Genomic DNA, 55,298 nt, shown 5'->3' with positions numbered 1-55,298 from the left:
CCGCGCCCGCGATGGCGGCGAAGTGGTGGCCGAACAGGACGCGGCGGTCGGTGGGGTGGAAGTCGACACCGTTGTCCAGGAGTTCGGCCGGCGTCGCGCGGTTCTTGTCCGCCTTCAGGACCCGGTTGGCGATGAACCGGGAGTAGAAGCGGTACGCGATGGCGTACGAGCCCAGGGCCGCCGCCAGCATCCAGGCGGCGGAGACCTCCTCACCCCGCGAGAGCGCGAGGGTGGCCCAGCCGATCGCGCCGACCAGGCCGACCAGGCTCCAGACGGCTATGGACTTCGGGGACAGTGTCCGCCGCCCCGTTGCTGGTGGAACCGGTGGTGCTGGTGTGGGCGATTCCGGCATGTCGATCCGTCCCCTCGCGTGATCACTGTGTCGTAACGTGCGCGAAATCTAGGGGCTCGTGGGCGCTCTCCGGAACCCCTGTCCGCATTCCGGTCAGGGGTCACCGGTATCGCGCGACCCCGCACCGCTGTGGTTTCGCGGTTGGGGCACGGATGGAGAAGGGGATCGGTTCACACCTGCCCGGAGGAAATTCACGCGATCCTCAAGGATGCTCACGTGATCCACCGGGGTGCCGCGTCATCTGTCGGCGGGGGAGGGGTGAGGGAGGGAGGGCCGGGCGTCAGACCCAGCCCCGACGGGCCGCCTCCGCTCCGGCCTGGAAGCGGCTGCGGGCGTTCATGCGGGCGGTCAGCTCCGCGTTCATCCGGCGGACGGTCCGCAGGGAGACCCCCAGGCGGCGGGCGGCGGTGGCGTCCGTGTGCCCCTGGGCCAGGAGGGAGAGCAGCTCGCCCTCCTGCGGTGTCAGGCCGTCGCTGTCCACGGGCGGCCGGGCTCCGAGCGGGGTGGAGGCCGCCCAGAGGCTCTCGAACAGCAGCCGGGCGACCAGGACGGCCCCCTTGCTGCGCAGCTCCAGCGCGCCGGCCCGGCCGTCGTCGGGGTCGAGCGGGACGAGGGCCACCTCGGCGTCGACCACGACCATGATGAGCGGCAGCGTGGGTAACGTACGGCTCTCGGCGCCGAGCTCGCCGATCCAGTTCACGTAGCGCAGGGTGTCGGGGTCGTTGCGGAAGCTGTCCTGGTAGATCGAGCGGATGCGGACGCCACGCTCCAGGGCCTGCTGGTCGAGCGGCTTGCTCGCCGCCAGGGTGTCCGGGGCCTGGGCGCCGCCGGGCAGCAGGGAGAGGCACTCGGTCCTGGCCAGTTCGGCGAGCTCGGTGAGCCGGTCCCGTACGGCGTCGAGCCCCTCCAGCCGCTTGATGACGTCGAACCCGCGCCGTGCTCCCCGGCCGGTGTGGGCGGTGAGCGCGGAGACCGCGTCCCGGGCGACCTCCAGGCCCCGCTGCTGGCGCGCCAGTTCGGCCTCCCGCCGGGAGAGCAGGAACGGCAGGCTGGCGGCCGGGTCCAGGGCGCGGAAGACCGGCGGGTCGTCGGCGGTGGAGCGCTCGTCACGGTTGTCCAGCAGGCAGAGTTCGGCGAGCCGGTCGAGGGCGTCGCGCACGTCCTGCTCGCTGCGGCCCAGCCGCGCGACGATCTGGTCGAGCCGCAGCTCCGGTTCCTCCAGGACGAGCCGGTACACGAGCTCCGTCCGCGCGTCCAACCCCAGTACCTGAAACATCTCTTGGCTCCCCCGCCGATGTCACGCCGCACCTGAACGCCGATGCCGGGCCGGGCCCCCTCATCGACACCGGCGCGAGTTTAGGCCGCCGGAGCAGACAGGTATAGACCAAGTCCATGGGATGAAATGAGCCATGAGGCGGGCGGATTCTGCCCGGAGTATGGACATCCCGTGGTGAAGGTGTGGCCTCTTGGTGCCTGGCCATCGGTTGCCAGGGCGGCGTCGCCGCAGGTGACGGGGGCAATTGCGGAGCGGTCCACGCTGGCAGCCCGCTGCCCGCAACTCCTGGCCAGCCGCGAGGGCGTGACCCCCGGACCGCCGCGACGCCATGCTCAGGCCGTGCTCAGACATTCACACGCTGTTGTTGAGAAGGAGCCCCGCATGCAGGCCGTCCGTACGCTCTCCCTCCGCATCGCCCTGGCCTGCGCCCTCGCACCGGTGCTCCTGGCCACGGTCGCCCCCGCCACCCGGAGCGGCTTCTCCTGGGGGTGACCCGGGGAGAAAGGAATCTCCTCCGTGTACCTGGTGACCGCGCTGCTGGTGCGGACCGAGTCCCGGGAGCCCGCCGCCTGGACCGCCCGCGAACTGGCCCGTCGGCTGCGGGCCTCGGGCACCGGAACGGGGACGCGGTGCCCCGGCCCGGACGGTCCGCGCCCGGCCCACCTGTATGCCGCCTCGTACCCCGGCCGGACGGTCCGCGCCGCGCTCTACATGGAGGACTCCGACCCCCTCCACGCCGAATTGGCCGCCCTCGACTTCCTCCTCGCCTCCCTGGCCGCCGACCCCGGCGCCAAGGGCTGGCACCTCGCGGTCCTCGGCCGCCCGGACCTGCACCGCCCGCCCGAACGGAAAGGACCCGACCCGCCATGTCACGGGAACACCCCACCGTGTCCGTGATCATCCCGAACCACAACTACGAGAAGACCCTGCGGGCCTGTCTGGAATCCGTCTTCGCCCAGACCCTGCGCCCGCTGGACGTGGTGGTCGTGGACGACGCCAGCACCGACAACTCCCGCGACATCGCCCGGGAATTCCCCTGCGTCCTCGTGGCCCGCCCCGACAACGGGGGTGTCTCCGCCGCCCGCAACCTCGGCGTCGCCGCCTCGCGCGGCGAGATCCTGTTCTTCCTCGACTCCGACATCGCGCTGGCCCCCGACGCGATCGAGAACGCGGTCGCCCTGCTGGGCGCCGACCCGGAGACCGGCTGCGTCCACGGGGTGCTCGACCCCGAACCGCTCTACGACGACGGGCCGGTGGAGGTCTACCACTGCCTGCACGCCCACTTCTGGCGGCTGCGCAGCACCGGGATCGTGGGCACCGCCTTCTTCGCCCTGGCCGCGATCGAACGCCGCGTCTTCGAGGCCACCGGGCCCTTCGACGAGAACCTGCGGGACTCCGAGGACGTGGAGTACAGCGACCGGCTCGCCGCCACCCACCGCATCCGCCTCAGTGAGCGGGTGACCGGCCGCCACGACGACGTGGACCGGCTGCTGCCGATGCTCGCCGAGCAGTACCGCCGCTCCCAGCTCCTCGTCCCTGTCGCCGCCGTCGAGCGCCGCCGGGGCGGCGGGCTGCGGGCCAACCGCACGGGCGGGGTCCTGGCCGCCGCCCTGGTCCCCGCCACGCTCCCGCTCGCGCTGCTGACGCCCTGGCTGCTCCTGGTGCCCCTCACCTGCGCGGTGGCCTTCGCCCTGGCGGACGTGGAGCTCTCCCGCTTCGTGGCCCGCCGTGAGGGGTGGCCCTTCCTCCTCCGCTTCACCGCCCTGCACTTCGCGGTGCACCTGGCCCTGGTCCTCGGCGCGGTCCTCGGGGGCGTCCGCTGGCTGGTGGACCCGGGCTTCGGCCCCTCCGTCCGGCGCCGCGGGGACCGGCGGTCGGCGGTGGTCGCGCCATGAGCACGGCGACGCGGGACGAGGGCGCGGCCGGGACCGCTGAGGCTGTCGGGGGTGGCGTCGCCTCCGAGGCCGCCCCGGGCGACGGTGTGCCCGAAGCCGCCCCCGTACGGCCGTCCCGGCGGGCCCGGCTCCTCCGGCTCGCCGCCGCGCTCGTCCTGATCGTGGCGACCTGCTTCGCCGTGGGCGGTTCGCTGCGCGGGGCCGGTACGGAGATGGCGCAGGCGGCCGGACGGCCCGGGGGCGTGCTGCTGCTGGTGGCCGCCCTCCTCGCCAACGCGGCCGGACTCGTGCTGTCGATGTTCTCCTGGCGGGTCCTCGTCGTGGACGGGGGAGCGGAGGCGGGCAGCGAGGGTGCGAAGGCCCGTACCTCCGACGTCGCGCGGATCTTCTTCATCGGTGTCATCAGCAAGTTCGTCCCCGGCCGGATCTGGGGCGTCCTCGCCCACGTCCAGCTCGGCAAGGCCCTCGGCATCGCCCCCGAGCGGATGATCGCGGCCTTCGGGCTCGGCCTCGTCATCGGGATGACCACCGGCGCCGCCGCCGGGCTCCTGGTCGCCCCGGCGGTGTTCGGCGCCCACGCGTGGGTCTTCGCCCCCCTCGTCCTGCTCGCCGCCGCGGCCGTCGTCCGGCCCGGCTGGGTGGGCCGGCTGGTCGCGTGGACCATGCGGCTGGCCCGACGCCCCGCCCAGGCCGCCGCGTCCTCGCCCCGCGCCCTGCGCGCCTCCATCGGCTGGGCCTGCGCCTCCTGGGCGGTCTCCGGACTCCACCTGTGGGCCATCGCCGTCCTCCTCGGCGCCCCGCCGCTCCTCTCCCTGCCCGTCTGCGTCGGCGGTTTCGCCCTCGCCACCGTCGCCGGAAGCCTCGCGTTCGTCCTGCCCGACGGCTGGGGCGCCCGCGAACTCGTCCTGCTCGGCCCCCTCAGCGCCGTCATGCCGCTCTCCGCCGCGGCTGCCGCCGTCATCGCCAGCCGGCTGGTCTGCGTGCTCAGCGAAGTCGCCGCCACCGGCGGGGCGCTGCTCTGGGCCCGCGCCGCGGGCCCCCTCCCCACACCCCGACCCGCGCTCCCGGAAGGAGCCGCATGACCACCGCCGCAACACCCCCGTCCTCCGACACCACGCTCCCGCCCCCCGAAGCCACGCTCCCGGCCACCGGCCTGCCACCGCTGATCACCGTGGACGACTGCGAGGAGATGCCGCTGCGCCGGGTGCACGACCTCTACCGGTCGCACGTCAACAAGAGCCAGGTCTCCCTGATGACGTCCTTCGGCTTCGGCCGGGAACTCGTCAGCCACGCCGAGGGCTCCTGGATCCACACCCGCGACGGCCGCCGCGTCCTCGACTTCACCGGAGGCGTCGGAGTCCTCAACCACGGCCACAACCACCCCCGCATCCTCGCCGCCCGCCGCCGCTTCCAGGAGCAGCGCCGGATGGAGGTGCACAAGACCTACTTCTCGCCCTACATCGCGGCCCTCGGCCACAACCTCGCCCAGCTCCTCCCCGGCGACCTGGACATGTCGTTCTTCCCCAACTCGGGTGCCGAGGCGGTCGAGGGTGCGGTGAAACTCGCGTACAAGTACCACGGCGGCAAGCGGCAGCGGATCCTGCACGCCGACATCAGCTTCCACGGCAAGCTGCTGGGCTCCGGAAGCCTCACCGGCAGCGCGCAGACCAATTTCGCCTTCCCCGGCATCCCCGGCGTCTCAGCCTTCCGCTACGGCGACCTCGACTCCGTACGCGAGAGCGTCACGGCGGCCCGGAACGCCAAGGGGGGCTGCGATGTGTACGCGATCCTCATCGAGCCCTTCTCCGCCTCGACCATGACGGAGTGCTCGGAGGAGTTCCTGCGCGGGCTGCGGGAGCTGTGCACCGCCGAGGACATCGTGCTGATCTTCGACGAGATCTACACCGGCTGGGGCAAGACCGGCAGCCTCTTCCACTTCATGCGCTACCCCGGGCTCGTCCCGGACGTCGTGACGACCTCGAAGTCCTTCGGCGGCGGCAAGTCCTCCATCTCCGCCTTCGTCGCCCGCGAACCCGTCTTCCGCCAGGCGTACGACAGCCTCGGCGACGCGATGCTCCAGTCGACCAGCACCACCTACTACGGCTTCGGCGAGGAGACCGCCACCGCGCTGGAGGCCGTCAACATCGCGGTGGAGGACGACTATCCGGCCCGTGCCCGCGCCATCGAACGCGTCCTCGCCCCCGGTCTGGAGCGGCTGCGCAAGCAGTACCCCGACATCATCGCGGACGTCCGGGGAGCCGGAGCGCTGTACGGGGTCTTCCTCGACGGCGGCCCCAAGATGCTCGACCTCGCCGCCAAACTCGCCCCCGGCGGGCTGGCGCGCGACCCTCTTCTGCGGACGAAGGTCATCACCTGCGCGGTCGTCAACGCGATGTACCAAGAGCACAACGTGTACATGTACTACACGCTCAACGGGCGCAGCCCTCTCGTCGCGGCGCCTTCCCTGGTCGCCGGGGCCGAAGAGGTGGAGATCTTCCTCGACGCCTTCGACAAGACCCTCGCCCGGGGCATGAACCGGCTCCTCGCCGCGTTCCTCAAGGACAAGGCGGTGTCCCGATGGGCCGCCTGACCATCGCCGTCACCGGAGCGGCCGGCATGCTCGGCTCGCACCTGGTGACCCGGCTCGCCGCCGACGGGCACGACGTCATCGGCATCGACCTGCGCGACGACCCCCAACCGCCCCCGGGCGCCCGGCACGTGGTCGCCGACATCCGGGACGGCGTGGTGCTCGGCCGGGCCTTCGCCGGGGCGGACGCACTGGTGCACTGCGCGGCCGCGCTGCCCAGCTACCCCGTGGACCAGATCCGCTCGATCACCGTCGACGGCACCCGCACGGTCCTGACCGCCGCCCACCGGGCCCGGGTGCCGCGCGTCGTCCACATCTCCTCCACCGCCGTCTACGGGCTCCCCGAGCGTGTCCCCACCCCGGAGGAGTACCCGCGCGAGCCCGTCGACCCGTACAGCAGGGCCAAGGCCGAGGCGGAGGAGGTCTGCGAGGAGTTCCGGGCACGGGGGATGTGCCTTCCGGTGCTCCGCCCCAAGACCTTCCTCGGGCCGGGCCGGATGGGCCTGTTCGCGATGCTCTTCGAATGGGCCGAGGAGCGGCGCAACTTCCCCGTCCTGGGCCGTGGGGACGTCCGCATCCAGATGTTCGGCATGGCCGACCTGGTCGACGCGGTGGTGCTCGCCCTGCACGCGGAACCCGAGGTCGCCAACGACGTGTACAACCTGGGCGCCGCCGAGTTCGGCACCCTGCGCGAGGACTTCCAGGCCGTCCTGGACGCCGCCGGACACGGCAAGCGGGTCGTCCCCCTGCCCGCCGCGCCCGCCCTCGGCGTCCTGCGCCTGCTGGAGCGCACCAAGCTCTCCCCGGTCTACGGGCGGCTGCTCTTCAAGCTCCTCGACGACTCGTACGTGGACATCAGCCGCGCCACCGAACGGCTCGGCTTCCGTCCCCAGCTCTCCAACCAGGACGCCATCCTCGGTACGTACGCCTGGTGGCGCACCCAACGGCAGGGCAGCGCACCCGCTCCCGGGGCCGGCCGGACCAGCCGGGACCCGTGGCGCCAGGGTGCGCTGGGCCTCGCCAAGGTCTTCTTCTAGGACGCGGGAGGCCTGCCGTGGACATCACCCGGTCCTCGCCCGCGCCGATGCGCGTGGCGACCGCACCGCCCGAACCTCCGGACCTCACCGTCCTGCCGGCGACCGCCCCGCTGCCGGGGCCGCTGGAAGCCGTTCTGCCGGCGACCGTCCCGTTGCCGGAGCCGGAGATCTTCCTGCCGGCGACCGTCCCGCTGCCGCAGCCGCCGGAAGCCGCCGCGCCGGGCCCCGTCCCGCCCACCGCTGCGCGGCCCGCCGCCGACCGCGGGCTCCTCCGTGACCTCCTCGCCCTCGTACGCCCCGGCCAGTGGGTGAAGAACCTCGCCGTGGTGCCGCTGGCCCTGCTGGACGTCCAGCCCTGGCACTTCGGCGCGTTCGGGCAGATCGGGTGGGCCGTGCTCGGCTTCACCCTGGCCTCCGCGCTCGTCTACGTCGTCAACGACCTCGCCGACCGGGAGCGCGACCGGCTGCACCCGGTCAAGCGGAACCGCCCGATCGCCTCCGGCCGGGTCTCCACCACCGCGGCCACCGTCCTGGCGGGCCTCATCGCCGCCTCACTCACCTGCTGGGCGGTGGCCGGGCCCGCCTGGCAGTGGTGGCCCACCGCGCTCTACCTCGCGCTCTCCGTCGCGTACAGCCAGGGCCTCAAACACGTACCGCTGGTGGACGCGTTCATCGTGGCGAGCGGGTTCGTCCTGCGGCTCGTCCAGGGCGCGCTCCTGGTGGGCGGCCGGATCTCCGAATGGCTCGCGCTCTGCGTCTTCGCGCTCTGCCTGATGCTGTCCCTCGGCAAACGGCGGCACGAGATGACGGCGGCCGGCCGCGCCCACCGTCCCGCCCTGCGCGGCTACACGCTCGCCTTCCTGGACCACCTCGTCGTCCTGGTCGCCGTGCTGACGGCCGTCTCCTACGTGCTCTACCTCCGCGACGACGCCGCCCTGGCCGCCGGAGCCTCCTTCGTCACCCTGCTCTCCGCCCCCTGCGCGGTCTTCGGGCTGGCCCGCTATCTGCAACTCCTCCTGGTGGAGGAAGGCGGCGCCAACCCGGTCCACGTCCTCTTCCGGGACCGCGCGACGCTCGTCAACGCGACGCTGTGGGCCGTGCTCGTCTCCGTAGCCCTCCTCCTCTCCCGACTGTGACCGGCCCGACCACGACCGTCTCCCCCTCCGACCCGTCCGAAGGTGCGGCCCCATGAACCAGAAGCCCCCGTTGAACCAGAAGAAGACACCGTTCGTCTCCGTCGTCATCCCCAACTACAACTACGGCCGGGCCCTGGAGCTGTGCCTGCGCGCCGCACTCGCCCAGACCTACGCCCCCATGGAGGTGCTGCTGATCGACGACTGCTCCACCGACGACTCAGTCGCCGTCGCCGAGGCGTGCGGGGTGCGGGTGATCTCCACCGGGGTCAACAGCGGGGTCGCCACCACCCGCAACACCGGGGCCGCCCACGCCCGGGGCGAGATCGTCGTCTTCGTCGACTCGGACGTGGCGATGGAACCGGACGCCGTCGCCAACGCCGTCACCCTGCTCTCCTCCGACCCGAAGATCGGTGCCGTCTGCGGTACGTACGACGCCGAACCCCTCATCAGGGACAGCCTGATCGAGGAGTACCGCTGCCTCCACCAGTACTACTGGCTCGCCGAGACGGAAGGGCGCATCGGCACCCTGCACACCGCGATCTGCGCCATGCCCGCCGACGTCTTCGCCGAGATCGGGCCCTTCAACCCCCGGCTGCGCCACACCGAGGACGGCGACTACGCGGCCAGGATCTGCCGGAGCTACGAGGTCCACAGCTCCACCACCGTGCGCGGGCGCCACGACCACGACGACACCTGGCGGGTCGTGCTCCGCAAGGTCTTCCACCGCACCCGGCTGCACATCCCGCTGTACGTGCGCCGGGGCGACCTCCCCGGCGGCATCGCCACCGGCCCCCGCGCGGGCGCCAGCGTCGCGGCCCTGCTCGCCGTGCTGACCCTGCCGCTGGGGTTCGCCGCCGCGCCCTGGCTGCTGCTTCCCGCCGCCCTGCTCGCCTTCGCCCTGCTGGCCGACACCGCCCTCTACCGCTTCGTCCTCCGCCGCCGGGGCCCCCTCTTCACGGCCTACTTCGCCTTCGTGCACTCGGTGGTCAACGCGGTCATCGCGGCGGGCGCGGGCGTCGGCGCCCTCCAGTGGCTGGCCTCCCGGCGCTTCCGCGGGCTCTACGAGCCGGGGGAGCACCTCACCGCCGTACGGGCCACGACGTGACCCGAACCGCCGTCCTGGACGCCCCTGAGGCCACGCAAGACGCCCCCAGGGTGTGGCCCCGCCGCCTCCTGCTCGCCGTCGCCCTCCTCTGGGCGCTGTTCGTCGCCGCCCGCGCGGTCCTCAGCGGGCGGTGGTGGGGGTGGAACGGCATCGGCCTGGCCCCGCCGATCGCCCATCTGCTCGTCCCGCTTGCCCTGTTGATCCCCGCCGCGCTGATCCGGCGGGGGAGACGCCTGGCCGTGGGGATCGTCCTGGCCTCGCTGCTCCTGGGCTCCTGGCAGACGGGGCTGCATCCCGGGGCGCTGCTGCGCGGGCAGCCGGCCGTACCCGCCGACGCCCTCAAGGTCGTCAACTGGAACACCTTCTTCTGGGACGAGGACAGCGACACCGACGACTTCTACGCCTACCTGAAGGGCCACTCGGCCGACGTCTACCTCCTTCAGGAGTACCAGAACCGCCGGGGCGACGAACCGGCGCCCATCGACGACCTCACCAGGCTCCGGGCCGAGTTCCCCGGCTACCACGTCGCCACCGAGGGGGAGTTCCTCACCCTGTCGCGCTACCCCATCACCTCCGTAAGGGCGTTGCGGCCGGCAGGGCTCGCCCCGCCGGACACCTCCTGGGCCGACTACTGGAACATCCGCGTCCTGCGCACGGACATCGATGTGGACGGCCGGACGCTCTCCCTCTACAACACCCATCTGCCCGACCTGCTGAACGTCGACCGCAACCCCCTCACCCCCGCCTACCACCGCTCGGTCAAGCAGCTCTCCGACCGGCGGGAGATCCACTTCCGGGCCCTGCGCGAGGACCTGGACGCCAACGAGCACCCCGTGGTCCTCGCGGGGGATCTCAACGTGCTGCCCGGCACCGGGGACCTGCGCTGGTTCGACGGACTCCGGGACGCCGCCGAGCTCGCGGGTCCGGTCCACCCGGCCACCTTCCCGGTCCGGGGGCCGGCGCTCTGGCGGCTCGACTGGGCGTTCGTCTCGCCCTCCGTCGAGCTGCACCGGCAGTCCGTCGAGGACCCGCCCGCCGAGCACTCCACCCACAAGCTGATCGACCTCCGCCTCTCCCTGCCCACCGAGAAGGACCGGCCATGACCAGGCGCGCCGCGCCCCCGCCCCGCTTCGACGTGGCGATCGTCCTCACCTACTACCTCCCCTACACCAGCGGCCTCACCGAGGTCGCCCGCACGGTCGCCGAGGGGCTGGCCGCCCGGGGCCGCCGGGTCGCCGTCGTCGCCTCCCGCCACGACCCCGCCCATCCCGCGCGGGAGACCGTCAACGGCGTCGAGGTGTTCCGCGCCCCGGTGGCGGCCCGGATCGGACGCGGTGTGCTGAGCCCCGGGTTCGCCCCGCTCGCCGGACGCGTCGCCCGCGCCTCCCGGGTGGTCAACATCCATCTGCCGATGCTGGAGGCCGGGGTCGTCGCCCGGCTCGCCGGGGACACCCCCGTGGTGAGCACGCACCACGACGACGTCTGGCTGCCGCCCGGCCGGCTCGCCCCGCTCCAGGTGAGGGTCGTCGACGCCTCGGTGGGCGCGGCCCTGCGCCGCTCGGCCGCCGTCGTCGTCAACAACGTCGACCACGCGCAGCACTCGCGCCACTGGCCCCTCATGGGCGAGCGCAGGCTCCTGGCCATCGCCCCGCCCTGCCGCCGGCGCGAACCCGCCCCCGCCACGTTCCGCGAGACGGCGGGCCCCCACTTCGGCTTCCTCGGCCGGATCGCCCACGAGAAGGGCCTGCACCACCTGGTGGACGCCTTCCGCACGCTCCCCGACCCCGAGGCCCGGCTGCTCATCGCGGGGGACTACTCGAAGGTGGCGGGCGGCAGCGTCGTCGGGGCGCTGCGCACCCGGGCCGGCGACGACACCCGTATCCGCTTCACCGGCTTCCTCGACGACGCCCGGGTCCCGGAGTTCTACGCCTCGCTGGACGCCTTCGCCCTGCCCTCCGTCGCCGAGGAGTCCTTCGGCATCTCCCAGGCCGAGGCCATGATGCTCGGCGTGCCCTCCGTCGCCAGTGACGCCCCCGGCATGCGGGTGCCCGTCTCCGAGACCGGCTTCGGGCGCCTCTTCCCGCCCGGCGACGCCCACGCCCTGGCCGCCGCCCTGACGGAGGCCGCCGCGTTCCCGCCCGAGCGGCGCGCGGAGGGGGCGCGCGCGACGAGTGCCCGGTACGGGACGGACGCCTGCCTCGATGCGTACGACGCCCTCTTCCAGGAGACCGGGGCCGCTCGCGGGGTCGCGGCATGACCGGAGGGCCGGTGCTGTGGGCCGCCGTGGCCTGGGCGGTCTTCCTCGCCGCCCACCTGGCCCTCAACGGCCGCTGGTGGCTGTGGCTGCTGCCCTCGCTGCTCCCGCCGCCCCTGTTCGCCGCGGTCCCCGCCGCCGTGCTGGCGCTCGCCTGCGCGGCGGAGGACGTGGCCGCCGGGGCGGTGGCGGGAGCCGCGCTGCTGATCGGGGCCCGCCAGTGCGGCCTGGTGCCCGGTGCACTCGTCCGCCGGCCGGCCCGGCCACCCGAGGAGGGCACCGTACGCGTCGTGGCGTGGAACACCCAGCACTGGTGCCAGTCCACCGACCCCGACCCGTTCTACGCCTTCCTGCGCGAGCTGGACGCCGACGTCTACCTCCTCCAGGAGTACCACCACGACGAGTTCGACGGCACCTACCGCCTGATCGACGACGAACGGCGGCTGCGCGCCACCTTCCCCGGCCACCAGGTCGTCATCGCCCGGGGGCTGATCACCCTCTCCCGGCTGCCGGTGGCCGCCGTCGTGGAGACCGCCGCCCGCCGCACCCTGCGGGTGGACCTGGAACTGCCCGGCGGCCGGGGGCGGCTGGCCACGTTCAACGTCCACATCCCGGTGCAGCTGCGGCTCATCAGCCCGCTGCGCGCCGAGTTCTACCGCGCGGTGCGCACCAGGGCCGGGGACCGGGCACGCGAGTACGCCGGACTCGCCCGCGATGTGGCAGGCTGCCCCCACCCCGCCCTGATCGCGGGGGACTTCAACACCACGGCCGCGATCGGGGACGCCCGGCGCATCGGCGGGCTGGGCGCCGACGCCGTTCCCCTCACCGGCCGCCTCTGCCCCACCTCCTGGCAGCCGCGCCCCGGAATGCGCTGGTGGCGCCTGGACTGGGTGCTCACCACCTCCGGTGCCCAGGTGCACAGCTACCGATTCCGCGACCCGCGCGGACTCTCCGACCACAGCGTCCAGGAGGTGACCGTGTCCCTCACCGGACCGGGCCCCCGGACATCCGCCGACATCCGTCCCCGACACCGCAGCGAAGGAATCTGACCATGCGCTACCGCTACCTCGGAAAGACCGGCCTCAGGGTCAGCGAACTCTGCCTGGGCGCCATGACGTTCGGCCGCGAGGCCGACGAGCGGACCAGCCACGCCCTGCTGGACCGCTTCACGGAGGCGGGCGGCACCTTCGTCGACACCGCCGACATCTACTCGGCCGGAGCCTCCGAGGAGATCCTCGGGCGCTGGCTGAAGGGGCAGCGCCGCGACGACGTCGTGGTCGCGACCAAGGTCCGGTACGGCACCGGGGAGGGCCCCAACGACCGCGGGCTGGGCCGCAACCACCTGATCGCCGGGGTGGAGGCGAGCCTGCGCCGCCTGGGCACCGACCACATCGACCTCTACCAGGTGCACGCCTGGGACCCGGGCACCCCCCTGGAGGAGACCCTCGCCACGCTGGACGCCCTCGTCACCTCCGGGAAGGTCCGCTACATCGGGGCGAGCAACTTCTCCGGCTGGCAGCTCCAGAAGGCGGTGGACCTCAGCCGGGCGCACGGCTGGGAGCCGTTCACCGCCCTCCAGCCGCTCTACAACCTGCTGGACCGCTCCGCCGAGTGGGAGCTGATGGAGGTCAGCCGCAACGAGGGCCTCGGGGTGATCCCGTGGAGCCCGCTGCGCGGCGGCTGGCTGAGCGGAGCGATCCGCCGCGGCACGACGGCACCGCCCTCCGGCACCCGGGTGGAGACCGCCGAGCGGCTCGGCTGGGGCGAGTCGTGGAGCGCGTACGAAGGCGATGCGCGGACCTGGCGGGTGCTGGACGCCCTGCACGAGGTGTCCGGGCGCACCGGTCTCGCGGTGCCCGTCCTCGCCCTCGCCTGGCTGCTCGGACGGCCGGGCGTGACGGCCCCGATCGTGGGCGCCCGCACCCTGGAGCAGCTGGAGACCAACCTGGGCGCCGCCGGCCTGGACCTTGACCCGGCCGACGCGGAGCTGCTCACGGAGGCGAGCGGGCAGGCGCTCCCGTACCCGTACAGCGTCATCGAGACGGACCCCGAGCTGCGCTGAGACGGGGCCGGCCGGACCGGTGGTCCGAACAGTCGCCCGACCGGTGACGCAACCGTGCCGAAGGAGCGTTCGGCCGAGGATCTGACCGGAAACAGCCGGTGGCCCGGGGGATTGCCCCCCGGGCCACCGGCTGTCGGCGTTCCTGCGTCCCTCAGTACACCGGTACGTCCCTCAGTCCACCGGCCGCTTCAGGCGGGCCACGAACTTGTACCGGTCGCCCCGGTACACCGATCGCACCCACTCCACGGGTTCCCCCTGGCCATCGATGGAATGGCGGGAGAGCATCAGCATCGGCAGCCCCACGTCCGTCCCCAGCAGACCCGCCTCGCGCGGCGTGGCCAGCGAGGTCTCGATGGTCTCCTCGGCCTCGGCGAGGCGGACGTCGTACACCTCGGCGAGCGCGGTGTAGAGCGAGGTGTACTTCACCAGCGAACGGCGCAGCGCCGGGAAGCGTTTGGCCGAAAGATGCGTGGTCTCGATCGCCATCGGCTCGCCGCTGGCCAGGCGCAGCCGCTCGATGCGCAGCACCCGGCCGCCCGTCGAGATGTCCAGCAGCCCGGCGAGCGTGTCGTCCGCCGTGACATAGCCGATGTCGAGCAGCTGGGACGTCGGCTCCAGGCCCTGGGCGCGCATGTCCTCGGTGTACGAGGTCAGCTGGAGCGCCTGCGAGACCTTGGGCTTGGCGACGAACGTCCCCTTGCCCTGGATCCGTTCGAGCCGGCCCTCCACGACCAGCTCCTGGAGCGCCTGGCGCACGGTGGTGCGCGAGGTGTCGAACTCGGCCGCCAGGGTGCGTTCGGGCGGCACCGGGGTGCCGGGCGGCAAGGTATCGGTCATGTCGAGGAGATGCCGTTTGAGCCGGTAGTACTTTGGTACGCGCGCGGTGCGCGTACCGTTGCCGGTCTCGCTCCCCGAGCTGCCCCCGTCGGCACCCATGGCCCGCCTCTCCGACGCTTGCGTTGCTGCCGTCACCGGCTCCTCCGTCTGTCGCGGCTCACATGGTGGCACGGTCCGGTCACGGGTCGTCGCCCTCCCTTAGGTGTCGGTCCTATAACGGACGCGAGTGCACTTCTTATACACCCTTGACACCCCTAAAGGTCTAGGCCAAGCTCCCGGTACTGGTCTAAACCATTAAAGACCAGGTCCAGCCCCAGCAGAACTCGTCGAATGTCTTCGCGGTGGGTGGGGTTGCAGCATCCCTGAGGAGGGTTTGACGTGAAGCGCAAGCTCATCGCGGCTATCGGTGTCGCGGGCATGTTGGTTTCGGTCGCGGCGTGTGGTTCGGGCGACGGAGAGTCGTCCGCGGAGCCCAAGGACCGCAAGGAAACCCTGACCGTCTGGCTCATGGGCGAGGCCCGCTCGACCTGGCCGGAGCTGGTCAAGGACACCAACGCCGAGTTCAAGAAGAAGTACCCGAACGTCACGGTCAAGGTTCAGTACCAGCAGTGGGCCGACAAGGTCAAGAAGCTTGACACCTCCCTCGGTGGCGACAAATTCCCGGACGTTGTCGAACTCGGCAACACCGAGACCATGCAGTACATCCTGAATGGTGCACTCGGGGAAATCGACCCCGGCAAGTACGAGAACTCGGACACCTGGATCAAGGGTCTGAAGGACACCTGCACCTTCGAAGGCAAGACGTACTGCGTTCCTTACTACGCCAGTGCCCGTCTGGCCGTCTACAACAAGGACATGCTGAAGGCCGGCACCGGCAGCGACGAGCTCCCGCAGACCGAGGACGAGTTCCTCGCGGCGATGGACAAGGTCTCCGCCTCCCTCGGCAAGAAGGACAAGCGCGCCTCCTCGCTCTACTTCCCGGGCCGCTACTGGTACGCCGCGATGTCCTACGTCGCCGCCTACGGTGGCCAGATAGCCACCTACGACGAGGGCTCCAAGGAGTGGAAGGGCGCGCTCTCCTCCCCCGAGTCGCAGAAGGGCCTGCAGCACTTCGTCGACCTGGTCAAGAAGTACAACAAGGCCGACCAGACGAAGGACGAGCAGGACCACGCCAACGTCATGGCCAACGAGAAGGCCGCGGTCATCTACGGCCAGGCCTGGGAGGCCGGCAGCGTCACGGGTGGCGAGAACGGCAACCCGAAGCTCGAGGGCAAGATCGCCACGGCCGGTATCCCCGGCCCCGAGGGCAAGGCCCTCCCCTCCTTCATCGGCGGCTCTGACCTCGCGACGATCTCCAAGTCCAAGGTCCAGGACCTCGGCCAGGACTGGATCGCCCTCTTCACCAACGCCAAGGGCGGCGACGTCCTCGCCTCGAAGAACGTCCTCCCGAACAACGAGAAGCAGCTCGAGCCGCTGAAGACGAAGCCGGAGACGGCCGCCATCGCCAACGCGGTGCCGGACGCCTGGTTCACGCCGATCGCGCCGGGCTGGGCCTCCGTCGAGAAGGAGGAGATCCTGGAGAACGTCCTCCTGGAGATCCTGAAGGGTGCCTCCGTCGCCGACGCCTCCAAGAAGGCCGACGACAAGATCAACGCCCTGATCAACAAGAAGTCCTGACCTTCCGGTCGCCAGGCGGGGGCCCGGCATCACTGCCGGGCCCCCGCCCTCTTCTCGTAAGTGAACGCCGTGAATTCCGGGGCTCGCCCCGGACCCGCGATGGAAGGTCAGCCACGTGTCTGCCGCTGATACCAAGGCCGTCGGGCCGCCGGTCCCGCTACCGCCCGACCCGCAGCCGACCGGGAAGTCGTCCTCCGAAGACGATGCGCCCCGGGTACAGAAGAGGAAGCGGAAGAAGGGTGAACTCCTCCCCTACTTCCTGATCCTCCCGGCGATCGTGGCGATCGCCGCCGTCTACCTCTACCCGCTCGGCAAGACCGTAGTCATGTCCTTCCAGGACATGGGCCGACGCGAACTGTGGTCCGGAGAGCCCGCCCCCTGGGTGGGCTTCGAACAGTTCACCAACATCCTCGGCGACTCCGAGTTCTGGTGGGTCACCTTCCGCACGATCGTCTTCATGGCCATCTGTGTGACGCTGACGATGGGCATCGGGCTGCTGGTCGCCCTGCTCATGCGACGGCTCTCCACCTGGGTCCGGCTCGTCCTGACGGTGGCCCTGATCGCCGCCTGGTCGATGCCGCTGATGGTCGCCGCCTCGATCTTCCGGTTCATGGCCGACTCCGACTACGGCCTGATCAACACACTGATCGCCAAGGTCGCCGGCGAGGACTGGCTCGGGCACAACTGGTATCTCAACCCGGTCCAGGGCTTCGGCATCATCACCCTGCTGGTCGTCTGGGGCGCCATCCCGTTCGTCGTCGTCACCCTGTACGCCGCCCTCACCCAGGTCCCCCAGGAGCTGGAGGAAGCGGCGGCGCTCGACGGCGCCAGCGCGTACGGCATCTACAAGTTCGTCACCTGGCCGGTCATCAAGCCGGTCTTCACCATGGTCGCCACCCTCTCGGTGATCTGGGACTTCAACGTCTTCGGCCAGATCTGGCTGCTGCGCGGCAACAAGCCCGAGCCGGAGTACGAGACCCTCGGCCTCTACTCCTACTCCAAGGCGTTCGAGTCCACCTCCTTCAGCCAGGGCACCGCGATCGCCCTGATCACGGTGCTGCTGCTGTCCGGCGTGGCCGTGTACTACCTGCGCCAGCTCATGAAGACGGGAGAGGTCGAATGAGCAGCACGACCGAGACACAGGCGCTGCGCCCCGACCGGAAGAAGAGCCGGCTCCACCTGGACATCATCGGCCTCGGCATTGCCGTCGTCATGATCTTCCCGGTCTACTGGCTGGTCATCAGCTCCCTGCGGCCCAACCGCGAGATCCGCAGCTACAACCAGACGCTGTGGCCCACGTCGATCACCTTCGAGAACTTCGAACGCGCGGTCAACCAGCCCAACTTCTCCACCGCCATCCAGTCCAGCCTGATCGTCGCCGTCACCGCGGTGGTCGGCGGCATGATCATCGCGACCCTGGCGGCCCTGGCGATCGGCCGGTTCCGCTTCTTCGGCCGCAAGCCGCTGCTCCTGATCATGATCCTGGTGCAGATGCTGCCGCCCACGGCGATGCTCATCCCGATCTACGCCCAGCTCAACGCCATGGGCGGGATCGACGAGTACTGGGGCCTGATCGTCGTCTACCTGGTCGCCACGCTGCCCTTCGCCACCATCATGATCCGCGGCTTCGTCGTGAACATCCCGGTGGAGCTGGAGGAGTCCGCGATGGTCGACGGCCTCACCCGCTTCGGCGCCTTCCGCAAGGTGGTCTTCCCGCTCCTCGCCCCCGGGCTCGCCGCCGCGTCGATCTTCGCCCTGGTGAACGCGTGGAACGAGTACCTCTTCGCGTACATCCTGATCAACGACAACTCCAAGTACACGCTCAACGTGTGGCTGATGACCTTCACCACCGAGCGCGGAACGGACTACGGCGCACTCATGGCGGCCTCCACCATGATCGCCCTGCCCGTCGTCATCTTCTTCATGATCATCCAGAAGAAGATGGCCGCTGGGCTCACCTCCGGCGCTGTGAAGGGATAGTGCGGTCCCATGACCACCCTGGTTTCCACCACGGACACCCTGACGCGCGACGCGCTCGCGGTGCTCCAGCCCGGATTCACCGGAACCACCGCACCGGACTGGCTGCTGCGCCGCGTCGGTGAAGGGCTCACCTCCGTCGGGCTGTTCGGCCGCAACATCGAGTCGCCCGAGCAGCTCGCCGCCCTCACCGCGCGGCTGCGCTCCGAGCGGGACGATGTCCTCGTCGCCATCGACGAGGAGGGCGGGGACGTGACCCGCCTGGAGGTCAACGAAGGCTCCTCGTTCCCGGGCAACTTCGCCCTCGGCTCCGTCGACGACGTGGACCTGACGAGGGCCGTCGCCCACGAGCTGGGCCGCCGGCTCGCCGTGTGCGGCGTCAACCTGAACTGGGCGCCGTCCGCCGACGTCAACTCCAACCCGGGCAACCCGGTCATCGGCGTACGCTCCTTCGGCGCCGACACCGCTCTGGTGGCCCGGCACACCGCCGCGTACGTGGAAGGGCTCCAGGCCGCCGGCGTCGCCGCCTGCACCAAGCACTTCCCCGGCCACGGCGACACCGCGGTCGACTCGCACCTGGCGACGCCGCGCATCGATGTGGATCTCGACACCCTGCACGCCCGTGAGCTGCTGCCTTTCCGGGCGGCGATCGCGGCGGGTTCCAAATCGGTGATGAGCGCGCATATCCTGCTTCCCGCACTCGACCCGGACCGCCCGGCCACCCTGAGTCCGCGGATCCTCACCGGTCTGCTCCGTCAGGAGCTGGGCTACGACGGCCTGATCGTCACCGACGGCGTGGAGATGGAAGCCATCTCCAAGACCTACGGCATCGAGCGCGGATCGGTCCTCGCGATCGCCGCGGGCGCCGACGCGATCTGCGTCGGCGGCGGGCTGGCCGACGAGGAGACGGTGGTGGCCCTGCGCGACGCCCTCGTGGCGGCGGTACGGAGCGGGGAACTGCCCGAGGAGCGGCTCGCGGACGCGGCCGCCCGTGTACGAGCCCTCGCGTCCTGGACGCAGGGGGCCCGGGGGGACGTCCCGGAGCCGGGCGCGGAAGTGCAGGAGGGGACCGCGCCCGGCACCGGAGTCAGCTCCGACATCGGCCTGGTGGCCGCCCGCCGCGCGGTGAAGGTCACCGGCACCGGCGCCCGGCTGACCGAGCCGGGTTACGTCGCGGAGTTCTCCGCGGTGGCCAACATCGCCGTCGGCGACGAGACCCCCTGGGGCATCGCCGCCGGCCTCACCCGCCTCCTCCCCGGCACCGAGGCAGGCCGCTACACCAGTGAGAGCGCCGATCCGGCGGCCGAGGCGGTCGCGGCGGCAGGGGAGCGGCGCATCGTCGCGGTGGTCCGCGACGAACACCGTCACACCTGGATGCGCGAGGCCCTGGACGCCCTGCTGACAGCGCGCCCGGACACGATCGTGGTCGAGATGGGCCTGCCGGCGTCCACGCCGAGAGGCGCACTGCACATCGCCACGCACGGCGCGTCGAAGGCCTGCGGCCAGGCGGCGGCGGAGGCGGTGGCGGACACGTCCAGTCCGTCCGGCGTCTGAGGACGAGGCCGCAAGGCCGGAAATCGAGCCCGTCCGGCGATCGAGCACAGAGCCTCTCGCCGGACGGGCGGCACAACGGGAAGGGCCAGGATGCCTCACGGCGTCCTGGCCCTTCCCGCACGTACAGCCCGGCCGTACGCCCTACAAGCCCTGCCAAGCCGGCTTGGCCGCGTACGTGGCCCGGAAGTAATCCGCCAGCTTCAGCTTCGACGCCGCAGCCTCGTCGACCACCACCGTCGCATGCGGATGCAGCTGAAGCGCCGACGCCGGCACGATCGAGGCGACCGGCCCCTCCACCGTCTGCGCCACGGCCTCCGCCTTGCCCTCACCCGTGGCCAGCAGGATCGGATGCCGCGCGTCCAGGATCGTCCCGATGCCCTGGGTGATCACATGGTGCGGCACCTGCTCGATGTCGTCGTCGAAGAAGCGCGCGTTGTCCACCCGGGTCTGCTCGGTCAGCGTCTTGATCCGGGTGCGCGAGGCGAGCGACGAGCACGGCTCGTTGAAGCCGATGTGCCCGTCGGTGCCGATGCCGAGCAGCTGGAGGTCGACCCCGCCGGCCTCCGCCAGCGCCCGGTCGTACGCCTCACAGGCCGCCTGGACGTCCTCGGCCGAGCCGTCCGGGCCCATGAAGGACGCCTCGGAGAGCCCGAGCGGCTCGACGACCTCACGGAGCACCACGGAACGGTACGACTCCGGGTGGCCGGCGGGCAGCCCGACGTACTCGTCCAGCTGGCAGATGCGGGCACGCGAGGCGTCGACGGACCCGGCGGCGACCTTGGCCGCCAGCGCTCGGTAGATGGGCAGCGGGGTAGAACCGGTGGCAACGCCGAGCAGGGCGTCGGGCTTGCGGCTGAGCAGGGCGGCGATGGCCTCCGCGATCAGTTCGCCGCCTGCCGTGGCGTCCGGGACGATGACAACTTCCACGCTATGCCTGCCGATCTGATGAGTGGAACCCTGTGGTATAGACCAATCAAGGTTCCAATCTAGCAGAATCGGGCAGCTGCGCGGTGAACAGCTCACGGATCGGTCCGCCCGCCCGGCCCCGCTGGCGGACCCCGCCGTCGGCTGGTCGACTTGTCCGGTACGGCGCCGGCGGCGCGGTCCGCGGGCGGCTCCGTACGCCGCCACCACCGCCACCGCCAACCGACACCGCATGGGAGGCACCCCACATGTCAGCCACCCCTCCGCCCGCCCCGGACGACCCGCGCGATGTGCCCGGCCGCATCATGTCCGGCGAGATGGCCGAGCAGCCCGCGATGCTGCGGCGCATCCTCGACCAGGGTGCGCCCCGCATCCGCGAGGTGGCCGCCGAGATCGCCGCCAGGAAGCCGCGCTTCGTCCTGCTCACCGCGCGCGGCACCTCCGACAACGCGGCGCTCTACGCGAAGTACCTGCTGGAGATCCGTCTCGGCCTGCCCTGCGGCCTCGCCTCCATGTCCACCACGACGGCGTACGGGGCCAAGCCCGATCTGCGGGACGTCCTGGTGATCACCGTCAGCCAGTCGGGCGGCTCACCGGACCTGGTGGCCTCCACCCGGGCCGCCCGCGAGGCCGGCGCGGTCACCCTCGCCGTCACCAACAACCCGGACTCCGCGCTCGCCGCCGTGTCCGAGTACCACATCGACATCCTGGCGGGCCCGGAGAAGGCGCTCCCGGCCACCAAGACGTACACCGCCTCCCTGCTCTCCCTCTACCTCTTCGTGGCGGGCCTGGCGGGCGAGGACGGTACGGAGGCCGCCTCGGCCCTGCCCGACCTGGCGGACGCGATCCTGGGCCGCCGGGCCGAGGTCGAGGCACTGGCCTCCCGCTACCGCTTCGCCGGGCGCATGGTGATCACCTCGCGCGGCTACGGCTACCCCACCGCCAAGGAGGCGGCCCTGAAGCTCATGGAGACCAGCTACATCCCGGCTCTCTCCTACTCCGGCGCCGACCTCCTCCACGGTCCGCTGGCGATGGTCGACAACGTCTCCCCGGTGATCGCCGTGGTCACCGACGGCCGCGGCGGCGAGGCCCTCCAGCCGGTCCTGGACCGCCTGCGCGGACGCGGCGCGGACCTCTTCGTGGTCGGACCGAAGGCGCACGTGGAGGCGGCGTCGGCGGGCTTCTCACTGCCGACCTCGGGCGTCCCGGAGGAACTGCAGCCGATCCTGGAGATCCTGCCGCTGCAGATGCTCGCGTACGAGGTCACCATCGCCCGGGGCCAGGACCCGGACTCACCACGCGCGCTGGCGAAGGTCACGGAGACGCGCTGAGAAGCTGTCCGTGCGGCCCCGAAAATATGCGGCCCCGGAAACGTATGGCCTCGAAAACACCCGCGGGCCGCGGCGCCAGGACGGGACCCTCAGCCCGCCCGGCACCGCAGCCCGGAGCAGTGGGCCTGCCTTTCGGAACAGGCCGGCCCTTCCGGCCGGCGGTGTGCGGTGCCTCCGGCCACATGAGGCACCGGCGCGGTCAGGGCAGAGAGCGCCGGGTGCCTCGGTCCACTCTCCTGTGCGGGGAGAGCGGAGGTCTTGGTGAACTCATTGTGGACTAGACCAATTGGCTGTGTCCATCCATGTGCACGACATTCTCCGGCCGCACACGGGGCGCTGTCCATCGCCTTCCGGCGCCCCACCCTGTCGCACGGCGCCCCGGGCCGATCGGTTCGAACACGTCCGTCGACCCCGGGTACGCTCCACGGGTGCCCTCCATGAACGATCTCGTCCGCCAGCACACCGCCCTGAGCGACACCGACCTGGAGTGGCTCCACCTCCTGGTCTCGGAGTGGCAGCTGCTCTCCGACCTCTCCTTCGCCGACCTCGTGCTGTGGGTGCCCACCCGTGACGGCACCCGGTACGTCTCCGTCGCCCAGATGCGGCCCAACACCGGCCCCACCTCCTACCAGGACGACATGGTCGGCCACCTGGTGCCGCGCGGTCGCCGCCCGCTGCTGGACGCGGCTCTGGACGAGGGCCGGATCGTGCGCGAGGGCGACCCGGAGTGGCGCGAGGAGGTCCCCGTACGGGTCGAGTCCATCCCCGTACGCCGTGACGGCCGGGTCCTCGGCGTGATCGCCCGGAACACCAACCTGCTCACCGTCCGCACCCCCTCCCGGCTGGAGCTCACCTACCTTCAGTCCGCCTCCGACCTGGCCCAGATGATCGCCGCAGGCGCCTTCCCGTTCCCCGGCCAGCAGGTCGACATGGACGCCTCGCCGCGCGTCGGTGACGGCCTGATCCGGCTGGACGCGGACGGCGTCGTCCAGTACGCCAGCCCCAACGGCCTCTCCGCCTACCACCGCCTCGGTCTCGCCTCCGACCTGGTCGGCCACCACCTCGGCACCACCACCGCCGAACTGGCGCCCTCCCGCGGCCCGGTGGACGAAGCGCTGGTCAAGGTGGCCAGCGGGTACGCGCCGCGCGAGTTCGAGGTGGAGGGCGAGGGCGGAGTGATCCAGCTGCGGGCCATCCCGCTCAAGCCCAAGGGCGTCCGCATCGGCTCGCTGGTCCTCCTCAGGGACGTCACCGAACTCCGTCGCCGCGAGCGCGAGTTGATCACCAAGGACGCGACCATCCGGGAGATCCACCACCGGGTGAAGAACAACCTCCAGACGGTGGCCGCCCTGTTGCGGCTCCAGTCCCGCCGGATGGATTCCGAGCAGGGGCGCGAGGCGCTCAACGAGGCGGTCCGGCGCGTCGGTTCGATCGCGATCGTCCACGAGACGCTCTCGCAGAACCTGGACGAGCGCGTCGAGTTCGACGAGATCGCCGACCGGGTCATCGCGATGGTCTCGGAGATCTCTCCGGGCAAGGTGACCTGCCGGCGCATCGGACGCTTCGGCATCCTGGACGCCGAGGTCGCCACCCCGCTCTCCATGGTGCTCACCGAAGTCCTGCAGAACGCCCTGGAACACGCGTTCGCGGTGGCGGATCAGGGCACGGTGGAGGTCTCGGCCGTACGCGGCGGGTCGCCGACCGAGGGCCGGCTGCTCATCACCGTGACCGACGACGGACGCGGTCTGCCCGAGGGGTTCGACCCGCAGCGGGCCGGGAACCTGGGGCTCCAGATCGTACGGACGCTGGTGGAGGGCGAGTTGGGTGGCACGTTCGGCATGGTCCCGGCGCCGGAGCGCGGCACCCAGGTGGTGCTGGACCTGCCGGTGCGCGGTGACAAGTAGTCACACGGCTGGGGGGCACACAGCGAAGCGGGCCCGGACCGTGATGACGGTCCGGGCCCGCTCCGTGATGCTCACGATGCGATGCGCTCCGGGGTACTGCGCGCTGCGACTCGAAGGCGGGGCTGTGCGCACGCTCTGTACGCGCCGCCTGGCTGAGGCGTGTTCGTGGGGGGCGTCGGTCAGGCGCTGGCGTTACGCGCCCGGTTGCGAGCGGCGCGGCGCTTCATCGCGCGGCGCTCGTCCTCGCTGAGGCCACCCCAGACGCCGGAGTCCTGGCCGGACTCGAGCGCCCACTGCAGGCACTGCTCCATGACGGGGCAGCGACGGCAGACGGCCTTGGCTTCCTCGATCTGCAGCAGCGCGGGACCGGTGTTGCCGATGGGGAAGAACAGCTCGGGGTCTTCCTCACGACAAACGGCGTTGTGACGCCAGTCCATGGCTGCTACCTCTCCTTGGTATTACACGTTTGTTGCTTGTGAATGTGAACGCTTTCACGAATCCCCCCACGGATGACGGGCCGACTCCCAGAAGCACTGGGTGTGGTCTGTGATGGTGAGGAGGGGTTCTGGCTCTCAGGGAGGCCGGTGTTGCGGGCCGTCCCGATCGCCATGTAGAGATTCGCAAACCTCGGCGGCGGATACAACCCCTTCTGGAAAGTTTTTTTTGATTCCTCGGTGTCGACTAGGTCACAGCCGCACTTCTAAGGGGTGGGGGCCAGGCCAAACGTTCGAGTTAAAGGACTTTAGGCCCTTCCACTCACACAATCACACGCAGTGCACGGCGTACGCCTGTGAACGTCACGCTCGTGCGCAGTCCTAGGTGGTCGCCGTCCATCTGGAAGGGCAGCGGAACCTTTGAATGCAAGGTGAAGTCCGTGAGGTCATGCAGTGAAACGGCGTGCTTCCCGCGCGGCCCTCTGTCAGGGCTCGAAGTGAGCAGCTGCGTGCCGTACAGGGCCACCGCCGAGGTCGACAGACGCTTCAGTCCGAGGACGTCCAGAGCGGTGTCGAAGGAGGCCTTCGGGGAGGCGTACACCGGACGATTCCCCAGGTAGGTCCAGGGGGCGGTGTTGCAGATTATGGACAGCGCGAGGTCGGTGACGGGCTCCTGGCCGGGCACGTCGAGTGTGATCGTCCCGTGTCTGCGATGGGCCTCGTTGAGGAACTGGCGGACCACCTGGCGTACGTACAGCGCGTGTGTCGACCGCTTGCCGTGCTCGCGTTTCTGTTCGACCCGGCCGACCACTCCGGCGTCGAAACCGAGACCCGCGCAGAAAGTGAACCAGCGTTCGGGTACGGACTCGTCCTCGGTGCCCGGAGTGCCGGCGGCCAGGCCCAGACCGACCGTGCGTTCGGTCCGGTGCTCCAGAGCGTCCAGGATCGCGCCGGTCGCCTCCACCGCGTCGTTGGGCAGTCCCAGGGCGCGCGCGAAGACATTGGTGGAGCCGCCGGGGACCACGGCGAGCTTCGGCAGTCCCTCTGGATCCGGGCCCCGGTGCAGCAGCCCGTTCGCGACCTCGTTCACCGTGCCGTCGCCGCCCAGGGCGACCACCAGGTCGATGTCGTCGCTGTCGGCCGCCCGCCGCCCCAGATCCCGCGCGTGACCCCGGTACTCCGTGGTCACCGCCTCCAGCTTCATCTCGCTGGCCAGAGCGTGGATGAGGACGTCACGGGTGCGGGCACTGGTGGTGGTGGCTGCCGGGTTGACCACGAGAAGTGCGCGCATGTCCGTCAGAGTACCTACCGGGTGGTTCGGTACCGAAGTCGCGGTTCGCTCAGCTCAGAGCCGGTCACGTTCCGTGATCCTCCGCCGTACGCGCTCGGCGTCGGCACTCCTCGTACGTGATGTGCGCCGCGCCCGCGCCCCCCGGCTTCACTTCCGGGGCCCGGGGATGCCAACCTGAAGGGCGTGAGCACTGAAGCGACCCCCTCCGCCCCCTCGCCCGCCGCGACGGAGCGCCCGCGAAGGATCACCGCCCTCGCCGGGATCAACGCCCTCGAAGGCGCCGCACTCGCGGTCAGCGGGCTCTACCTGCTGGTCATGGGGGTGCTCGGGCGTCCCGAGAGCCCGCAGCAGGCGGAGACGGTCGGCATCACGTTGATCGCGCTCGGCGCCATTCCGCTCATCGCCGCCCGCGGCCTGATGCTGCTGCGGAGCTGGAGCCGGGGTCCGGCGCTGATCACACAGATCATGGCGCTGCCGGTGGCCTGGACGCTGCTGCGCTCCCAGGGCGCGCTGATCCCGGCCGGGATCGTCCTGGCGGCGGTCGCCGTGACCGGTCTGGCGTTCGTCCTCAACCCGGCGACCACCCGGATCCTCGGCCTGCGCAGGGGCGCCGGAGCCGACCCGGAAGCCTGAGCGACTCCCGAAGCCTGCGCGAACCCGGAGGCCCGCGCGAACCCGGGAGGTCTGAGCCCCGGGACCCGTGGCGCCCTGCGGAGGGCCGTCCTACTCCTCGACGAGCAGGCGCTCGCGCAGCTGGGCCAGCGTGCGGGCCAGCAGCCGGGAGACGTGCATCTGCGAGATTCCGACCTCCTGGGCGATCTGCGACTGGGTCATGTTGCCGAAGAACCGCAGCAGCAGGATGCGTTTCTCGCGCGGCGGCAGATCCTCCAGGAGCGGCTTGAGCGACTCCCGGTACTCCACGCCCTCCAGCGCCTCGTCCTCCGAGCCCAGCGTGTCCGCGACCGCCGGCGACTCGTCGTCGGTGTCCGGCACGTCCAGCGAGAGCGTGCTGTACGCGTTGGCCGACTCCAGGCCCTCCAGCACCTCCTCCTCGGAGATGCCGAGCCGCTCGGCCAGCTCGTGCACGGTCGGCGAGCGGCCGTGCTGCTGGGAGAGCTCCGCGGTGGCCGTGGTCAGCGAGAGCCGCAGCTCCTGAAGGCGGCGCGGCACCCGCACCGCCCAGCCCTTGTCCCGGAAGTGGCGCTTGATCTCGCCGACGACCGTGGGCGTCGCGTACGTCGAGAACTCCACGCCCCGGTCCGGGTCGAAGCGGTCCACCGACTTGATCAGCCCGATCGTGGCGACCTGCGTCAGGTCGTCCAGCGGCTCCCCGCGGTTGCGGAAGCGCCGGGCCAGGTGCTCCACCAGCGGCAGATGCATCCGTACCAGCCGGTTGCGCAGCTCCGCCTTCTCCGCGGAGCCGTCGGGAAGCTCCCGCAACTCGATGAACAGGGCCCGGGCCCCGCTGCGGTCGTGTGGATCGTGGTGCCCGTGCTCGCTCATCTGGCCCGCCCGCTCCTGCGACTGCTCCACCGCGACGTTGAGCCCCTGGGACCCGTCCGCTCCGTCCACCGGATGCGGCCGGGCCTGTTGCTCCGGGATGCCTGCTGGGCGCACCACCCCGGGTCGGATCGTCTCGTCCCGCACAGGGCCGTCCCCGTTCCCGTCGCTCACGCCGGCCCGGGGCCCGCGCCGCGCTGTTTGTAGAGGCTGATGCTGACCGTACGGTCGTCGGCGACCGTCGACTCGACCTTGCCGGCCAGTGCGGAGAGCACCGTCCAGGCGAAGGTGTCACGCTCCGGTGCGCGGCCGTCCGTCGTGGGGGCCGACACCGTCACCTCGAGAGAGTCGTCGATGAGCCGGAACACGCAGCTGAGGACGGAGCCGGGCACGGCCTGCTGAAGCAGGATCGCGCAGGCCTCGTCGACCGCGATGCGAAGATCCTCGATCTCGTCGAGAGTGAAGTCCAAACGCGCTGCGAGACCGGCCGTGGCCGTTCGCAACACCGACAGGTAGGCACCCGCAGCGGGCAGCCGGACCTCTACGAAGTCCTGATTCCCGGGCTCGCCTGCGATCTGGGACACCCTCACCTCCAAGGTGGCACAAACTCTTTCGAGGCTCCGGGAAGGGTGGCCCGGAGCCATACGGTCGGTCGACGGTTCTCAGCTCGGCGACGCTATCGGATCCATGATGCAGTGTCGCCCGCACCCCATCCCCCGGCCGTCACTCATGGTAAACCCATGAGTACGTACAGTGGCTAGGGGTCTGCGGCGTCCAATTACGAAGAACCGGCGCCGGATTGACGTACCCAGACGTCAGACGATCGAACCGTCCTCGAAGCACCAGCGCCAGCTCTCGCCCGGTTCGAAGCTCCGCATCACCGAGTGACCGGTCTCCCGGAAGTGCCCGGTGGCGTGCCGCAGGGGCGAGGAATCGCAGCAGCCGACGTGCCCGCAGGTCAGGCAGAGCCGCAGCTGCACGGGATGGGTCCCGGCCGCCAGGCACTCGGGGCAGGTCTCCCCGAGCGGTACGGGCTCGGGGCGTGGCAGATCCGCTACGTGCGCACACTCGCTCATGATGGGCAGGTTACGACGGATCCTAGGACGGTGAGATGGACGCGCTGCCGCTGGTGGCGCTGGTCGCGGCCAGCGCGGCGGTCGCCGGAGCGGCGCGCCGTACCCCGGTCCCCGCGCCGCTCGTCCTGGTCGCCGTGGGCCTGATCGCGGGCCTGGTGCCGGGCGTCCCGACGTACCACCTGGACGCGCACATCGTGCTCCCGCTGCTGCTGCCACCGCTGCTCTACACGGCCGCCGTCGACAGCTCCTACCTCGACCTGCGGGCCAACATCCGGCCGGTAGCGCTGCTCTCCGTGGGCTACACGCTCTTCGCCACCGTCGCCGTGGGATGGCTGGCCCATCTGGCCATCCCTGAGCTGCCGCTGACCGCCGCGCTCGTCCTGGGGGCGGTGGTGGCGCCGCCGGACGCCGTGACGGCCGCCGCGATCGCCCGCCGGGTCGGGCTGCCCGCGCGGGTGACGACCATCCTTCAGGGTGAGTCGCTGGTGAACGACGCCACCGCGATCACCGCCTTCCGGGTGGCATTGGCGGCAGCGGTGGGGGAGGGGATGACGTGGGCCTCCGGGATCGCGGAGTTCCTGCTGGCGGCGGTCGGCGGGGTCGGGGTCGGGCTGCTGCTTATGGTGCCGCTGCACTGGCTTCGCACGCATCTGAAGGAGGCCCTGCTCCAGAACACGCTCTCTCTTCTGATCCCGTTCGTGGCGTACGCGGCGGCCGAACGGGTGCACGCCTCCGGAGTCCTCGCCGTGGTCGTCGTCGCGCTCTATCTGGGACACCGCTCCTGGCAGGTCGACTTCGCCACCCGCCTCCAGGAGGCCGCCGTCTGGAAGATGGTGGCCTTCATCCTGGAGTCCACGGTCTTCGCCCTGATCGGGCTCCAGCTGCCGTTCGTCCTGAAGGGGCTCGAAGCGGGCGGCGCGGTGGCGGCGCTCGGCTACGCCGCGATCGTGTTCGTCGCGGTCGTCGTGGTCCGCTTCATCTGGGTCTACCCGGCCACCTATCTGCCCCGATGGCTCTCGCGGCGCGTACGGGAGCGGGAGCCGGGCACCGACTGGACCGCGCCGCTGATCGTCGGCTGGGCCGGGATGCGCGGCGTCGTCTCGCTCGCCGTCGCCTTCTCGATCCCGCTGGTCACTCACGACGGCGAGCCGTTCCCGGCCCGCAACCTGGTGCTGTTCCTGACCTTCACCACGGTGATCGCCACGCTGGTGATCCAGGGGCTGACCCTGCCCGTCCTCGTCCGCGTACTGAAGCTGCCGGGGCGCGACCCGCAGGCCGAGACGCTCATCGAGGCGCAGGCCCAGAGCGAGGCGTCGGTGGCCGCAGAGGCCCGCCTGGACGAGCTGCTCGCCGACCCGCACAACAGCCTGCCGCCGCCGCTGGCCGACCGGCTGCGCGCTGTGCTGGAGCGCCGCCGCAACGCCGTCTGGGAGCGGCTGGGCGCGGCCGACCCGGTCACCGGCGAATCGGCGGACGACACCTACCGGCGGCTCTCCCGCGAGATGATCGAGGCCGAACGGGAGGTCTTCGTCAAGCTCCGGGACGAGCGGCGGATCGACGACGAGATGATGCGTACGCTGCTGCGCCGGCTGGACCTGGAGGAGGCGGCCGCCTACCGGGAGACGGACGAGTCCTGAGGGAGCGCTGTACGGGTCGGTGGCTCGGGCGTGCCGGTGATCACCGCGCTCACCCGGCTGCCCGGAGTGAAAGCGCCCTCCTCGGCCAGGACCGACAGCGCGAACAGCAGCTTGGCGACGTAGACCCGCTCCACCGGCAGCCCGTGCCGGTCCTCGAAGTCCGCGGCGAAGGCGTCCAGTTCCGGAGTCGTACGGGCGTAGCCGCCGAAGGTGAAGCGCGTCTCCAGCGACCAGTTCCCGGCCGGACCGCCGAACGCCTCGTGCTGGAGCGCCGCGACGGCCTCGCCGAGGAAGCCGCCGCGCAGCACCGGTACGCCGAGCGCGCGCTGTCGGTCGTCCAGCCCGGCCGCGAGCCCGGCGAGGGTACCGCCGGTCCCGCAGGCCACAGCAGCCACATCGGTGAGCCCGCGCAACTCCTGCCCCAGCGCTGCGCAGCCCTGTGCGGCCAGGGCGTTGCTGCCGCCCTCCGGGATCACCTCCACGTCCCCGAAGAGGCTCAGCAGCGCCTCCAGGACCTCGGGTGAGGCCTTCGCGCGGTAGGTCGTACGGTCCACGAAGTGCAGCCTCATGCCGTCGGCGGCGCACCGGGCGAGGGACGGGTTGAGCGGGCGGTGTGCCAGTTCGTCTCCGCGTACGACCCCGATGGTGGGGAAGCCCAGCAGCCGGCCGGCCGCTGCGGTGGCCCGGAGGTGGTTGGAGTAGGCGCCGCCGAACGTCAGCACGGTCCGCCCGGCGGCCGCCTCCAGGTTGAGGACCAGCTTGCGCCACTTGTTGCCCGGCAGCTCGGTGTGGATCAGGTCGTCCCGCTTGAGGAGGAGCGTGATCCCGCGCCGGTCGAAGCGGTCGTCCCGGACCTCCTGGAGCGGGGACGGCACCCTGGGGCGCAGGAGGGTCTCGGGGCGGTTCACCTGCCTATTGTGGCCTGCCCCCGGCGGCACCCCCTTTTCATGAGCTCGCCAGCCACAGGTCCGGGCCGAAGACCTCGTAGTGGATGTCGGCCGGGCGCACTCCGGCGTCCAGCAGCCGGGTGCGGACCGTGCGCATGAAGGGGAGCGGGCCGCAGAGGTAGGCGTGGGTGCCCGGCAGGACGGTGATGCCGTTCAGGTCGACGAGGCCGGTGCGGTGGGCCGGGTGGCCCGCCTCCGGGGTCTCGTACCAGAAGTGCGGCTCGGCCTGCGGGAGCTTCTCCGTCAGCTGGACGTGGTGGGTGCGCAGGGCGTGGTCGGCGGAAGAGCGGTCGCCGTGCACGACGGTGACCGGGCGGTCGTGGCCCTGCTCGGCCAGGTACTCCAGCATCGACAGCATGGGCGTGCAGCCGATCCCGGCCGAGGCCAGCAGGAGAGGCGCGTCCAGGTGGCCGAGGACCAGGTCCCCGTAGGGGACGGAGACGCGCAGCCGGTCGCCGGCGCGGGCGTGCTCGTGCAGGTGGCGGGAGACCTCGCCGTCGGGGGCCGCCGCTCCGCGCACCCGCTTCACCGTGATGGAGCGCAGCCGGGAGCCTGGCGAGGAGGAGAGGCTGTACTGGCGTATCTGCCGGGCGCCGTCCGCCAGTTCCACCTGGACGGAGACGTACTGGCCGGGCCGGAAGGCGGGAGCCTCGCCGCCGTCCGCCGGCCGCAGGTGGAACGTGGCGACGTCCTCGGTCTCCGCGATCCGGGCGGCGACCTCCCACTCCCGCCACACATCGCCCGCGACCACTCCCTGCTGGGCGTACAGCCGTGCCTCGATGGCGATGAGGGCGTTCGCCATCAGCCAGTAGACCTCGTCCCAGGCCGCGGCGACCTCAGGGGTGACCGCGTCACCCAGTACGTCGCCGATCGCGGTGAACAGGTGCGTGTGGACGACCTCGTACTGCTCCGGGGTCACGCCCAGCGAGGCGTGCTTGTGCGCGATCCGGTTCAGCATCACGTCGGGCCGGGTGCCGGGGTGCTCGACCAGCGCGGTCGCGAACGCGGCGATGGACCCGGCGAGGGCTCGGCGCTGGTCGCCGGAGGCCTGGTTGCCCCGGTTGAACAGATCGCGCAGCAGCTCGGGGCGGGCGGCGAACAGCTTCGTGTAGAAGAGGTCGGCGATGTCACCGATGGCCGCGCCGACGGCGGGGAGGGTGGCGTGGACGGTGGCGGTGGACCGGTCGGAGAGCATGACGGAGAGGCTCCTCTTTGAATTGGTATCCAGGATGCTTATTTTTGAGCGGAAGGGACCCGGCCCATGGCTCGGGCGGGTGTGCCGGGAAGGCCGGGGCTCGGGTCAGTCCTGCGGCGGGCCGCTGCCGATGCCGAGCAGGAGGGGGCCGGTGGGGGAGGCGACGAGATCGGTGACGGTGATCGGGTCGAGCGAGGCGTAGAAGGCGTCCTGGGCCTTCCGCAGGGCGCCGCGCAGCCGGCAGCCGGAGCGCAGCGGGCACGGGGTGTCGCCCTCGCACTCCACCACGTCGTCCGTGCCCTCCAGCTCCCGTACGAGAGCGCCGATCGAGGCGGAGCGTCCGGCCGAGGTGAGCGTGAGGCCGCCGCCCCGGCCGCGGCGGGCGTCGAGCAGGCCCAGGTGCTGGAGGCGGGCGACGACCTTGGCGGTGTGGGTGTACGGCACCCGCATGGTGTCCGCCACCTCGCGCGTGGTCGGCGGGTCCGCGCCCTCCGCGACTGCCAGCCGCATGAGCACGCGGAGCGCCACATCGGTGAATCTGGTCAGCCGCATGGCTTGATCCTAGATAAGTGGTATGCGGGATGCAAGTTTTATGGCCCGTGGGGTGACGAGGAGCAACGTGCCCCGACCGAAGGCCGATTAGTCACACTCTTTTGTGTAATGGCGGGCGGCGTCCTCCGCTGAAAGGCTTCTCCAGCAGGTCAGTCCAAGATCGAGAGGACGTCAGATGTCCGTTGGTGAAGAGGTTCGCGACACGCAGGCGCCGCCGCAGCAGAGTCTGGGGACAGCGGCTGCGCGGAACCTCGCGACGACCACCAAGTCCGCGCCGCAGATGCAGGAGATCACCTCACGGTGGCTGCTGAAGATGCTGCCGTGGGTGCAGGTACAGGGCGGTACGTACCGGGTGAACCGTCGGCTCAGCTATTCGGTCGGTGACGGCCGGGTGACCTTCGTCCAGACCGGGGGCCGGGTGGCCGTGATCCCCGCCGAGCTGGGGGAGCTGCCCGCTCTGCGTGATTTCGGGGACGAGGAGGTCCTCGCCGAGCTCGCCCGCAGGTGCGAGCAGCGGGACGTGGCGGCGGGGGAGGTGCTCGCCACTTCGGGGGACGCGGCGGACCGGGTCTTCCTGCTGGCGCACGGCAAGGTCGAGAAGATCGGCATCGGTCTCTACGGGGACGAGACGGAGCTCGAAGTCCTGGCCGACGGAGCGTACTTCGGTGACCAGAGCCTGGTCGACGGCGACGCCGTCTGGGAGTACACGGCCCGGGCCGTCACGGCCTGCACGCTGCTGACGCTCAGCCGTGCGGACGTGTTCAACCTCGCGGAGCGCGCGGAGCCGCTCCGCGCCCATCTCGCCGGTCTGCTCTCCATCCCGCACCAGCGGACCAACAAGTACGGCGAGGCGGCGATCGACCTTTCCGCCGGCCATGTCGGCGAGGCCGTCGTCCCGCACACCTTCGTCGACTACGACGCGGCGCCCCGCGAGTACGAACTGAGCGTCGCGCAGACGGTGCTGAAGGTGCACAGCAGGGTCGCCGACCTCTACAACCAGCCGATGAACCAGACCGAGCAGCAGTTGCGGCTCACGGTCGAGGCGCTCCGCGAGCGCCAGGAGCACGAGCTGATCAACAACCGGGAGTTCGGCCTCCTCAACAACTGCGACTACGGCCAGCGGCTCCAGCCGCACGACGGGGTGCCCAGCCCCGACGACATGGACGAGCTGCTCTCGCGCCGACGCGGATCGAAGCTTTTCCTCGCCCACCCGCGTGCCATCGCCGCCTTCGGCCGCGAGTGCAACCGGCGCGGACTCGTCCCGGAGAGCGTGGACATCGGCGGCCACCACGTGCCGGCCTGGCGCGGGGTGCCGATCTTCCCGTCCAACAAGATCCCGGTCACCGACGCCCGTACCACCTCCATCATCTGCATGAGGACCGGTGAGGCCGAACAGGGCGTCATCGGCCTCCAGCAGACCGGTATCCCGGACGAGATCGAGCCGAGCCTCTCGGTCCGCTTCATGGGCATCGACGAGCAGGCGATCATCTCCTACCTGGTGACTGCGTACTACTCGGCCGCCATCCTGGTACCGGACGCCCTCGGCGTACTGGAGAACGTGGAGGTGAGCCGCTGGCGCTGACCCCGTGTCACCCCCGGCGGCCCGGTCGGCCGACACCGGCCGGGCCGCCGGGGCCCCGCCCTATCGCACCGCCCCAGGGAGTGACCGTGACCATGACCAGTACGGACGCAGCGACGGAAGGGCACGAGGCCGCGGCGCTGCTGGAGCACACCCGCGCCATCGTCGACCCGCATCTGCGAACGGCCGTGGAATCGCTGCCCGGTGGGATGCGCCGGATCGCGATGTACCACTTCGGCTGGGAGAACGCCGACGGCACCCCGGCCGCCGGACAGGCGGGCAAGGCCATCCGGCCGGCGCTCGTGCTGGCCGCCGCCCGGGCGCTGGGCGGCGATCCGGAACGCGCCGTGCGCGCCGCCGTCGCCGTCGAGCTCGCGCACAACTTCACGCTCCTCCACGACGACGTCATCGACGAGGACACCACCCGCAGACACCGGCCCACCGCCTGGGCCGTCTTCGGCGTCCCGGACGCGATCATCACCGGCGACGCCATGCTGGCCCTCGCCCAGCGGCTGCTCGCCGAGGACACCCACCCGGCCGCACAACGAGCCTCCGCCCGCCTCTCCTCCTGCATCATCGAACTCTGCGCGGGCCAGCAGGCCGACTGTGCCTTCGAGGAGCGCGGCCCGGACGAGGTCACGCTCGACGAGTGCCTGACCATGGCGACCGCCAAGACCGGCGCGCTGCTCGGCTGCGCCTGCGCGCTCGGCGCCCTCTACGCCGGTGCAGAGGACCGGGCCGTCCGCGCCATGGACGGCTTCGGGCGGGAAGCCGGTCTCTCCTTCCAGCTCATCGACGACCTGATCGGCATCTGGGGCGATCCGGCCCGTACCGGCAAACCCGTCGGCGCGGACCTGGCGGCCCATAAGAAGTCGCTGCCCGTGGTGGCGGCCCTGACCTCCGGCACTCCGGCCGCCGCCGAGCTCGCCGCGCTCTACCGGGGCCCCTTGTCCACCGCCGCGGAGGTGGACCGCGCCGCCGACGCCGTGGACCGGGCCGGCGGCCGGGACTGGGCGCAGGTCTGCGCGGCCGACCGGATGGCCCGGGCGGTGCACCACCTCTCGCGCGCGGTCCCCGACCCGGACGGAGCCGGTGACCTGCTGGCCCTGGCCGAATTCGTCACCCGCCGCACCAGCTGACCGGCCTGATCCGGCCGGTCCAGGACCCATCAACTCTAGTATTCCGGAGGTTGGTTGAGAGCTGAGAGTCAAAGCAGCGGGCGAAGGGGCGGAAGCCGGTCATGGGCATACGGATACAGCGGGCGGACCAGGACGACAGGGAGCTGGTCGTCTCGGTCCTGGAAGAGGCCTTCCACCACGACCCGGTCAGCAGCTGGGTCTTTCCGGACGAGGCGCACCGGCGGGCGGTGCACGGCAGGTTCCTCGGTGTCTTCGCCGACATCACCCTCGCCGAAGGCCGTATCGACGTGGCCGAGGACGGTGCGGCCGTGGCCCTGTGGCTGCCGGTGCCCGCGGGCGCACCCGAGGAGGAGGACCCCACGCCCGCCCTGATGCGGCAGACCGCCGATCCGGACAACGAGCGGTGCGAACTGGTCGGACGGCTGACCGGGAAGGTGCACCCGCACGACCGCGCCCACACCTACCTCCTCATGATCGGCGTCTCTCCGCACCGGCAGGGCGAGGGCATCGGGGCCGAGCTGGTCCGGGCGGAGCTGGAGAGCTGCGACCGCGACGGCGTACCCGCCTATCTGGAGGCGAGCAGCGCCCGCAGCCGTACGCTCTACGAACGGCTCGGCTTCCACTTCATGGGCCGCGCCGTCGAGCTGCCGGACGGCCCGTCGATGTGGCCCATGTGGCGTGAACCGCAAGCGGGTTGATGTTCCGTCCGGCCCCTTCGCGGAGAGGGAGGGCGGCACCGGAGCCGCGCCGGGCAGCGGCTACAGTCCCTGCTCATGACAGATGAGTCGTGGGCCGGCTGGTACCGGGACCGGGGCGGTTCCGAGGCCGTCGTCCTCACCACGGACGGACAGCAGCTCCGGATCCGGATCAGGGGGGTCGACTTCGAGGGCGAGAGCTTCGACGGCCTGGCGCCGGTGCCGGGCACGACCCCGGAGAGCGGCATGTTCGCCCTGGCGGACGGCGCGCTCACCGACTGCGTACTGGAGTGGGACCTCCCGCTGCCCGTCCGCGTCGAAGGCATCCTGCGCCAGGCCACCCTCGGCTGCCTGCTCTCCCTGCGCCGGGCCGATCCGGACCTCTACCTCACCCTCCACCTGGACGGCGCGGTCTACGAATCCGCTCGCGCCGAGAGCGACTTCGCGGCCGCGCTGGCGGCGATCCAGCGCGTCCTTCCGGACGGTGTCCAGCTCCAGACCTGTATCGCCTGCGCCTTCTCCGATTACTTCCCGGCCGCCGGCCGCGGCCTCTCCGGCGGCCTCGCCTGCTTCCGGGGGGCCAAGGACGCCTACCGGGACGCGGAGGGCGGGGGCGAGGTGCTGGGCCTGTGGGACCGGCGGACCGGATTCGTCCAGGAGATCTGGAGCTGCGAGGAGTTCGAGGTGCGCCCGGCCGAGGGAGCGGGGACCGGCCACCGAGGCGCCTTCCCGCTGGAGCCCTCAAAAACGCTGGAACCTCTGGAGCTTGCTTGATGTGACGCCGCGCCCGCCCTCTGCCCCGTACCGCAACTCCGGTACGGGGCAGAGGTGTTCCCGGGCCTGTGGTGCGGACCTCGCCGACGTGACCTGTTGTCCTTCCTCTAGTTGTTCTACTAACATGCGAACAACGGAGGTTTTCATGACACGCAAGAACCTTGGCCGCGCCACGCTCGCGGCCCTGCCCTTTGCCCTTTTCTTCCTCGTCGACCTGATCCTCTTCCTCGTCCTCAAGGACCGTCTTCCCACCCGCCTGGCCGGCCACTTCGACGTCTCCGGAGACGTGAACGGCTATGTCGACCGCACCACCTACGTCCTGGTCACCGCGCCGGTGATGCCCGTGCTCGGCGCCCTGTGGGTGCTCATGGTGGTCGGCGGAAGGTTCTACGGGCGGGCTCACCGCCTGCTCATCGGCGGCGGCTGGGCCGCAGCCGCCTTCCTGCAGTACGTGCTGGCCGCCGCCCTGATCGTCAACCTGGACGCCCCCGACGGGGAAGCGGCCGGCCGCTTCCCGCTGTGGCACTTCGCCGTGGCCGTCGGTGCGGCCGCCTTCGCCGGCGGGATCGGGCTGCTGCTGGCCCGGCTGGTCCCGCCACCGGAGGACCCCCGCGCCGGGAAGAGCCCCGCCGACCGTGAGCGGATCGCGCTCGCCGACGGCGAGGTGGCCGGCTGGGCCCGCACCACCGGCTCCTGGTGGCTGCCGCTGGGTGCCTTGGTGATCCTGGCGACCGGTACGGGCCTCGGCTACGGGGTCACCTGGTTCCTCGGCGCCCCCTTGATCGTCCTTGCCCTGCTGGTGTTCACCTTCAGCCGTGCCCACGTCACCGTGGACCGACGCGGCCTCACCGTCTCCGGCCTGCTGCGCTGGCCCCGGGTGCAGGTCCCGCTGGAGCGCATCGAGGCGGCGGACAGCCGGCGGGTCGACGCGGTCGCGGAGTTCGGCGGCTGGGGCTACCGCATCCGCCCGGGCCGTACCGGCTTCATCGTCCGCTCGGGCGAGGCCATCGTGGCCCGGCAGGAGAGCGGCCGTGAATTCGCGGTCACCGTCGAGGACTCCGGCACCGGGGCCGCCCTGCTCAACACCCTCGTCGACCGGAACCGGGCGGGGCGCTGACCATGCTCTTCCGGGTCGACCCCACCTCCACCGTGCCCCTCGGCGACCAGATCGCGGCCTCGGTGCGCCGCGCGGTCGCCGACGGCGCGGTGACCCCGGGCGAACGGCTCCCCGCCGCCCGGGTGCTCGCCGACTCCCTCGGAGTGAACGTCCACACGGTACTCCGCGGCTACCAGCGGCTGCGCGAGGAAGGGCTGATCGAGCTGCGCCGCGGCCGCGGTGCGGTGGTCACCGAGGGCGCCTCGCCCCGGCGGGCCCATCTCCTGGAGCGGGTCCGTGAAGTGGTCGCGGACGCGCGGGAGCTGGGCATGACGGAGGAGGAGCTGCTGACGATGGTCCGCGCCGAACTGGGCTCCTGAGGCCGCCGCCACCGTCGTACGACATCGACTGACGCAGGCCGCTGCCACCGGCGTACGACAGCGGATCATCCAAGCCGCCGCCACCCCCGTACGACACCAGCCCGTTCCACCACAGAGGGCCGTTCCGCGTCCGGAACGGCCCTCTCCTCATGCGGTGCTGCGGGTCAGGAGGTGGCGCCCGCCAGCGCGGCGGCGAAGCCGTTCTGCCAGAGGTAGTTCACCCGGGACCGCTCGTTGGCGTCCGGCTGCGCGTTGGTGCAGGACGGGCCGGGGCCGCCGCCGGACATCAGCTGGCTGCACGGGCCGGAGTAGGTGTCCGGCAGGCCGAGCACGTGTCCGGTCTCGTGCGTGGTGACGCGGGTCGAGTTGTACTGCTGGTTCTGCCGGTAGTCCAGGAAGATGAAGCCCCGGCCGTGGCCGTTGGTCGAGGCGTACGAACCGCGCGGGTCGTTGCCCTCGCGGTAGGTGAAGTCGGCGTTGGAGCCTTCCTGGAGCCGGACGTTGGAGACCGAGCTGTTCCAGATCCGGGTGCTGTTGGCTATCTGGGTGCGGAAGCTGGGGGCGGAGGCCGCACTGTAGGTGACGGTGACGGCCTGGGTGCCGATCGGAGCGGCGGCACGCTTCTCGGCGGCGGACTTCATCACCGCGTCGAAGAAGGCCTTGTTGGCGGCGGCGTTCTCGGCCGACCCGTTGTACGCGGCGATGGTGGCGGGGGTGGAGACCGCAGGGGCAGGAGCGGCGGAGACCGCGGGAGCCGTACCGAGCGCGGCGACGAGGCCGAGACCGGCGATGGTGGAGGCGATGGCGGTCCTGAGGTGTCTCATGGGGGATTTCTCCTACTGTCCGGTGAACCCGCGCCGTGGGGGTTGTCCGCTGAACGGACGGGGCGCGGGGCGGTACGGGGAGAGTGTGGGGGAGCGGACGGCCGCCGGGGATGATGCCAACCGGCGATAACACGGCCCTATCCCCGCGCCCGCCACCTCATCGGCCGGGGAGACGCCAGTTCCCCGGCCGGAGAGGCGCCACGCCCAGGACAGGGAGGCGCCACCTTCTCATCGCCCCATGACATGCCGCCCAACACCCCCTGAATTGATTCCGTTTGATGGGGTTGAGGCCGATGGTGTCAGGGGCATGACCGGTCGTAGTCTCCGCTTCATGGAGCTTGAGGTGAGGCACCTCAGGGCGCTGTGCGCCATCGCCGACGCGGGCAGTCTGCACCAGGCCGCCCGTCGTCTCGGCGTGAGCCAGCCCTCCCTGACCACCCAGCTGCGGCGGATCGAGAATTCGCTCGGCGCCGAACTGTTCCGCCGCGAACGCACCGGCTGCCGCCCGACCCCGCTCGGCCGGGCCGTCCTCAGCCGCGCCCGGCCGCTCGTCGACGGGATGAGCGCCCTGGTGACCCACGCCCTGGCGGAGGCCGACGCCACCCGCGCCCGCGGGCCCCGGCTGCGCATCGGCTCCACCGCGAGCCGGGTCGTCGGCAGCTGGCTCCGCAGGCTGCGGGTCGCCCTGCCCGGTACGGAGATCTCCCTGCGGGTCGACGTCTCGGCCCACGCCCTCCTGCGCTCGGTCGAGGCGGGCCGGCTGGACGTGGCCTTCGTGCACGAGGTGGAGGGAAGCCCGCTGGCCCTTCCCGAGGGCCTGGAACAGCGCGTACTCGTCGACCGCGAACCGCAGTTCATCTCCCTCTCCCGCGACCATCCCGCCGCCCGCCGCCGCGTCGTGGAGCTCGGGGACCTGGCCGGCGACCGGTGGATGGTCGATCCGACGGTGGACGGCGAGTGGGACGGCGTGCGCCGGGTGCTCGGTGCCGCCGGGCTCAATCCGCCGGTCCTGCACGGCGATTACCTCACCGCCGCCTCGCTCGTCGTGCTCGGCGAGGCCGTCGCACCCTGCCAGCCCACCTCGGGGCCGCGCGACGACATGGCGATCCGCCCGCTGCGCGGCGACCCGCTCGCCGTCCGGCTGCTCCTGGCCTCGCGGCCGGAGACGGACACCTCGGTGGTGTACGCGGAGCTGGAGGCGGCCTACCGGGAGGCGGCCCGGCGCTCCAGCGGCTACTACGAGTGGCTGCTGCGCCACCGCAGTCCGCTCGCGCGTACGCCCTGAGCCCGCCGGGAGTTCCCCGCTCTGCTGACGGCGTGCGGATGTTCCCCGGGGCGGCCGGAGCGGGCAGGCTCGATCCATGAAGCTACTGATGCTGGGCGGTACGGAGTTCGTCGGACGGGCCGTCACCGAGGCCGCGCTGGAGCGGGACTGGGAGGTCACCGTCTTCCACCGCGGCCACCACGCGCCGCCGCCGGGCGTGCGCGCGCTGACGGGCGACCGTACGGCAGGGGAGCGGGGCCTCGCGGCACTGGCGGACCACGCGGGCGGCTGGGACCTGGTGGTCGACACGTGGAGCGGCGTGCCCACCGCCGTACGGGACGCGGCCCGGCTCCTGGCGGACCGCGCGGGCCACTACACGTACGTCTCCAGCCGTTCGGTGTACGCCTTTCCCGCGCCCGCCGGTCTGGACGAGGACGGGCCGCTGGTGGCCGGTGCCTCTCCCGGCGAGGAGGGGGACGTGCCGTACGACCGGGCCAAGCGCGGCGGCGAGCTGGCGGCCCTCGACGCCTTCGGTGACCGGGCCCTGCTGGCGCGCGCGGGCCTGATCATCGGCCCCGGTGAGAACATCGGGCGGCTGCCCTGGTGGCTCACGCGGATAGCCCGAGGCGGCCCGGTGATCGCCCCCGGCCCACGTACGGCGGGACTCCAGTACGTCGACGCGCGAGACCTGGCGAGCTGGATCCTGGACGCCGGGGCGGCCGGCCTGCACGGCCCGTACAACACGGTCAGCCGCGCCGGCCACGCCACGATGGGCGAGCTGCTCGACGCCTGCGTCCGGGCCACCGGCTCCGGCGCCGAGCTGCGCTGGACGGACCCGGACGCGCTGCTGGCCGCCGGGGTCGAGCCGTGGACCGGGCTGCCGATCTGGCTCCCGGAGGGGGAGCTGTACGACACGCTGCACCGCGGCGGTCACGCCAGGGCCGAGGCGGGGGGGCTGCGCTGCCGGCCGGTGGCCGAGACCGTCGCCGACACCTGGACCTGGCTGCGCGAAGCAGGCGGCACCGCGCCCCAGCGGCCGGACCGGCCGACGGTCGGCCTCGATCCCCGGCTGGAGGAGAAGCTGCTGGCCCTCTGAACCCTCCTGAACCTCCTATAGGCCTACACATGGGAGCAAATCCGGCGTGTCATAAGAAATGACTAGTATTAAAGATGCATATTGCGCGGCATGGAACAACAGGCGCGCAGGCGCGGCAATGCAATCCGGGCAGCAGTGACAGTGGCCACGGCCGCGGCGATGGTGGGCATGCTGGCCCCGGCCGCCGCCGCCGATCCGTTGCCGGGCGGACTGGGTCCCTGCCTCGGCAGCGGGTGCCCGGACGTCTGGAACGAACCCAACAACGGACCGATCGCCGGTTACGACGAGAACATCAACATCTACGTCGGCGGGGACTTCCTGGTCCGGGAGGCCGCGGCCGAAGCCGAGGGGAAGATCGTCACCCTCGGGCAGTTCGACATGGACAAGCGGGACGGGGTCTCGCAGGTGTACAACGTCGGAGTCGTCGGCGTCGGTTCGCGGGTCGCGCCGCCGAACGGCTCCGATTACCTGACGGTCGGCGGGGACGTCACCATCGCGGCCGGCGAGCGCCTCCTCGCCGAGGAGGGGGCGAACTCCGGCCGGGTCGCCTACGCGGGGAGCCTCACCGGTACGGTGAACCCGCTGACGGCCCCGCGCCCGGACCCGGAGGCCACCGCTCCGTTCACCGGCCTCCGCCCGCAGCTCACCGAGGCCAGCCGGTGCTACGCGTACGAGGGCGATGAGCACCGCGCGACGACCGGCAGCTGGACGCGGGCCGGTGACACGTTCACCTTCACCGGCGACAACACCTCGCCGATCCAGGTCTTCGACGTGGACGCGGACCTGGTCTCCTCGACGGGCGGCAACGCCGGGTTCACCTTCAACGGCATCCCCGCCGGGGCGACCGTGCTCGTCAATGTCTACGGGGACGCCCGCACGGTCGCCACGTTCATGGGCACCCTCCCCAACCCGGGGCTCCGCGAGCGCCTGCTGTGGAACTTCCCGGACGCGACGGACCTGACGCTGACCGGGCCGGCCCAGTTCCAGGGGAGCGTGCTGGTCGGGCAGCCGGCCAGCACCACGACGCTCTCCATGAGCGGCACCAACGGCCGCTTCTACAGCGCCGGTTCGCTCACCCACACCTCGTCGGGCGCTTCGGGCGGCCAGGAGATCCACGCGTACCCGTTCGACGGCGACCTCCCTACGTGCGATCCGGAGCCGACGCCCACTCCGACTCCCACGGACCCGACGCCCACTCCGACGGATCCGACGCCGACCCCGACGGATCCGACTCCGACTCCCACGGACCCCACCCCGACCCCCACGGATCCGACGCCCACGCCGACGGATCCCACGCCGACCCCCACGGACCCGACGCCGACCCCGACGGATCCGACGCCCACGCCGACGGATCCGACTCCGACTCCCACGGACCCCACCCCGACCCCCACGGATCCGACGCCCACGCCGACGGATCCCACGCCGACTCCCACCGACCCCACCCCGACGCCTACCGACCCGACCCCCACTCCCACCGACCCCACGCCCGGGCCCACCGAGTCGCCGACGTGGCGGCCGTCGCCGTCGCCGTCCCACCCCGGTGAGCTGCCCGACACCGGATCGCGCGGCGGAGAGTGGATCATCGGCTCGATCGCGGCAGCGCTCGTGGCGGCCGGTGGAACGGTCCTCGTGGCCACCCGCAGGGCGCGCCGCCGTACCTACTAGCGGCGCCCGCTAGCGTGGTTCGATGACCGAACCACTGCTGCACCTCGCCGAAGCACCTCTCTGGGAGGCGGCCCGCGGGACCGGGACGTACGAGATGTCCACCCGCGGCCGCACCCTCCAGGAGGAGGGCTTCATCCACCTGTCCCTGCCCCGCCAACTCCCGGGCGTGGCAAGGATGCTGTACGGGGACAGGGCCGGAGGCGGGAGCGAGTACGGGGACGGGGGCGGCGGCCACGATCTGGTGGTCCTGGTCGTCGATCCCGCCCGCCTCACCGCCCCCGTCCGGTACGAGGCGATGAGGCCCGGCGGCGAGGAGTTCCCGCACCTGTACGGACCGCTCCCGGTGGAGGCGGTCGTGGAGGTGCGGCGCTTCGAGGACTGGCTCCACGCACGACGAAAGGAAGACGGACCCCAGTGAACGGCCCCCTCACCGCGGTGACCGGAGCGAGCGGAGCCGTCGGCGGCCGGGTCGCCGAGCGGCTCGCCCGTACCGGAGTCCCCGTACGCCTCCTCGGCCGCGACCCGGCCCGCCTCCCCGACCTGCCCGGTGCCGACCACGCGCCCGCCGCTCCTTACGGCGACGGCGAGGCCATGCGCCGGGCGCTGGACGGGGCGAACACCTTGTTCCTGGTCTCGGCGCATGAGAGCCCCGACCGGGTGCGCGAGCACATCACTGCGGTGGACGCGGCCGTGGCGGTGGGCGTGGAGCGGATCGTGTACGTGTCCTTCCAGGGCGCCGCGCCCGACGCCACGTTCACCTTCGCCCGCGACCACTGGCACACCGAGGCCCACATCCGCACGGCCGACGTGCGCCACACGTTCCTGCGGGACAACTGGTACCTGGCGGGGCTGCCCGCGATGACCGGCACGGACGGCGTGCTGCGCGGTCCGGGCGGTGACGGCAAGGTCGCCGCCGTCGCCCACGAGGACATCGCGGACGCGGCGGCCGCCGTACTGCTGGACGAGGGAACCACCCACGACGGCCGCGGCTACGACCTCACCGGCCCCGAGGCGTTCACCCTCGCCGAGGCGGCCGAGGAGCTGAGCCGGGTCACCGGACGCTCGATCCGCTATGTCCCCGAGACCGTCGAGGAGGCCTACGCGTCCCGGGCCGGATACGGGGCCGAGGAGTGGGAGGTGGCCGGCTGGGTCACCTCGTACGAGGCGATCGCGGCCGGCGAACTGGCCGCCGTCTCCGACGCCGTGCCCACCCTCACCGGCCACCCGGCCAAGAGCTTCGCCGCGTTCCTCGCGGAGCACCCGGACAGCTACCGTCATCTGCTGCCGGGCGTGTGACCGAGAGGCCGGGGCCTCGGTTCACCGCCACGGGATGTGACGCCAGGGACTGCCCTCGCTCTCCGCCAGCAGACGGTGGGCGATGACGTTCTGCTCGTAGAACGGACCGTACGCCTCCCCGTCGAAGCGCAGCACCCGCCCCAGCGCGTAGGAGGCGGAGAAGTCCTCCCACGAACGGTGGGCCGACTTGCTCAGCGCTCCGGCGTACACGATCGCCTGCTCGGCCTCGGCCGGGACGCAGTAGCGGGCCGACAGCCCCCATCGCGCCAGGTTGACCGCCCGCCCGTAGTCGTAGGCGACCGTGGTGCGCACCCGGCCGTCCGGCTCCAGCAGCCCGTCCGCGCGGAACCGGGCCTCGTACCGCATGATCCGGCGTACGAGGTCCTCGATGCCCTTCACCGTGCCCGCGTCGGCCCCGAGGTCCTGGGCGTGACCGGCGGCCGTCTCCCGCCACAGGTCGGCGGAGGGCAGCTCACCGAGGCCCGCCGCCAGCTGTTCGCGGGCGCGCAGCACGAAGTCCGGTTCCGGCGGGCTGTTGCGGGCGTCGAGGAGGATGTCCAGTTCCCTGCGCCACCCGGCGTGGTCGGTGATGCCCCAGGAGCCGCGGAGCTGCCCGCGCTCCCTCTCGTACTCGCGGCAGACCGTGCCGACCTCGTTCCACGGCACCGCGGCCGCGATCGCCAGGTGCGCCCCGCAGGCCAGCCCGTACGCCAGCGGTCCGTGCAGCGCGCCGTGGCGCAGGGCGAGGAGCCGGTTCTCCTGGAGGCGGTCGTTCTCGGCGTAGGCCCGCTGCCACAGAGCCCGTTCGGTCGGGGTGGCGGGCAGCAGGAGCTGGCCGGGCGTGCCCACGTTCACCCCGAGGAACATCCCCGCCCCGGGCCAGCCGAACTCGGCGACCCAGCGCAGCGAGACCCCGTGGAAGACCCAGTCCGGATGCCACGGGGGCAGCATGCCGCGGGTGAGGACGGGCCGGCAGACGAACCCCGACGGGTCGTGGTGGGCGCGCCAGGCGACGGTGTCCGGCTTGGCGTCCACCTCGGCGCGCGGGGCCGGGATGTACAGCTCGGCCCCGGCCAGCGCGGCCAGTTGGGCCCGCGCGTCACCGCGCAGCGTCGCTTCGTGGAGGAGCTGCTCGGTCTCGCCGGGCGGGATCCAGGTGGCCGGGGGTCGGTTCGGGGCGTGGTTCGGGTTCATGACCAGGGGATGTTCCGGTAGGGGCCGGCGGGGTCCTGGGTGAGGACGCGGTGCTCGGCGAGCGACTGCCGGTACGTGGGCTCCGCCGCCTCCGGGCCGTCGTCCTCGGCCCGGTGGACGATGCGGGCCATGAGGTAGCCGAGGGAGAAGTCCGCCCATGAGGTGTAGGAGCCACGCGCGAGTTCGCCGAGCCGCAGCACGTCCTGCTCGGCCTCGTACGGATCGCCGTACCGGGCGCCGAGCGCGAGCCGTACGACGTTGACCGCCCGGCCGAGGTCGAAGGCGGTCAGCGTGTCGACGCGGCCGTCCGGGGCGAGCGCGCCGTCGGCCCGGAGCTTGTCCTCGTACAGCGCGATGTGATGCAGCGACCGGTCCGCCAGCGCGCGGTCGTCGGCGTCGCGCGCGGCGAAGGCACGGGCCACCGCCTCGGCCCACTCCTGGCGCGCCGGCGTACGCCCCAGCCGGGCGGCCAGGGTGTGCCGGGTGCGCAGGACGGACTCCTGGACGCGCCCGACCAGCTGGCTCTTCATCAGCGACGCGAGGCGGTCGCGGTACTCGGCGCGGTGCGGGATGCCCCATGGGCTGCGCAGCCGGGCCCGGTCGGTGGCGTAGTCCTCGTAGGCGGCGCCGAGCCGGTTCCAGATGAGGCCGTTGGTGACGGCGAGATGGGCGCCGAGCGCCAGTCCGTGGGCGAGCGGTCCGTGCAGCGGCCCGCCGCCGTCGGTGAGCAGAACACCGTGCTCGGGCCCGCCGGTGCGCTCGTCGGCCTGGAGCCAGGCCTTGAGGTGCTTGGGCCGGGCGTCGGCCATCGCCGCGTAGGGCGTGCCGTGGTTCACCGCGAGCCGGCGTACGTCGTACGGCCAGGTCCGCGCCAGCTCACCCAGGCTCACCTCCCGGAACACCCACTCCGGGTGCCACGGCGGCAGCATCCCCGGCGTCAGCACCGGCACACAGGTCCGCCGGGACGCCTCGTCGCGGATCGTGGGCAGCGGGGCCGTCCAGCCGGGGATGTCCGCGTGCAGCCGGGCGACGAGCACGTAGAGCCGGGTCCGCGCGAGCACCTCCACCACCGCGCTCCCGTCCCCGCCCGCGACCGCGCCGGCCAGCGCGCGCTCGATCGCGGTGGGCGGCACGGGGGGCGGGTACGCCGGGCTTCCCGGGTGGGCCGGGTTCCCCGCGTACGCCGGCTGGTTCCCCGCGTACGCCGGTGCGCTCCCCGAATTCCCCGCGTACGCCGGTGGCTGCGTCCGATACGCCTCGTGCGGCGGCACCACCGCTCCGCCGTCCTCTGTTCCCGCCCCGTTCCCCGTGATCACGCAGCCGATCCTACGAAACGGGCCCCGCGCCCGGCCCGGGTGGTCAGAGACCGCCCGGGCGCACGAGCCCCGACTCGTACGCGAAGACCGCCGCCTGGGTCCGGTCGCGGACGCCCAACTTGACCAGGATGCGGCCCACATGGGTCTTCACCCTCTGCTCCGCGAGGATCAGCGCCCCGGCGATCTCCGTGTTCGACAGCCCGGCCGCCACCAGTGACAGCACCTCCGTCTCCCGCTCCGTCAGATCCCCGATGCGCTCCTTCAGCGGGGCGCGCGGGGCCCCGGCCGTCCGGGAGAACTCGGTGATCAGCCGCTTGGTGATGTTGGGCGAGAGCAGTGCGTCACCCGCCGCCACCACCCGTACCGCATGGGCGAGTTCGTCGGCCGAGGCGTCCTTCAGCAGGAAGCCGGAGGCGCCCGCGCGCAGCGCCTCGTACACGTATTCGTCGAGGTCGAAGGTGGTCAGCACAAGCACCTTCACCGTCGATTCCTCGCACGCGGTGATCCGGCGGGTCGCCTCGATGCCACCGAGCTCGGGCATCCGGATGTCCATCAGCACGACGTCCGGGGCGAGTTCGGCGGCCTGGGCCACGGCGTCGAGCCCGTTGACGGCCTGCCCGACGACCTCGATGTCCGGCTCGGCGTTCAGCAGGACCGTGAAGCCCTGGCGGACCATCATCTGGTCGTCGGCGATCACTGCGCGGATGGGCGGTGTCATGGCAGGTCCTCGGTGTCTCCGGTGACGGGCAGGATGGCGGTGACTTCCCAGCCGCCGCCGGGGGCGGGGCCGGTGGCCAGGTCGCCGCCGAGCATCGTCGTGCGCTCGCGCATCCCGAGCAGCCCGTGCCGGACCCCGTGGGAGGCGAGGGAGGGGCGCAGCGGCGCGGTGTTGGTGACGCGGACGGTCAGCCCGGCGGCCCGATGACCGATCTCGACCCGCGCGCTCGCCCCGGGGGCATGCCGCATCACGTTGCTCAACGCCTCCTGCACGATGCGGTACGCCGACAGCTCGACGCCCGGTGGCAGTGGGCGCGGCTCGCCCGTGGTGGCGAGGGTGACGGCCATACCGGCGGAGCGCACGGAGTCGACCAGCGCGCCGAGCCTGTCGAGGCCGGGCTGCGGGGTGTGCCGGGCGCTCTGCGTGGGCGCCTCCTCCGAGCGCAGGACGCCCAGCACCCGGCGCAGTTCGGCGAGGGCCTCCAGGGCGTTCTCCCGGATTCCGGTGAGATTCTCCTTGAGCTCGTCCGAGGGGTCCCGCACCAGGTGCGGGGCCACCTGTGCCTGGATGGAGATCACCGACATGTGATGGGCCACCACGTCGTGCAGCTCGCGGGCTATCCGGTGGCGCTCCTCCAGCAGGGTCCGCCGGGCCCGCTCGTCGGCGGTCAGCTCGACCTGGTCGACGAGGTCCTGACGGGCCAGGCGCAGGCTGCGCAGCGCGGTGCCGAGCACGAGCGCCGTGGAGAACACGAGCACGGACGCGGGCAGGCCGATATGAGGCACCGGTGGCGTGCGCAGAGCCAGGAAGAGGGCCAGGGCCATCGAGAGCACCAGCGCGGCCACGGCCCGGCGGGGCCGCACCCGCAGCGCCAGCAGGAACAGGGCGCCGCCTTGCAGCGCCGCCCCCGCGAAGGGGGCGGGGTAGAGGACTCGGGGACTCAACGGGACCGTGCTCACCAGCGGATAGGGCAGCTCCGACGGAGCTTCGGCCACGACGACCAGCACCGACACGACGGTCAGCGCGGTCGCCGCCCACCACGCCCCCACCGGACGGCCCATCCCGGCCACCAGCACCACGGACTGCGCGATGGCCAGCAGCACCGCCAGCCCACTGACCGCCGCTCCATGCGGGCTGAGTTCGACGGTACGGATCACCGTGACGCCGCCCGCGATCATCACCAGCATCACCAGGAACACCGGCCGCCACACCGGGGCGCCGACCTCTCCCATGCGCGGCACCCGGTCGGCGGGCGCCGCCCACAGGTCCTCGTACAGGACGCGCGGCGCCCGGCGCACCGCGGCCCCCAGCCGCACGCCCCACGCTGCCTTCACGTCCCCCACCGCACCTGCCGCACCTACTGCCCCCACGTCCCCCACTGCCCCTCCGGTCTCACCCGCGTTCAGATTAGGCACGACGCACCTCCTGCTTCCGCCCGGGGAGGACCCGGGGGACGACGACTCCCGTACAAGGAGGGAGCGTGTGCCCTCCCTCCGCCCGCCCTGCTCGTGACCCCGGAACGCCGCCCAGCACACCACCAGCGCCAGCGCGAACACCGGCAGCCAGAGCAGCCGGGCGACCACCCAGCCGGCCCCGTCGGGCACGGTGTGCAGACCCGGCAGCGGGCCACCGGCGACCAGCAGCGCGCCGGCCGTCACGACGATCATCGCCGTCTGGTGCCAGAGGAACACGGTCATCGCCGACAGGTTCAACACCGCCACCGCCGCCCACGCGGCGGGCCTGCGCAGGGCCCGGCGCAGCGGCCCGAGCAGCAGCAGCGCCGCCCCGCACTGCGCCAGCCCGAACGCCACGGCGGCCAGGCTCGGCGGGTCCAGATTGGAGATCCGGCCGCCCGGAACGCCCACCATGGCCCCCGGATACCCCGCCCACAGCACGAGCGCCCCGGCCGCCGCACCCCCGCAGACCGACAGCGCCCACCGATTCCCCCGGCCACGCAGCCCGCCCCGGGCGACCAGCGCCCCCAGGCAGTACGGCACCAGCCACCCGGCGATCACGTTGATCCACCCCAGCTCCCGCGGACCGCCGAGCCCGAACCGTACGAGGTCGACGTGCAGCACCACCACGAGCGGCCACAGCGGGTGGAGCCGGGCCACCAGCGGCGTCAGCGCGGTCAGCGCGGCGAAGACGAGCAGGAACCACAGCGGCGACCAGACCAGCTTGGCCAGCGCCGACACCGTCGGCTCACCCACCCCGGCCACCAGCATCACGCCCGCCGCCAGCGACCACACCACGACCACCGCCGCCACCGGCCGGAACAGCCGCGTCAGCCGGCCGCCCACCCACCGCCCGTACGGCACACCCCGCTCATGCGCCGAGGCCCAACTCCGGGCCGCCACCTGCCCGCCCACCAGGAAGAACACCGCCAAGGTCTGGAACACCCAGGAGACCGGGGTGAGTTCCGGCAGATACGTCAGCGGGCTCGCCCCGCGCACGGTGCCGCTGTCGGCGACCAGCGCGGTCACCAGCCAGTGGCCGCCCACCACGCCCAGGATGGCCAGGGCCCGCAGGGCGTCCACGGCCCGGTCGCGGCCGGGCGGAGTGGCGGCCTCGATGCGCGCGACGAAGCGGCGCGCCGGTCCACGTACGTCAGTCACGACCGGCCTCCGACGGGGCGCGGCCGGAGGCTATCCGGGCCAGGTTCGTCAGGGAACGCGACCCGGGCAGCAGATAGTCGCTGTGGCCCCCGCCGCCCGCGTCGAACACCTCGGCCCCGAACCGCTCCGCCACCGGGTCCGTCCCGAACCCCACGGCCCCCACGAACGGCACCCGCACCCGGACATGGGGCACCCGGGCGATCCAGTCACCGCCACCCCGCCCGGCCCACACCCGCGCCCGGGTCCGCAGGGCGGCGACATCCTCTGCGCCGGTCCCGGGGCTGCCGTACAGCACGATGGCGTCGGCCGGGATCCCGGAGGCGGCCCGGGCGCAGATCACGGAGCCGTAGGAGTGGCAGAGCAGCGTGATCCTGGCTCCCGGCAGCACGGCACCCAGCCGGTCCACCAGCTGCCGCAGCCCCGGCGCGGCCTCGGCGGCGCGGCCGTCGGTCACCGAGGCCGGGCTGACGGTGGCGGGCGATCGGTACCCCAGCCAGACGACGACCGCCCCGCCCTCTCCCAACTCCCTCTCCAACGCCACCGCCCCGCGCCGCAGCCGCCCGTACGCGTCGAGCCCGACACCGGCCCCCGGCACCAGCACCGCGACGCGGCTGGCCCCGGACAGCTCCCCGACGACCTCCACGCTCCGGCCCCCGTCCCGCCCGTCGAAGGAGAGGAACTGCCGCCCGGGCGCGGCCATCGCCCGCAGTGAGGCCGCCCGCTTGAGGTCCCCGTGCCCGGATGCCGCCCGCCCGGCTGCCCGGATATCGGCCCGGCTCAGCCCGTACCGCTCCTCCAACGCCGTCGCGCTCGCGTCCCGCAGCGGCCCGAGCACGGTCGGCGCGGGGGCGGGCACAGCGGCGGGCCGGGCCGCCCCGGACACCGGAACGGCCACCGAGAAGGTGACGAGAGCGGCGAGCAGGGAGCGGCGCAGACGGCGTCCGGGCGGTCGGTGCGCCATGGGGTGGGGTCCTTCCGTACCGGATGTTCTGCCTGTGTCCGATACAGAAGTTACGGAGAGCGACGGGGAGTTGCCGTCCCGCTGGAGAGTGGATCTTCGGGGTGGCTCTCAGGTATGACGCGGTGTACGCGAAGCGGCGTCAGCCCCGCCCGACGCCGTCCGCCCGCCCGGTCCGGTCCGTTCGCCCGGTGTGCTCCAGGATCGCCGCGGCGAGCGGTGCGTGCACCTCGCGGGGCAGCGCATGCCCCATCCCGGGAATCTCGACGAGCCGCGCGCCTCGGACCGCTTGGGCGATGTGACGGGCGTGGGGCGGCGGGTAGACGGGTTCGGCGGGCGCGGAGACGACCAGGGTGGGGACCTCGGTCCGTGCCAGGACTTCTGTCCGGTCCATGCCGGAGGCGTCGGCCCGGGCGTGCGCGGTACCGGCGTGGTGGTGCCCGGTGTGCGCGATGATCCGGCGCTCCGTCGTACTCGCCACCAAGGTGCACTTCGCGATGGGCGAGGGACCCAACCACGGGGGCAACTCGCGGCGCTGGATCGTCAAGGCGGTCGAGGACAGCCTCCGGCGCCTGGACACGGAGTGGATCGATCTCTACCAGGTCCACTTCCCCGACCACACCACCGACATCGAGGAGACGCTCTCGGTCCTCGGCGACCTCGTGCGGGACGGAAAGATCCGCGCCTTCGGCTGCTCGAACTTCCAGCCCGAGGAGATCGTCGAGGCGCACCACGTCTCCGAGCACCGTGCTCTCGGCCGCTTCCGTACCGCCCAGCCGCCCTATTCGATCCTCGCCCGCGGGATCGAGACCTCGCTGCTGCCCGTCTGCGATCGCTACGGAATGGGCGTCCTGGTCCGAACGGCCGCACCCGGCCCGCCATGGACGCCGGTTGTCGGCGGCCTGCGGACCGGGTGCGGTCGTGCGGGCTGTCCGGCCGCGCGCGAGCGCGGGTCGGGCGGCCCGGGGAAGATCAAGCCTTCTTGGTCTCCCAGAAGATCCGGTCGACCTCGGCGATCAGGTCCAGGGCCTTCTGACCCGTCTTCGGGTCGTTCGAGCCCTTGGCCGCGGAGAGCGCCTTCAGGGTGTCGTTGATGAGCTGGTGCAGCTCCGGGTACTTCTCGAAGTGCGGGGGCTTGAAGTAGTCGCTCCAGAGCACCGACACGTGGTGCTTCGCGAGCTCGGCGCGCTGTTCCTTGATCAGAACGGCGCGGGTGCGGAAGTCCGCGTCCTCGTTGGCCTGGTACTTCTCCTGGACGGCCTTGACCGACTCGGCCTCGATGCGGGCCTGGGCCGGGTCGTAGACGCCGCAGGGCAGGTCGCAGTGGGCGCTGACCTTCACCTTGGGGGCAAACAGGCGGGAAAGCATGGAGCTGTCCTCCTCGTGATCGTCTTCTCAGGTGGGACATTACTCCGTGGAGCGACGCTTTCCGTGGCTGCCCCTGGGGCTTAGGTCAAAAGTCCGGGGCGGGATTCGGGCCGTCGGCCGAATGTACGGAGCGGAACGCGGTATGCGGCACGGTGTGCCGGAGGAGGACCGGGAGGTGGCCGAGATGCCGGAGTGGGGACGGGTGTCCGGAGGCGGACGGGCCGGGCGGCGGCGGCCGTTGCAAGTGGTGGAGGTGACGGGGCCTTCGATGGTGCCCACGCTCTACCACGGGGACCTGCTGCTGGTGCAGTACGGCGCTCCCGTGCGCCCCGGTGACGTGGTGATCCTGCGTCACCCCTTCCAGCAGGACCTGCTGGTGGTGAAGCGGGCGGTCGAACGGCGGCCGGGCGGCTGGTGGGTGCGCGGCGACAACACCTTCGCGGGCGGGGACAGCACGGACTACGGGGTGGTCCCCGAGGAGCTCGTCCTGGCCCGGGTGCGGGCCCGCTACCGGCCTTTGGCGAGCACGCCGAAGGGTCAGCGGTCGGTGACCGGGGTGCTCGGCTGGGCCGCCTCCGCGTTCAGGCCCGTCCGCTCCGACTCCGCGCGTTTGCGGGCCCGGTAGGCGGCCACGTTGGCCCGGGTCGCGCAGCGGTCCGAGCAGTAGCGGCGGGACCGGTTGGTGGAGGTGTCCAGGTAGGCGTTGCGGCACGGGGCCGCCTCGCAGAGGCCGAGCCGGTCCACGCCGTGCGAGGTCAGGTGGAAGGCGAGGCCCATGGCCGCGATGGCCGTGTATCCGGCGGTCGCGTTCGACGGGTGGTCGGCCAGGTGCATGTGCCAGTCCGGCCGGCCGTCCTCGTCCCGGGTGTCGTGGCCGGAGATCTGCGGGCTCACCGGGAACTCCAGCAGCAGCGAGTTGAGCAGGTCCACCGCGAGCGTCTCGTCGCCGCCGTCGGCCGCCTCGAAGACCGCGCGCAGCCGGCCCCGTACGGAACGGAAGCGGGTCACGTCCGCCTCCGTCGTCCGCCGTGCCGCCTGCTGGTTGGCGCCGAACAGCTCCCGTACCGCATCGACCGAGGTGAGGGCGTCCTTGTTGCGGTCCGGCTCCTCGGTGTTGACCAGGCGCACGGCGTAGTCCGAGTAATAGGCCAGTTCCACTTGTAGTCCTTACCGGGTCGGTCTAGGGTCGGGGTGTCGGTCAGTGTAATGGGTGGCCGTCGTTCATGAGGCTTACTTGGAGGTTGGCGTGACGGAGACGGGGACGAGCACCGACTGGCAGTCCTGGCAGGAGAGCTGGGACCGGCAGCAGGAGTGGTACATGCCGGACCGCGAGGAGCGGTTCCGGGTGATGCTGGACATGGTCGAGGCGGTCGTCGGCCCCGCGCCCCGGGTCCTGGACCTCGCGTGCGGTACGGGAAGTATTACGGACCGGCTCCTCAAGCGGTTCCCGGACGCCACCAGCACCGGTGTCGACCTCGACCCCGCGCTCCTGGCCATAGCCCGCGGCACCTTCGACGGCGACGACCGGGTCGCCTTTGTCACCGCCGACCTCAAGGACCCGGACTGGACCACCCGGCTGCCCCACACCTCGTACGACGCGGTCCTCACCGCCACCGCCCTGCACTGGTTCCACAGCGAGCCGCTGGCCGTCCTGTACGGGCAGCTCGGTGGGCTCGTCCGGGACGGCGGCCTCTTCATGAACGCCGACCGCACCATCGACCCGGACACCCCGCGCATCAACGCCGCCGAACGCGCCCACCGGCACGCCGCCATGGACCGCGCCAAGGCCGTCGGCGCCCTGGACTGGGCCGAGTGGTGGGCGCTCGCCGCGAAGGACCCGGTCCTCGCCGGACCCACCGCCGAGCGGTTCGCGATCTACGGCGAGCACGCGGACGGCGACATGCCCTCCGCCGCCTGGCACACCCGCACCCTGCTCGCCTCCGGCTTCGCCGAGGCCCGCGCGGTCTGGTCCTCGCCCTCGGACAGTCTGATCCTCGCCGTGAAGTAGGGCGCCTGGGCCAAAGAAGAGGGCGGTACGGACATCGTGTCCGTACCGCCCTCTTCCGTGGAGCGAACTACAGCACCTTCGACAGGAACGACTTCGTCCGCTCCTGCTGCGGGTTGCCCAGCACATCGCGCGGGTGGCCGGACTCGACCACCACGCCGTCGTCCATGAAGACCAGCGCGTCACCGACCTCGCGGGCGAAGCCCATCTCGTGGGTGACGACGATCATGGTCATGCCGTCCTCGGCCAGACCGCGCATGACGTCCAGGACGTCACCCACGAGCTCCGGGTCGAGCGCGGAGGTCGGCTCGTCGAAGAGCATCAGCTTCGGCTCCATCGCCAGCGCGCGGGCGATGGCGACGCGCTGCTGCTGACCGCCGGAGAGCTGGGTCGGGTAGTTCTTCGCCTTGTCGGCGAGGCCCACCCGGTCCAGCAGCTTCTCGGCGCGGGCCCGGGCCACGGCCTTGGTCTCGCCCTTCACCTGGATCGGCGCCTCCATGACGTTCTCCAGCGCCGTCATGTGCGGGAAGAGGTTGAAGCGCTGGAAGACCATGCCGATCTCACGGCGCTGGAGGGCGACCTCGCTGTCCTTGAGCTCGTAGAGCTTGTCGCCCTTCTGCCGGTAGCCGACCAGCTCGCCGTCGACCGAGAGCCGGCCGGCGTTGATCTGCTCCAGGTGGTTGATGCACCTCAGGAAGGTGGACTTGCCGGAGCCGGACGGGCCGATCAGGCAGAACACCTCACGCGGGGCGACCTCCAGGTCGATGCCCTTGAGG

Annotated in this window: 53 protein-coding genes and 3 pseudogenes (2 of these 56 running past the window's edge); 33 read left to right on the top strand and 23 right to left on the bottom strand. The window is 71.9% G+C overall.

Features of this window, described 5'->3' with window-relative positions; all coding sequences use genetic code 11:
- Both ACIRR8_RS06815 and ACIRR8_RS06810 read right to left on the bottom strand, forming a co-directional pair.
- Positions 1-352, bottom strand: the 5' end (the start) of a protein-coding gene (locus ACIRR8_RS06815; RefSeq protein WP_404059875.1) for a carbon starvation CstA family protein. Its footprint begins 1,877 nt before the window's first position; the window shows 352 of its 2,229 coding nt (coding positions 1-352); its start codon is at positions 350-352; the stop codon falls past the left edge of the window.
- Between the two features lie 280 nt (positions 353-632).
- The gene (locus ACIRR8_RS06810) at positions 633-1,628 is read right to left on the bottom strand and encodes a LuxR C-terminal-related transcriptional regulator (RefSeq protein ID WP_404059872.1); all 996 of its coding nucleotides are present in this window, start codon (positions 1,626-1,628) and stop codon (positions 633-635) included.
- A gap of 516 nt (positions 1,629-2,144) precedes the next feature.
- On the opposite strand from ACIRR8_RS06810, the gene ACIRR8_RS06805 reads away from it, so the two are divergent.
- The 11 genes from ACIRR8_RS06805 (at position 2,145) to ACIRR8_RS06755 (ending at position 13,704) form a co-directional block, all read left to right on the top strand.
- Entirely contained in the window at positions 2,145-2,525 is a 381-nt protein-coding gene (locus ACIRR8_RS06805; protein WP_404059869.1) for a hypothetical protein, read from the top strand.
- Positions 2,495-3,523, top strand: coding sequence for a glycosyltransferase family 2 protein (locus ACIRR8_RS06800; RefSeq protein ID WP_404059867.1), 1,029 nt, complete (start codon positions 2,495-2,497; stop codon positions 3,521-3,523). The genes ACIRR8_RS06805 and ACIRR8_RS06800 overlap by 31 nt, the downstream gene beginning before the upstream one ends.
- Positions 3,520-4,605 carry a lysylphosphatidylglycerol synthase domain-containing protein gene (locus tag ACIRR8_RS06795; RefSeq protein WP_404059864.1) on the top strand — a complete coding sequence of 362 codons (1,086 nt, stop codon included), beginning with the start codon at positions 3,520-3,522 and terminating at the stop codon, positions 4,603-4,605. The genes ACIRR8_RS06800 and ACIRR8_RS06795 overlap by 4 nt, the downstream gene beginning before the upstream one ends.
- A gap of 107 nt (positions 4,606-4,712) precedes the next feature.
- Positions 4,713-6,113, top strand: a complete 1,401-nt coding sequence (locus ACIRR8_RS06790; RefSeq protein ID WP_404060714.1) for an aspartate aminotransferase family protein — start codon at positions 4,713-4,715, stop codon at positions 6,111-6,113.
- Positions 6,101-7,147 carry an NAD-dependent epimerase/dehydratase family protein gene (locus tag ACIRR8_RS06785; RefSeq protein WP_404059861.1) on the top strand — a complete coding sequence of 349 codons (1,047 nt, stop codon included), beginning with the start codon at positions 6,101-6,103 and terminating at the stop codon, positions 7,145-7,147. Before ACIRR8_RS06790 ends, ACIRR8_RS06785 begins: the two co-directional genes overlap by 13 nt.
- A 17-nt stretch (positions 7,148-7,164) precedes the next feature.
- A complete protein-coding gene (locus ACIRR8_RS06780; protein WP_404059859.1) occupies positions 7,165-8,283 on the top strand; it encodes a UbiA family prenyltransferase in 1,119 nt (372 codons plus the stop codon).
- A 52-nt stretch (positions 8,284-8,335) separates the two neighbouring features.
- Positions 8,336-9,388 (top strand): glycosyltransferase family 2 protein, encoded by a 1,053-nt coding sequence (locus tag ACIRR8_RS06775; protein ID WP_404059856.1) that lies wholly within the window; start codon positions 8,336-8,338, stop codon positions 9,386-9,388.
- On the top strand, positions 9,385-10,491 hold the full coding sequence (locus ACIRR8_RS06770) for an endonuclease/exonuclease/phosphatase family protein (protein ID WP_404059853.1): 1,107 nt from the start codon (positions 9,385-9,387) through the stop codon (positions 10,489-10,491). Before ACIRR8_RS06775 ends, ACIRR8_RS06770 begins: the two co-directional genes overlap by 4 nt.
- Positions 10,488-11,645, top strand: coding sequence for a glycosyltransferase family 4 protein (locus ACIRR8_RS06765; protein ID WP_404059851.1), 1,158 nt, complete (start codon positions 10,488-10,490; stop codon positions 11,643-11,645). Before ACIRR8_RS06770 ends, ACIRR8_RS06765 begins: the two co-directional genes overlap by 4 nt.
- Positions 11,642-12,691, top strand: coding sequence for an endonuclease/exonuclease/phosphatase family protein (locus ACIRR8_RS06760; protein ID WP_404059848.1), 1,050 nt, complete (start codon positions 11,642-11,644; stop codon positions 12,689-12,691). The genes ACIRR8_RS06765 and ACIRR8_RS06760 overlap by 4 nt, the downstream gene beginning before the upstream one ends.
- Positions 12,692-12,693: 2 nt before the next feature.
- Positions 12,694-13,704, top strand: a complete 1,011-nt coding sequence (locus tag ACIRR8_RS06755; RefSeq protein ID WP_404059845.1) for an aldo/keto reductase — start codon at positions 12,694-12,696, stop codon at positions 13,702-13,704.
- 171 nt (positions 13,705-13,875) lie between these two features.
- Here ACIRR8_RS06755 and ACIRR8_RS06750 read toward each other — a convergent pair whose 3' ends face one another.
- Positions 13,876-14,640, bottom strand: a complete 765-nt coding sequence (locus ACIRR8_RS06750) for a GntR family transcriptional regulator (RefSeq protein WP_018510045.1) — start codon at positions 14,638-14,640, stop codon at positions 13,876-13,878.
- 279 nt (positions 14,641-14,919) lie between these two features.
- Between ACIRR8_RS06750 and ACIRR8_RS06745 the strand changes: the two genes are divergently transcribed.
- The 4 genes from ACIRR8_RS06745 to ACIRR8_RS06730 all read left to right on the top strand — a co-directional run bounded on the left by ACIRR8_RS06745 (position 14,920) and on the right by ACIRR8_RS06730 (position 19,749).
- Positions 14,920-16,218, top strand: a complete 1,299-nt coding sequence (locus ACIRR8_RS06745) for an extracellular solute-binding protein (RefSeq protein WP_404059843.1) — start codon at positions 14,920-14,922, stop codon at positions 16,216-16,218.
- 115 nt (positions 16,219-16,333) lie between these two features.
- On the top strand, positions 16,334-17,341 hold the full coding sequence (locus ACIRR8_RS06740; protein ID WP_404059840.1) for a carbohydrate ABC transporter permease: 1,008 nt from the start codon (positions 16,334-16,336) through the stop codon (positions 17,339-17,341).
- Positions 17,338-18,198: a carbohydrate ABC transporter permease gene (locus tag ACIRR8_RS06735; protein ID WP_404059837.1), complete on the top strand. Its 861-nt coding sequence runs from the start codon at positions 17,338-17,340 to the stop codon at positions 18,196-18,198. Before ACIRR8_RS06740 ends, ACIRR8_RS06735 begins: the two co-directional genes overlap by 4 nt.
- Before the next feature lie 9 nt (positions 18,199-18,207).
- The gene (locus ACIRR8_RS06730) at positions 18,208-19,749 is read left to right on the top strand and encodes a glycoside hydrolase family 3 protein (protein WP_404059835.1); all 1,542 of its coding nucleotides are present in this window, start codon (positions 18,208-18,210) and stop codon (positions 19,747-19,749) included.
- Positions 19,750-19,890: 141 nt separating this feature from the next.
- Here the strand turns inward: ACIRR8_RS06730 and nagB are convergent, their stop codons facing one another.
- Positions 19,891-20,676 carry a glucosamine-6-phosphate deaminase gene (gene nagB, locus ACIRR8_RS06725; protein WP_404059833.1) on the bottom strand — a complete coding sequence of 262 codons (786 nt, stop codon included), beginning with the start codon at positions 20,674-20,676 and terminating at the stop codon, positions 19,891-19,893.
- Positions 20,677-20,921: 245 nt separating this feature from the next.
- Here nagB and ACIRR8_RS06720 point away from each other — a divergent pair, with 245 nt between their 5' ends.
- Positions 20,922-22,004: an SIS domain-containing protein gene (locus ACIRR8_RS06720; protein ID WP_404059830.1), complete on the top strand. Its 1,083-nt coding sequence runs from the start codon at positions 20,922-20,924 to the stop codon at positions 22,002-22,004.
- A 437-nt stretch (positions 22,005-22,441) separates the two neighbouring features.
- Complete coding sequence (locus ACIRR8_RS06715) at positions 22,442-23,908, top strand: sensor histidine kinase (protein WP_404059827.1); 1,467 nt, start codon at positions 22,442-22,444, stop codon at positions 23,906-23,908.
- Positions 23,909-24,087: 179 nt separating this feature from the next.
- Here ACIRR8_RS06715 and ACIRR8_RS06710 read toward each other — a convergent pair whose 3' ends face one another.
- Together ACIRR8_RS06710 and ACIRR8_RS06705 are read right to left on the bottom strand one after the other, a co-directional pair.
- Positions 24,088-24,345: a WhiB family transcriptional regulator gene (locus ACIRR8_RS06710; protein ID WP_003953983.1), complete on the bottom strand. Its 258-nt coding sequence runs from the start codon at positions 24,343-24,345 to the stop codon at positions 24,088-24,090.
- Positions 24,346-24,664: 319 nt separating this feature from the next.
- Positions 24,665-25,633 (bottom strand): diacylglycerol/lipid kinase family protein, encoded by a 969-nt coding sequence (locus ACIRR8_RS06705; protein WP_404059824.1) that lies wholly within the window; start codon positions 25,631-25,633, stop codon positions 24,665-24,667.
- Between the two features lie 183 nt (positions 25,634-25,816).
- Between ACIRR8_RS06705 and ACIRR8_RS06700 the strand changes: the two genes are divergently transcribed.
- Complete coding sequence (locus ACIRR8_RS06700; protein ID WP_404059822.1) at positions 25,817-26,266, top strand: hypothetical protein; 450 nt, start codon at positions 25,817-25,819, stop codon at positions 26,264-26,266.
- Positions 26,267-26,356: 90 nt separating this feature from the next.
- Here the strand turns inward: ACIRR8_RS06700 and ACIRR8_RS06695 are convergent, their stop codons facing one another.
- The 3 genes from ACIRR8_RS06695 to ACIRR8_RS06685 form a co-directional block, all read right to left on the bottom strand.
- On the bottom strand, positions 26,357-27,307 hold the full coding sequence (locus ACIRR8_RS06695) for an RNA polymerase sigma factor SigF (protein WP_404059819.1): 951 nt from the start codon (positions 27,305-27,307) through the stop codon (positions 26,357-26,359).
- Positions 27,304-27,717: an anti-sigma regulatory factor gene (locus ACIRR8_RS06690; protein ID WP_024492166.1), complete on the bottom strand. Its 414-nt coding sequence runs from the start codon at positions 27,715-27,717 to the stop codon at positions 27,304-27,306. Before ACIRR8_RS06690 ends, ACIRR8_RS06695 begins: the two co-directional genes overlap by 4 nt.
- A 231-nt stretch (positions 27,718-27,948) precedes the next feature.
- Positions 27,949-28,209, bottom strand: a complete 261-nt coding sequence (locus ACIRR8_RS06685) for a UBP-type zinc finger domain-containing protein (protein ID WP_404059817.1) — start codon at positions 28,207-28,209, stop codon at positions 27,949-27,951.
- A gap of 35 nt (positions 28,210-28,244) precedes the next feature.
- Here ACIRR8_RS06685 and ACIRR8_RS06680 point away from each other — a divergent pair, with 35 nt between their 5' ends.
- Positions 28,245-29,846 (top strand): Na+/H+ antiporter, encoded by a 1,602-nt coding sequence (locus ACIRR8_RS06680; RefSeq protein ID WP_404059814.1) that lies wholly within the window; start codon positions 28,245-28,247, stop codon positions 29,844-29,846.
- On the opposite strand, the gene ACIRR8_RS06675 is transcribed toward ACIRR8_RS06680, so the two are convergent.
- The 3 genes from ACIRR8_RS06675 to ACIRR8_RS06665 all read right to left on the bottom strand — a co-directional run bounded on the left by ACIRR8_RS06675 (position 29,822) and on the right by ACIRR8_RS06665 (position 32,540).
- Positions 29,822-30,754 (bottom strand): 1-aminocyclopropane-1-carboxylate deaminase/D-cysteine desulfhydrase, encoded by a 933-nt coding sequence (locus ACIRR8_RS06675; RefSeq protein ID WP_404059811.1) that lies wholly within the window; start codon positions 30,752-30,754, stop codon positions 29,822-29,824. The two genes, ACIRR8_RS06680 and ACIRR8_RS06675, sit on opposite strands and share 25 nt — an antisense overlap.
- Positions 30,755-30,791: 37 nt before the next feature.
- Positions 30,792-31,988 carry a globin domain-containing protein gene (locus ACIRR8_RS06670; protein ID WP_404059808.1) on the bottom strand — a complete coding sequence of 399 codons (1,197 nt, stop codon included), beginning with the start codon at positions 31,986-31,988 and terminating at the stop codon, positions 30,792-30,794.
- Between the two features lie 105 nt (positions 31,989-32,093).
- On the bottom strand, positions 32,094-32,540 hold the full coding sequence (locus ACIRR8_RS06665; protein ID WP_404059806.1) for an RrF2 family transcriptional regulator: 447 nt from the start codon (positions 32,538-32,540) through the stop codon (positions 32,094-32,096).
- Positions 32,541-32,715: 175 nt separating this feature from the next.
- On the opposite strand from ACIRR8_RS06665, the gene ACIRR8_RS06660 reads away from it, so the two are divergent.
- The 6 genes from ACIRR8_RS06660 (at position 32,716) to ACIRR8_RS06635 (ending at position 38,203) form a co-directional block, all read left to right on the top strand.
- Entirely contained in the window at positions 32,716-34,122 is a 1,407-nt protein-coding gene (locus tag ACIRR8_RS06660; RefSeq protein WP_404059803.1) for a family 2B encapsulin nanocompartment shell protein, read from the top strand.
- 92 nt (positions 34,123-34,214) lie between these two features.
- The gene (locus ACIRR8_RS06655; protein ID WP_404059800.1) at positions 34,215-35,258 is read left to right on the top strand and encodes a family 2 encapsulin nanocompartment cargo protein polyprenyl transferase; all 1,044 of its coding nucleotides are present in this window, start codon (positions 34,215-34,217) and stop codon (positions 35,256-35,258) included.
- Positions 35,259-35,359: 101 nt separating this feature from the next.
- Complete coding sequence (locus ACIRR8_RS06650) at positions 35,360-35,956, top strand: GNAT family N-acetyltransferase (protein ID WP_404059798.1); 597 nt, start codon at positions 35,360-35,362, stop codon at positions 35,954-35,956.
- Positions 35,957-36,031: 75 nt separating this feature from the next.
- Positions 36,032-36,727 carry a DUF6304 family protein gene (locus tag ACIRR8_RS06645; RefSeq protein ID WP_404059795.1) on the top strand — a complete coding sequence of 232 codons (696 nt, stop codon included), beginning with the start codon at positions 36,032-36,034 and terminating at the stop codon, positions 36,725-36,727.
- Positions 36,728-36,872: 145 nt separating this feature from the next.
- Positions 36,873-37,844 (top strand): DUF1648 domain-containing protein, encoded by a 972-nt coding sequence (locus tag ACIRR8_RS06640; protein ID WP_404059792.1) that lies wholly within the window; start codon positions 36,873-36,875, stop codon positions 37,842-37,844.
- Positions 37,845-37,846: 2 nt separating this feature from the next.
- Complete coding sequence (locus tag ACIRR8_RS06635) at positions 37,847-38,203, top strand: GntR family transcriptional regulator (protein ID WP_404059790.1); 357 nt, start codon at positions 37,847-37,849, stop codon at positions 38,201-38,203.
- A 164-nt stretch (positions 38,204-38,367) separates the two neighbouring features.
- Here the strand turns inward: ACIRR8_RS06635 and snpA are convergent, their stop codons facing one another.
- Positions 38,368-39,027, bottom strand: coding sequence for a snapalysin (gene snpA / locus ACIRR8_RS06630; protein WP_404059787.1), 660 nt, complete (start codon positions 39,025-39,027; stop codon positions 38,368-38,370).
- A 331-nt stretch (positions 39,028-39,358) separates the two neighbouring features.
- Here snpA and ACIRR8_RS06625 point away from each other — a divergent pair, with 331 nt between their 5' ends.
- The 5 genes from ACIRR8_RS06625 to ACIRR8_RS06605 all read left to right on the top strand — a co-directional run bounded on the left by ACIRR8_RS06625 (position 39,359) and on the right by ACIRR8_RS06605 (position 44,348).
- The gene (locus ACIRR8_RS06625; protein WP_404060711.1) at positions 39,359-40,312 is read left to right on the top strand and encodes a LysR substrate-binding domain-containing protein; all 954 of its coding nucleotides are present in this window, start codon (positions 39,359-39,361) and stop codon (positions 40,310-40,312) included.
- A gap of 76 nt (positions 40,313-40,388) precedes the next feature.
- Positions 40,389-41,387 (top strand): NAD-dependent epimerase/dehydratase family protein, encoded by a 999-nt coding sequence (locus ACIRR8_RS06620; protein ID WP_404059784.1) that lies wholly within the window; start codon positions 40,389-40,391, stop codon positions 41,385-41,387.
- Positions 41,388-41,477: 90 nt separating this feature from the next.
- Positions 41,478-43,052 carry a choice-of-anchor A family protein gene (locus tag ACIRR8_RS06615; protein WP_404059782.1) on the top strand — a complete coding sequence of 525 codons (1,575 nt, stop codon included), beginning with the start codon at positions 41,478-41,480 and terminating at the stop codon, positions 43,050-43,052.
- A gap of 22 nt (positions 43,053-43,074) precedes the next feature.
- Positions 43,075-43,470, top strand: a complete 396-nt coding sequence (locus ACIRR8_RS06610; RefSeq protein ID WP_404059779.1) for a DUF952 domain-containing protein — start codon at positions 43,075-43,077, stop codon at positions 43,468-43,470.
- On the top strand, positions 43,467-44,348 hold the full coding sequence (locus tag ACIRR8_RS06605) for an NAD(P)H-binding protein (RefSeq protein ID WP_404059776.1): 882 nt from the start codon (positions 43,467-43,469) through the stop codon (positions 44,346-44,348). The genes ACIRR8_RS06610 and ACIRR8_RS06605 overlap by 4 nt, the downstream gene beginning before the upstream one ends.
- A 21-nt stretch (positions 44,349-44,369) precedes the next feature.
- On the opposite strand, the gene ACIRR8_RS06600 is transcribed toward ACIRR8_RS06605, so the two are convergent.
- The 7 genes and pseudogenes from ACIRR8_RS06600 to ACIRR8_RS06570 form a co-directional block, all read right to left on the bottom strand.
- Positions 44,370-45,542: a DUF1266 domain-containing protein gene (locus ACIRR8_RS06600; protein WP_404059773.1), complete on the bottom strand. Its 1,173-nt coding sequence runs from the start codon at positions 45,540-45,542 to the stop codon at positions 44,370-44,372.
- Complete coding sequence (locus ACIRR8_RS06595) at positions 45,539-46,675, bottom strand: DUF1266 domain-containing protein (RefSeq protein ID WP_404060708.1); 1,137 nt, start codon at positions 46,673-46,675, stop codon at positions 45,539-45,541. The genes ACIRR8_RS06600 and ACIRR8_RS06595 overlap by 4 nt, the downstream gene beginning before the upstream one ends.
- A 226-nt stretch (positions 46,676-46,901) precedes the next feature.
- Complete coding sequence (locus tag ACIRR8_RS06590; RefSeq protein WP_404059770.1) at positions 46,902-47,576, bottom strand: response regulator; 675 nt, start codon at positions 47,574-47,576, stop codon at positions 46,902-46,904.
- Complete coding sequence (locus ACIRR8_RS06585; RefSeq protein ID WP_404060705.1) at positions 47,573-48,919, bottom strand: histidine kinase; 1,347 nt, start codon at positions 48,917-48,919, stop codon at positions 47,573-47,575. Before ACIRR8_RS06585 ends, ACIRR8_RS06590 begins: the two co-directional genes overlap by 4 nt.
- A 93-nt stretch (positions 48,920-49,012) precedes the next feature.
- Positions 49,013-50,191 (bottom strand): annotated as a pseudogene (locus ACIRR8_RS06580) (acyltransferase); the annotation flags it as partial.
- Entirely contained in the window at positions 50,184-51,152 is a 969-nt protein-coding gene (locus tag ACIRR8_RS06575) for an alpha/beta hydrolase (RefSeq protein ID WP_404059767.1), read from the bottom strand. The pseudogene ACIRR8_RS06580 and the gene ACIRR8_RS06575, both read right to left, overlap by 8 nt.
- Positions 51,153-51,291: 139 nt before the next feature.
- Positions 51,292-51,615 (bottom strand): annotated as a pseudogene (locus tag ACIRR8_RS06570) (alpha/beta fold hydrolase); the annotation flags it as partial.
- On the opposite strand from ACIRR8_RS06570, the pseudogene ACIRR8_RS06565 reads away from it, so the two are divergent.
- Positions 51,608-52,108, top strand: a pseudogene (locus tag ACIRR8_RS06565) (aldo/keto reductase); the annotation flags it as partial. The pseudogenes ACIRR8_RS06570 and ACIRR8_RS06565 overlap by 8 nt on opposite strands.
- A 13-nt stretch (positions 52,109-52,121) precedes the next feature.
- Here the strand turns inward: ACIRR8_RS06565 and sodN are convergent.
- Positions 52,122-52,517: a superoxide dismutase, Ni gene (gene sodN / locus ACIRR8_RS06560; RefSeq protein ID WP_003966342.1), complete on the bottom strand. Its 396-nt coding sequence runs from the start codon at positions 52,515-52,517 to the stop codon at positions 52,122-52,124.
- Positions 52,518-52,638: 121 nt separating this feature from the next.
- Between sodN and sodX the strand changes: the two genes are divergently transcribed.
- Complete coding sequence (sodX, locus tag ACIRR8_RS06555; protein WP_404059764.1) at positions 52,639-53,142, top strand: nickel-type superoxide dismutase maturation protease; 504 nt, start codon at positions 52,639-52,641, stop codon at positions 53,140-53,142.
- Here the strand turns inward: sodX and ACIRR8_RS06550 are convergent.
- Positions 53,055-53,675: a CGNR zinc finger domain-containing protein gene (locus ACIRR8_RS06550; protein WP_404059761.1), complete on the bottom strand. Its 621-nt coding sequence runs from the start codon at positions 53,673-53,675 to the stop codon at positions 53,055-53,057. The genes sodX and ACIRR8_RS06550 overlap by 88 nt on opposite strands.
- A gap of 88 nt (positions 53,676-53,763) precedes the next feature.
- Between ACIRR8_RS06550 and ACIRR8_RS06545 the strand changes: the two genes are divergently transcribed.
- Complete coding sequence (locus ACIRR8_RS06545) at positions 53,764-54,525, top strand: class I SAM-dependent methyltransferase (protein ID WP_404059758.1); 762 nt, start codon at positions 53,764-53,766, stop codon at positions 54,523-54,525.
- A 67-nt stretch (positions 54,526-54,592) separates the two neighbouring features.
- On the opposite strand, the gene ACIRR8_RS06540 is transcribed toward ACIRR8_RS06545, so the two are convergent.
- Positions 54,593-55,298 carry the 3' portion of an amino acid ABC transporter ATP-binding protein gene (locus ACIRR8_RS06540; RefSeq protein ID WP_404059755.1) on the bottom strand. 59 nt of this gene lie beyond the right edge of the window, so the window shows 706 of its 765 coding nt (coding positions 60-765); its start codon lies beyond the right edge, outside the window — the gene reads right to left on this strand; it ends in the stop codon at positions 54,593-54,595.

Origin of the sequence: Streptomyces sp. NPDC101178 (genome assembly GCF_044767965.1) — a bacterium.
Taxonomy (GTDB): Bacteria; Actinomycetota; Actinomycetes; order Streptomycetales; family Streptomycetaceae; genus Streptomyces.
The sequence above is the reverse complement of the archived record's forward strand: the minus strand, read 5'-3'. Positions and strand labels throughout refer to the sequence as shown.

What these genes read in the sequence shown, in the direction of transcription:
- ACIRR8_RS06810 (WP_404059872.1), bottom strand. Translation starts at nt 1,628, where the DNA reads ATGTTTCAGGTACTGGGGTTGGACGCGCGGACGGAGCTCGTGTACCGG.
- ACIRR8_RS06800 (WP_404059867.1), top strand. Translation starts at nt 2,495, where the DNA reads ATGTCACGGGAACACCCCACCGTGTCCGTGATCATCCCGAACCACAAC.
- ACIRR8_RS06795 (WP_404059864.1), top strand. Translation starts at nt 3,520, where the DNA reads ATGAGCACGGCGACGCGGGACGAGGGCGCGGCCGGGACCGCTGAGGCT.
- ACIRR8_RS06790 (WP_404060714.1), top strand. Translation starts at nt 4,713, where the DNA reads ATGCCGCTGCGCCGGGTGCACGACCTCTACCGGTCGCACGTCAACAAG.
- ACIRR8_RS06785 (WP_404059861.1), top strand. Translation starts at nt 6,101, where the DNA reads ATGGGCCGCCTGACCATCGCCGTCACCGGAGCGGCCGGCATGCTCGGC.
- ACIRR8_RS06775 (WP_404059856.1), top strand. Translation starts at nt 8,336, where the DNA reads ATGAACCAGAAGCCCCCGTTGAACCAGAAGAAGACACCGTTCGTCTCC.
- ACIRR8_RS06765 (WP_404059851.1), top strand. Translation starts at nt 10,488, where the DNA reads ATGACCAGGCGCGCCGCGCCCCCGCCCCGCTTCGACGTGGCGATCGTC.
- ACIRR8_RS06760 (WP_404059848.1), top strand. Translation starts at nt 11,642, where the DNA reads ATGACCGGAGGGCCGGTGCTGTGGGCCGCCGTGGCCTGGGCGGTCTTC.
- ACIRR8_RS06755 (WP_404059845.1), top strand. Translation starts at nt 12,694, where the DNA reads ATGCGCTACCGCTACCTCGGAAAGACCGGCCTCAGGGTCAGCGAACTC.
- ACIRR8_RS06750 (WP_018510045.1), bottom strand. Translation starts at nt 14,640, where the DNA reads ATGGGTGCCGACGGGGGCAGCTCGGGGAGCGAGACCGGCAACGGTACG.
- ACIRR8_RS06735 (WP_404059837.1), top strand. Translation starts at nt 17,338, where the DNA reads ATGAGCAGCACGACCGAGACACAGGCGCTGCGCCCCGACCGGAAGAAG.
- ACIRR8_RS06730 (WP_404059835.1), top strand. Translation starts at nt 18,208, where the DNA reads ATGACCACCCTGGTTTCCACCACGGACACCCTGACGCGCGACGCGCTC.
- ACIRR8_RS06720 (WP_404059830.1), top strand. Translation starts at nt 20,922, where the DNA reads ATGTCAGCCACCCCTCCGCCCGCCCCGGACGACCCGCGCGATGTGCCC.
- ACIRR8_RS06715 (WP_404059827.1), top strand. Translation starts at nt 22,442, where the DNA reads ATGAACGATCTCGTCCGCCAGCACACCGCCCTGAGCGACACCGACCTG.
- ACIRR8_RS06710 (WP_003953983.1), bottom strand. Translation starts at nt 24,345, where the DNA reads ATGGACTGGCGTCACAACGCCGTTTGTCGTGAGGAAGACCCCGAGCTG.
- ACIRR8_RS06705 (WP_404059824.1), bottom strand. Translation starts at nt 25,633, where the DNA reads ATGCGCGCACTTCTCGTGGTCAACCCGGCAGCCACCACCACCAGTGCC.
- ACIRR8_RS06685 (WP_404059817.1), bottom strand. Translation starts at nt 28,209, where the DNA reads ATGAGCGAGTGTGCGCACGTAGCGGATCTGCCACGCCCCGAGCCCGTA.
- ACIRR8_RS06680 (WP_404059814.1), top strand. Translation starts at nt 28,245, where the DNA reads ATGGACGCGCTGCCGCTGGTGGCGCTGGTCGCGGCCAGCGCGGCGGTC.
- ACIRR8_RS06670 (WP_404059808.1), bottom strand. Translation starts at nt 31,988, where the DNA reads ATGCTCTCCGACCGGTCCACCGCCACCGTCCACGCCACCCTCCCCGCC.
- ACIRR8_RS06665 (WP_404059806.1), bottom strand. Translation starts at nt 32,540, where the DNA reads ATGCGGCTGACCAGATTCACCGATGTGGCGCTCCGCGTGCTCATGCGG.
- ACIRR8_RS06660 (WP_404059803.1), top strand. Translation starts at nt 32,716, where the DNA reads ATGTCCGTTGGTGAAGAGGTTCGCGACACGCAGGCGCCGCCGCAGCAG.
- ACIRR8_RS06655 (WP_404059800.1), top strand. Translation starts at nt 34,215, where the DNA reads ATGACCAGTACGGACGCAGCGACGGAAGGGCACGAGGCCGCGGCGCTG.
- ACIRR8_RS06650 (WP_404059798.1), top strand. Translation starts at nt 35,360, where the DNA reads ATGGGCATACGGATACAGCGGGCGGACCAGGACGACAGGGAGCTGGTC.
- ACIRR8_RS06645 (WP_404059795.1), top strand. Translation starts at nt 36,032, where the DNA reads ATGACAGATGAGTCGTGGGCCGGCTGGTACCGGGACCGGGGCGGTTCC.
- ACIRR8_RS06640 (WP_404059792.1), top strand. Translation starts at nt 36,873, where the DNA reads ATGACACGCAAGAACCTTGGCCGCGCCACGCTCGCGGCCCTGCCCTTT.
- ACIRR8_RS06635 (WP_404059790.1), top strand. Translation starts at nt 37,847, where the DNA reads ATGCTCTTCCGGGTCGACCCCACCTCCACCGTGCCCCTCGGCGACCAG.
- snpA (WP_404059787.1), bottom strand. Translation starts at nt 39,027, where the DNA reads ATGAGACACCTCAGGACCGCCATCGCCTCCACCATCGCCGGTCTCGGC.
- ACIRR8_RS06625 (WP_404060711.1), top strand. Translation starts at nt 39,359, where the DNA reads ATGGAGCTTGAGGTGAGGCACCTCAGGGCGCTGTGCGCCATCGCCGAC.
- ACIRR8_RS06620 (WP_404059784.1), top strand. Translation starts at nt 40,389, where the DNA reads ATGAAGCTACTGATGCTGGGCGGTACGGAGTTCGTCGGACGGGCCGTC.
- ACIRR8_RS06615 (WP_404059782.1), top strand. Translation starts at nt 41,478, where the DNA reads ATGGAACAACAGGCGCGCAGGCGCGGCAATGCAATCCGGGCAGCAGTG.
- ACIRR8_RS06610 (WP_404059779.1), top strand. Translation starts at nt 43,075, where the DNA reads ATGACCGAACCACTGCTGCACCTCGCCGAAGCACCTCTCTGGGAGGCG.
- ACIRR8_RS06600 (WP_404059773.1), bottom strand. Translation starts at nt 45,542, where the DNA reads ATGAACCCGAACCACGCCCCGAACCGACCCCCGGCCACCTGGATCCCG.
- ACIRR8_RS06590 (WP_404059770.1), bottom strand. Translation starts at nt 47,576, where the DNA reads ATGACACCGCCCATCCGCGCAGTGATCGCCGACGACCAGATGATGGTC.
- ACIRR8_RS06575 (WP_404059767.1), bottom strand. Translation starts at nt 51,152, where the DNA reads ATGGCGCACCGACCGCCCGGACGCCGTCTGCGCCGCTCCCTGCTCGCC.
- sodN (WP_003966342.1), bottom strand. Translation starts at nt 52,517, where the DNA reads ATGCTTTCCCGCCTGTTTGCCCCCAAGGTGAAGGTCAGCGCCCACTGC.
- sodX (WP_404059764.1), top strand. Translation starts at nt 52,639, where the DNA reads ATGTACGGAGCGGAACGCGGTATGCGGCACGGTGTGCCGGAGGAGGAC.